This window comes from Nonomuraea sp. NPDC050022, from assembly GCF_044460705.1.
Taxonomy (GTDB): Bacteria; Actinomycetota; Actinomycetes; order Streptosporangiales; family Streptosporangiaceae; genus Nonomuraea.
Window position 1 is genome coordinate 112,152 of the sequence record NZ_JBITKE010000010.1, and the last position, 55,760, is coordinate 167,911.

The 55,760-nt window shown below is 70.4% G+C and carries 59 protein-coding genes (2 of these 59 cut by a window edge); 28 read left to right on the top strand and 31 right to left on the bottom strand.

What is annotated here, in order from left to right:
- A protein-coding gene (locus tag ACIBO2_RS38455; protein ID WP_357946632.1) for a LysR family transcriptional regulator crosses the window boundary here: on the bottom strand, positions 1–821 show its 5' portion. 28 nt of this gene lie to the left of the window's left edge; the window shows 821 of its 849 coding nt (coding positions 1–821); it begins with the start codon at positions 819–821; its stop codon lies off the left edge, out of view.
- Between the two features lie 337 nt (positions 822–1,158).
- Here ACIBO2_RS38455 and ACIBO2_RS38460 point away from each other — a divergent pair, with 337 nt between their 5' ends.
- Positions 1,159–2,235 (top strand): acetyl-CoA acetyltransferase, encoded by a 1,077-nt coding sequence (locus ACIBO2_RS38460; protein WP_397303808.1) that lies wholly within the window; start codon positions 1,159–1,161, stop codon positions 2,233–2,235.
- Positions 2,236–2,329: 94 nt separating this feature from the next.
- Here ACIBO2_RS38460 and ACIBO2_RS38465 read toward each other — a convergent pair whose 3' ends face one another.
- Positions 2,330–3,274 (bottom strand): BadF/BadG/BcrA/BcrD ATPase family protein, encoded by a 945-nt coding sequence (locus tag ACIBO2_RS38465; protein ID WP_358535059.1) that lies wholly within the window; start codon positions 3,272–3,274, stop codon positions 2,330–2,332.
- A gap of 79 nt (positions 3,275–3,353) precedes the next feature.
- Between ACIBO2_RS38465 and ACIBO2_RS38470 the strand changes: the two genes are divergently transcribed.
- The 6 genes from ACIBO2_RS38470 to ACIBO2_RS38495 are packed head-to-tail and all read left to right on the top strand — an operon-like array spanning position 3,354 to position 9,121.
- The gene (locus tag ACIBO2_RS38470; RefSeq protein ID WP_357946641.1) at positions 3,354–4,223 is read left to right on the top strand and encodes a MurR/RpiR family transcriptional regulator; all 870 of its coding nucleotides are present in this window, start codon (positions 3,354–3,356) and stop codon (positions 4,221–4,223) included.
- Entirely contained in the window at positions 4,224–4,958 is a 735-nt protein-coding gene (locus ACIBO2_RS38475; protein WP_358535061.1) for an SIS domain-containing protein, read from the top strand.
- Between the two features lie 18 nt (positions 4,959–4,976).
- Positions 4,977–6,389, top strand: a complete 1,413-nt coding sequence (ngcE, locus tag ACIBO2_RS38480) for an N-acetylglucosamine/diacetylchitobiose ABC transporter substrate-binding protein (protein WP_358535065.1) — start codon at positions 4,977–4,979, stop codon at positions 6,387–6,389.
- Positions 6,389–7,303, top strand: a complete 915-nt coding sequence (locus ACIBO2_RS38485; RefSeq protein ID WP_358535067.1) for a sugar ABC transporter permease — start codon at positions 6,389–6,391, stop codon at positions 7,301–7,303. The genes ngcE and ACIBO2_RS38485 overlap by 1 nt, the downstream gene beginning before the upstream one ends.
- A 14-nt stretch (positions 7,304–7,317) precedes the next feature.
- Positions 7,318–8,232, top strand: a complete 915-nt coding sequence (locus tag ACIBO2_RS38490) for a carbohydrate ABC transporter permease (protein ID WP_358535069.1) — start codon at positions 7,318–7,320, stop codon at positions 8,230–8,232.
- Positions 8,233–8,275: 43 nt separating this feature from the next.
- Entirely contained in the window at positions 8,276–9,121 is an 846-nt protein-coding gene (locus tag ACIBO2_RS38495) for a phosphotransferase (RefSeq protein WP_358535071.1), read from the top strand.
- A 47-nt stretch (positions 9,122–9,168) separates the two neighbouring features.
- Here ACIBO2_RS38495 and metE read toward each other — a convergent pair whose 3' ends face one another.
- Complete coding sequence (metE, locus tag ACIBO2_RS38500) at positions 9,169–11,328, bottom strand: 5-methyltetrahydropteroyltriglutamate--homocysteine S-methyltransferase (RefSeq protein ID WP_358535073.1); 2,160 nt, start codon at positions 11,326–11,328, stop codon at positions 9,169–9,171.
- Between the two features lie 85 nt (positions 11,329–11,413).
- Here metE and ACIBO2_RS38505 point away from each other — a divergent pair, with 85 nt between their 5' ends.
- Positions 11,414–12,253: a LysR family transcriptional regulator gene (locus ACIBO2_RS38505; RefSeq protein WP_358536123.1), complete on the top strand. Its 840-nt coding sequence runs from the start codon at positions 11,414–11,416 to the stop codon at positions 12,251–12,253.
- A gap of 5 nt (positions 12,254–12,258) precedes the next feature.
- Here the strand turns inward: ACIBO2_RS38505 and ACIBO2_RS38510 are convergent, their stop codons facing one another.
- Both ACIBO2_RS38510 and ACIBO2_RS38515 read right to left on the bottom strand, forming a co-directional pair.
- Positions 12,259–12,939, bottom strand: coding sequence for a DNA alkylation repair protein (locus ACIBO2_RS38510; RefSeq protein ID WP_358535075.1), 681 nt, complete (start codon positions 12,937–12,939; stop codon positions 12,259–12,261).
- A complete protein-coding gene (locus tag ACIBO2_RS38515) occupies positions 12,936–13,616 on the bottom strand; it encodes a TetR/AcrR family transcriptional regulator (RefSeq protein WP_397303414.1) in 681 nt (226 codons plus the stop codon). The genes ACIBO2_RS38510 and ACIBO2_RS38515 overlap by 4 nt, the downstream gene beginning before the upstream one ends.
- A gap of 89 nt (positions 13,617–13,705) precedes the next feature.
- Between ACIBO2_RS38515 and ACIBO2_RS38520 the strand changes: the two genes are divergently transcribed.
- The 3 genes from ACIBO2_RS38520 to ACIBO2_RS38530 are packed head-to-tail and all read left to right on the top strand — an operon-like array spanning position 13,706 to position 17,064.
- Complete coding sequence (locus ACIBO2_RS38520) at positions 13,706–14,857, top strand: acetyl-CoA C-acetyltransferase (protein WP_358535078.1); 1,152 nt, start codon at positions 13,706–13,708, stop codon at positions 14,855–14,857.
- 52 nt (positions 14,858–14,909) lie between these two features.
- Positions 14,910–16,388: a glycoside hydrolase family 3 N-terminal domain-containing protein gene (locus tag ACIBO2_RS38525; RefSeq protein ID WP_358535079.1), complete on the top strand. Its 1,479-nt coding sequence runs from the start codon at positions 14,910–14,912 to the stop codon at positions 16,386–16,388.
- Between the two features lie 4 nt (positions 16,389–16,392).
- Complete coding sequence (locus ACIBO2_RS38530; RefSeq protein WP_358535080.1) at positions 16,393–17,064, top strand: pentapeptide repeat-containing protein; 672 nt, start codon at positions 16,393–16,395, stop codon at positions 17,062–17,064.
- On the opposite strand, the gene ACIBO2_RS38535 is transcribed toward ACIBO2_RS38530, so the two are convergent.
- From ACIBO2_RS38535 to ACIBO2_RS38550, 4 genes are read right to left on the bottom strand one after another with little or no spacing between them, the layout of a single operon-like run.
- Positions 17,051–18,079: a nitronate monooxygenase gene (locus tag ACIBO2_RS38535; protein ID WP_358535082.1), complete on the bottom strand. Its 1,029-nt coding sequence runs from the start codon at positions 18,077–18,079 to the stop codon at positions 17,051–17,053. The genes ACIBO2_RS38530 and ACIBO2_RS38535 overlap by 14 nt on opposite strands.
- Before the next feature lie 16 nt (positions 18,080–18,095).
- The gene (locus ACIBO2_RS38540; RefSeq protein ID WP_358535084.1) at positions 18,096–18,839 is read right to left on the bottom strand and encodes a CoA-transferase; all 744 of its coding nucleotides are present in this window, start codon (positions 18,837–18,839) and stop codon (positions 18,096–18,098) included.
- Complete coding sequence (locus ACIBO2_RS38545; RefSeq protein WP_358536125.1) at positions 18,826–19,599, bottom strand: CoA-transferase; 774 nt, start codon at positions 19,597–19,599, stop codon at positions 18,826–18,828. The genes ACIBO2_RS38540 and ACIBO2_RS38545 overlap by 14 nt, the downstream gene beginning before the upstream one ends.
- 8 nt (positions 19,600–19,607) lie before the next feature.
- Positions 19,608–20,345, bottom strand: coding sequence for an enoyl-CoA hydratase family protein (locus tag ACIBO2_RS38550; RefSeq protein ID WP_358535086.1), 738 nt, complete (start codon positions 20,343–20,345; stop codon positions 19,608–19,610).
- Positions 20,346–20,391: 46 nt separating this feature from the next.
- On the opposite strand from ACIBO2_RS38550, the gene ACIBO2_RS38555 reads away from it, so the two are divergent.
- Positions 20,392–21,195 carry an SDR family oxidoreductase gene (locus ACIBO2_RS38555; RefSeq protein WP_397303420.1) on the top strand — a complete coding sequence of 268 codons (804 nt, stop codon included), beginning with the start codon at positions 20,392–20,394 and terminating at the stop codon, positions 21,193–21,195.
- A gap of 31 nt (positions 21,196–21,226) precedes the next feature.
- Entirely contained in the window at positions 21,227–22,144 is a 918-nt protein-coding gene (locus ACIBO2_RS38560; protein WP_358535090.1) for an SDR family oxidoreductase, read from the top strand.
- A 36-nt stretch (positions 22,145–22,180) separates the two neighbouring features.
- Here the strand turns inward: ACIBO2_RS38560 and ACIBO2_RS38565 are convergent, their stop codons facing one another.
- The gene (locus ACIBO2_RS38565; protein ID WP_397303422.1) at positions 22,181–22,708 is read right to left on the bottom strand and encodes an AAA family ATPase; all 528 of its coding nucleotides are present in this window, start codon (positions 22,706–22,708) and stop codon (positions 22,181–22,183) included.
- A 58-nt stretch (positions 22,709–22,766) separates the two neighbouring features.
- Entirely contained in the window at positions 22,767–23,648 is an 882-nt protein-coding gene (locus ACIBO2_RS38570) for an NIPSNAP family protein (RefSeq protein ID WP_397303425.1), read from the bottom strand.
- Positions 23,649–23,861: 213 nt separating this feature from the next.
- On the opposite strand from ACIBO2_RS38570, the gene ACIBO2_RS38575 reads away from it, so the two are divergent.
- The 3 genes from ACIBO2_RS38575 (at position 23,862) to ACIBO2_RS38585 (ending at position 24,964) form a co-directional block, all read left to right on the top strand.
- Positions 23,862–24,119, top strand: coding sequence for a hypothetical protein (locus ACIBO2_RS38575; RefSeq protein ID WP_357946688.1), 258 nt, complete (start codon positions 23,862–23,864; stop codon positions 24,117–24,119).
- A gap of 82 nt (positions 24,120–24,201) precedes the next feature.
- Positions 24,202–24,465: a hypothetical protein gene (locus tag ACIBO2_RS38580; protein WP_358535096.1), complete on the top strand. Its 264-nt coding sequence runs from the start codon at positions 24,202–24,204 to the stop codon at positions 24,463–24,465.
- A 79-nt stretch (positions 24,466–24,544) separates the two neighbouring features.
- Positions 24,545–24,964 carry a hypothetical protein gene (locus ACIBO2_RS38585; protein WP_358535099.1) on the top strand — a complete coding sequence of 140 codons (420 nt, stop codon included), beginning with the start codon at positions 24,545–24,547 and terminating at the stop codon, positions 24,962–24,964.
- Positions 24,965–25,004: 40 nt separating this feature from the next.
- Here ACIBO2_RS38585 and ACIBO2_RS38590 read toward each other — a convergent pair whose 3' ends face one another.
- The 3 genes from ACIBO2_RS38590 to ACIBO2_RS38600 form a co-directional block, all read right to left on the bottom strand.
- A complete protein-coding gene (locus tag ACIBO2_RS38590; protein ID WP_358535101.1) occupies positions 25,005–25,751 on the bottom strand; it encodes an SDR family oxidoreductase in 747 nt (248 codons plus the stop codon).
- A gap of 185 nt (positions 25,752–25,936) precedes the next feature.
- Positions 25,937–26,335 (bottom strand): hypothetical protein, encoded by a 399-nt coding sequence (locus tag ACIBO2_RS38595; protein ID WP_397303429.1) that lies wholly within the window; start codon positions 26,333–26,335, stop codon positions 25,937–25,939.
- 409 nt (positions 26,336–26,744) lie between these two features.
- Entirely contained in the window at positions 26,745–28,040 is a 1,296-nt protein-coding gene (locus tag ACIBO2_RS38600) for a DUF2252 domain-containing protein (RefSeq protein ID WP_397303432.1), read from the bottom strand.
- An 88-nt stretch (positions 28,041–28,128) separates the two neighbouring features.
- On the opposite strand from ACIBO2_RS38600, the gene ACIBO2_RS38605 reads away from it, so the two are divergent.
- Positions 28,129–28,647: a hypothetical protein gene (locus ACIBO2_RS38605; RefSeq protein WP_358535112.1), complete on the top strand. Its 519-nt coding sequence runs from the start codon at positions 28,129–28,131 to the stop codon at positions 28,645–28,647.
- Between the two features lie 2 nt (positions 28,648–28,649).
- Here the strand turns inward: ACIBO2_RS38605 and ACIBO2_RS38610 are convergent, their stop codons facing one another.
- From ACIBO2_RS38610 to ACIBO2_RS38630, 5 genes are all read right to left on the bottom strand, one after another.
- Positions 28,650–29,624, bottom strand: coding sequence for a hypothetical protein (locus ACIBO2_RS38610; RefSeq protein ID WP_397303435.1), 975 nt, complete (start codon positions 29,622–29,624; stop codon positions 28,650–28,652).
- Entirely contained in the window at positions 29,621–29,983 is a 363-nt protein-coding gene (locus ACIBO2_RS38615; protein WP_358535116.1) for a PadR family transcriptional regulator, read from the bottom strand. Before ACIBO2_RS38615 ends, ACIBO2_RS38610 begins: the two co-directional genes overlap by 4 nt.
- Positions 29,984–30,015: 32 nt before the next feature.
- A complete protein-coding gene (locus tag ACIBO2_RS38620; protein ID WP_358535118.1) occupies positions 30,016–30,789 on the bottom strand; it encodes an SDR family oxidoreductase in 774 nt (257 codons plus the stop codon).
- Positions 30,790–30,812: 23 nt separating this feature from the next.
- On the bottom strand, positions 30,813–31,928 hold the full coding sequence (locus tag ACIBO2_RS38625) for an acyl-CoA dehydrogenase family protein (RefSeq protein ID WP_397303438.1): 1,116 nt from the start codon (positions 31,926–31,928) through the stop codon (positions 30,813–30,815).
- Between the two features lie 78 nt (positions 31,929–32,006).
- Entirely contained in the window at positions 32,007–32,528 is a 522-nt protein-coding gene (locus ACIBO2_RS38630) for a flavin reductase family protein (protein ID WP_364004724.1), read from the bottom strand.
- A 232-nt stretch (positions 32,529–32,760) separates the two neighbouring features.
- Here ACIBO2_RS38630 and ACIBO2_RS38635 point away from each other — a divergent pair, with 232 nt between their 5' ends.
- The 5 genes from ACIBO2_RS38635 (at position 32,761) to ACIBO2_RS38655 (ending at position 37,538) form a co-directional block, all read left to right on the top strand.
- On the top strand, positions 32,761–33,930 hold the full coding sequence (locus ACIBO2_RS38635; RefSeq protein ID WP_397303441.1) for a thiolase C-terminal domain-containing protein: 1,170 nt from the start codon (positions 32,761–32,763) through the stop codon (positions 33,928–33,930).
- A 33-nt stretch (positions 33,931–33,963) separates the two neighbouring features.
- Positions 33,964–34,398, top strand: a complete 435-nt coding sequence (locus tag ACIBO2_RS38640; protein WP_397303443.1) for a Zn-ribbon domain-containing OB-fold protein — start codon at positions 33,964–33,966, stop codon at positions 34,396–34,398.
- Positions 34,399–35,174: 776 nt separating this feature from the next.
- Complete coding sequence (locus ACIBO2_RS38645; RefSeq protein ID WP_358442764.1) at positions 35,175–35,924, top strand: GntR family transcriptional regulator; 750 nt, start codon at positions 35,175–35,177, stop codon at positions 35,922–35,924.
- A 198-nt stretch (positions 35,925–36,122) separates the two neighbouring features.
- Entirely contained in the window at positions 36,123–36,725 is a 603-nt protein-coding gene (locus tag ACIBO2_RS38650) for a GNAT family N-acetyltransferase (protein ID WP_358535128.1), read from the top strand.
- Positions 36,726–36,857: 132 nt separating this feature from the next.
- Entirely contained in the window at positions 36,858–37,538 is a 681-nt protein-coding gene (locus ACIBO2_RS38655) for a copper homeostasis protein CutC (RefSeq protein ID WP_397303447.1), read from the top strand.
- Positions 37,539–37,605: 67 nt separating this feature from the next.
- Here ACIBO2_RS38655 and ACIBO2_RS38660 read toward each other — a convergent pair whose 3' ends face one another.
- The 5 genes from ACIBO2_RS38660 to ACIBO2_RS38680 all read right to left on the bottom strand — a co-directional run bounded on the left by ACIBO2_RS38660 (position 37,606) and on the right by ACIBO2_RS38680 (position 44,104).
- Positions 37,606–38,769, bottom strand: a complete 1,164-nt coding sequence (locus tag ACIBO2_RS38660; RefSeq protein ID WP_397303450.1) for a DUF6986 family protein — start codon at positions 38,767–38,769, stop codon at positions 37,606–37,608.
- A gap of 4 nt (positions 38,770–38,773) precedes the next feature.
- Entirely contained in the window at positions 38,774–40,075 is a 1,302-nt protein-coding gene (locus ACIBO2_RS38665) for an FAD-dependent oxidoreductase (RefSeq protein WP_397303453.1), read from the bottom strand.
- Between the two features lie 136 nt (positions 40,076–40,211).
- Complete coding sequence (locus ACIBO2_RS38670; RefSeq protein ID WP_397303456.1) at positions 40,212–41,714, bottom strand: AMP-binding protein; 1,503 nt, start codon at positions 41,712–41,714, stop codon at positions 40,212–40,214.
- A 162-nt stretch (positions 41,715–41,876) separates the two neighbouring features.
- Entirely contained in the window at positions 41,877–43,040 is a 1,164-nt protein-coding gene (locus tag ACIBO2_RS38675; RefSeq protein WP_358535138.1) for a hypothetical protein, read from the bottom strand.
- Complete coding sequence (locus ACIBO2_RS38680) at positions 43,037–44,104, bottom strand: LLM class flavin-dependent oxidoreductase (RefSeq protein ID WP_358535140.1); 1,068 nt, start codon at positions 44,102–44,104, stop codon at positions 43,037–43,039. Before ACIBO2_RS38680 ends, ACIBO2_RS38675 begins: the two co-directional genes overlap by 4 nt.
- A gap of 151 nt (positions 44,105–44,255) precedes the next feature.
- On the opposite strand from ACIBO2_RS38680, the gene ACIBO2_RS38685 reads away from it, so the two are divergent.
- Positions 44,256–44,684 (top strand): hypothetical protein, encoded by a 429-nt coding sequence (locus tag ACIBO2_RS38685; protein ID WP_357946738.1) that lies wholly within the window; start codon positions 44,256–44,258, stop codon positions 44,682–44,684.
- On the opposite strand, the gene ACIBO2_RS38690 is transcribed toward ACIBO2_RS38685, so the two are convergent.
- Positions 44,670–45,635 carry an acyl-CoA dehydrogenase family protein gene (locus ACIBO2_RS38690; RefSeq protein WP_358535142.1) on the bottom strand — a complete coding sequence of 322 codons (966 nt, stop codon included), beginning with the start codon at positions 45,633–45,635 and terminating at the stop codon, positions 44,670–44,672. The two genes, ACIBO2_RS38685 and ACIBO2_RS38690, sit on opposite strands and share 15 nt — an antisense overlap.
- A 123-nt stretch (positions 45,636–45,758) precedes the next feature.
- On the opposite strand from ACIBO2_RS38690, the gene ACIBO2_RS38695 reads away from it, so the two are divergent.
- A complete protein-coding gene (locus ACIBO2_RS38695) occupies positions 45,759–46,442 on the top strand; it encodes a hypothetical protein (RefSeq protein WP_358535144.1) in 684 nt (227 codons plus the stop codon).
- 69 nt (positions 46,443–46,511) lie between these two features.
- Positions 46,512–48,254: a proline--tRNA ligase gene (locus tag ACIBO2_RS38700; RefSeq protein ID WP_397303461.1), complete on the top strand. Its 1,743-nt coding sequence runs from the start codon at positions 46,512–46,514 to the stop codon at positions 48,252–48,254.
- 61 nt (positions 48,255–48,315) lie between these two features.
- On the opposite strand, the gene ACIBO2_RS38705 is transcribed toward ACIBO2_RS38700, so the two are convergent.
- From ACIBO2_RS38705 to ACIBO2_RS38720, 4 genes are read right to left on the bottom strand one after another with little or no spacing between them, the layout of a single operon-like run.
- On the bottom strand, positions 48,316–49,821 hold the full coding sequence (locus ACIBO2_RS38705; RefSeq protein ID WP_357946748.1) for a tripartite tricarboxylate transporter permease: 1,506 nt from the start codon (positions 49,819–49,821) through the stop codon (positions 48,316–48,318).
- 1 nt (position 49,822) lies between these two features.
- The gene (locus ACIBO2_RS38710; protein WP_397303465.1) at positions 49,823–50,278 is read right to left on the bottom strand and encodes a tripartite tricarboxylate transporter TctB family protein; all 456 of its coding nucleotides are present in this window, start codon (positions 50,276–50,278) and stop codon (positions 49,823–49,825) included.
- Positions 50,275–51,258: a tripartite tricarboxylate transporter substrate binding protein gene (locus ACIBO2_RS38715; RefSeq protein WP_358535149.1), complete on the bottom strand. Its 984-nt coding sequence runs from the start codon at positions 51,256–51,258 to the stop codon at positions 50,275–50,277. The genes ACIBO2_RS38710 and ACIBO2_RS38715 overlap by 4 nt, the downstream gene beginning before the upstream one ends.
- Positions 51,255–52,115 carry a hypothetical protein gene (locus tag ACIBO2_RS38720; protein WP_397303468.1) on the bottom strand — a complete coding sequence of 287 codons (861 nt, stop codon included), beginning with the start codon at positions 52,113–52,115 and terminating at the stop codon, positions 51,255–51,257. The genes ACIBO2_RS38715 and ACIBO2_RS38720 overlap by 4 nt, the downstream gene beginning before the upstream one ends.
- Positions 52,116–52,183: 68 nt before the next feature.
- On the opposite strand from ACIBO2_RS38720, the gene ACIBO2_RS38725 reads away from it, so the two are divergent.
- A complete protein-coding gene (locus ACIBO2_RS38725) occupies positions 52,184–53,230 on the top strand; it encodes a DUF5937 family protein (RefSeq protein WP_358535153.1) in 1,047 nt (348 codons plus the stop codon).
- 356 nt (positions 53,231–53,586) lie between these two features.
- Here ACIBO2_RS38725 and ACIBO2_RS38730 read toward each other — a convergent pair whose 3' ends face one another.
- Together ACIBO2_RS38730 and ACIBO2_RS38735 are read right to left on the bottom strand one after the other, a co-directional pair.
- A complete protein-coding gene (locus tag ACIBO2_RS38730) occupies positions 53,587–54,015 on the bottom strand; it encodes a ferritin-like domain-containing protein (protein ID WP_397303471.1) in 429 nt (142 codons plus the stop codon).
- Positions 54,012–54,491: a hypothetical protein gene (locus tag ACIBO2_RS38735; protein ID WP_358535157.1), complete on the bottom strand. Its 480-nt coding sequence runs from the start codon at positions 54,489–54,491 to the stop codon at positions 54,012–54,014. The genes ACIBO2_RS38730 and ACIBO2_RS38735 overlap by 4 nt, the downstream gene beginning before the upstream one ends.
- 220 nt (positions 54,492–54,711) lie before the next feature.
- Here ACIBO2_RS38735 and rimP point away from each other — a divergent pair, with 220 nt between their 5' ends.
- On the top strand, positions 54,712–55,203 hold the full coding sequence (gene rimP, locus ACIBO2_RS38740; RefSeq protein ID WP_357654418.1) for a ribosome maturation factor RimP: 492 nt from the start codon (positions 54,712–54,714) through the stop codon (positions 55,201–55,203).
- Between the two features lie 12 nt (positions 55,204–55,215).
- Positions 55,216–55,760 carry the 5' portion of a transcription termination factor NusA gene (gene nusA, locus ACIBO2_RS38745; protein ID WP_357654416.1) on the top strand. It continues 460 nt past the right edge of the window, so only the first 545 of its 1,005 coding nucleotides appear in the window; its start codon is at positions 55,216–55,218; the stop codon falls past the right edge of the window.

Genomic DNA, 55,760 nt, shown 5'->3' on the forward strand with positions numbered 1-55,760 from the left:
GCGTGCACGAGATCGTCCACGTCGGCCTGCCGGTTCCAGAGGAACACCACCTCAAGGGGCGGAATCTCCTCGGCGACGGGGATGAAGGTGAGGCGTTCCGGCACCGGCAGGCCGCCGCGTACGCAGAGCGTGTAGCCGGCGCCCGACTCGACCATGGCGACGGCCGCGTCATGGGTGGGCGCCCCGGGGCCGAGCCGGGGATGCAGGCCGAGCCGGACGAACCCTTCGAGGAACCGGCGCGCACCCGCCACCGCGTCGGACTCCGGCATGACGAGCGGCTCCGTCGCCAGATCGGCGAGCCGCAGCCGCTCGACCGAGGCCAGCCGGTGATCGCGGGGGAGCAGGGCGAGCACCTGGGCCCGCTGGACGAGCATCCGGGCCACGCCCCTGGGCAGCGAGCCGGGGGCGTAGCCGAGCCCGGCCTGAAGGGTTCCGTCCATGAGGGAGATGATCTGCTCGGCCGTGCACATGGGCGCGACCCGCAGCCGCGACTCCTGAACCTGCGACAGGAGCCGGGCCACCACATCCCCCAGCCCGTCGGCGACCCCCAAGCGAACCGTCTGCCCCTTGCCCCGAGCGGCGGCCACGGCGCGTTCGAAGGCGTCGACCGCCACCGTGGCCTGGGCAAGGAACACCTCACCCGCCTCGGTGAGCCGCACCCCGCTGGACGAGCGGGTGAACAGCTCGACGCCGATCTCCTTCTCCAGCGCCCTGAGCTGCTCGGAAAGGGTGGGCTGGGCGATGTGGAGCACGGTGGACGCACGGCGCAGGCTGCCCGCACGGGCGATGGTGATCGCGTAGCGTACGTGGCGTAGATCCATCGCTCACCTCGAGGTGATGGGGATGGGCTATCGTCGCACCTCCGTATTACAGAACGGACTAGCTGCTGTGAAGGGGTTCAGTCACCGCGGGGTGACTGTTTCCGCGGCCAGTCGGTGAGCGCCCCTCGCGGTCGTCCGTGGGAGACATGCCGAGCAAGCGCTTGTGCGGAAACCGCCGCCGCGTTAGCGTGACGGGCGAGCACCACATGCGTCACCCGCCGGGGTGGATCGCGCCCCGCCCCGGCGAGTGACCCGACGCCCGTCAGCCGGGCAGCCGTCAGCGAGGCAGCCTTTAGCGAGGCAGCCTTCAGTGAGGCAGCCTTCAGTGAGGCAGGAGGTGGGCATGCAGCCCTTCGCCGGCCGGGCGGCCGTGGCCGGTGTCGGCATGACCGCGCTGACGCGCGAGTCCGGCCGCACCGAGCTGGACCTGGCGGTCGAGGCCTGCCGTACGGCGTGCGCCGACGCGGGCATCGCGCCCACGGAGGTGGACGCGGTCCTGAGCTACCACATGAACGACTCGGCCCCCGTCACCCAGGTCGCCCGCGCGCTGCGCATCGACCGGCTGGGCTGGCACAACGACATAGCCGGAGGCGGCACCCAGGCCGCCTCGATCCTGGGCGACGCAGCCATGCTCATACACGCCGGTTTAGCACGAAATATCCTGATCTATCGGGCGCTTAACGGGCGTTCCGGCAAGCGCATGAACACCGTCTCCACCGGCCCCCAGGAGCGGTTCACCTACGGCATGGCCGGCCCGATTCCGCTCTTCGCCCTGGCCGCGACCCGCTACCTGCACGACACCGGCCTCGGCCCGGAACACCTGCACGCCGTCGTCGCCCAGTCCAGGGACAACGCCAAGACCAACCCCCGCGCTCTGCGCCGGGAGCCGCTGTCGTTCGAGGAGTACCTGGCCAGACCGTACGTCTGCACTCCGCTCCGTACCGTCGACTGCTGCCAGGAGACCGACGGCGCGTGCGCGCTGCTGGTCAGCGGCGTGCTCGGTGGCCCGCGCATTCAGGCCGTGGTACGCGGCGGCGGCCCCGGCTGCTCCGCGATGGACCGCGCGCCGGACGTGAGCGCCGTCTTCTCCGAGTACGTGGCCCCCATGCTGTGGGAGGCGTCGGGCATGCGGCCGTCGGACGTGGAGGCGGCACTGCCGTACGACGCCTACTCCTGGCTGGTCCCGCGGCAACTGGCGGACTTCGGCCTGGTCCCTCGCGCGGACCTGGGCCCGTACCTGCTGGAGCGCCGCCACGCCTGGATCAACCCGCACGGCGGCCTGCTGTCGGAGGGCTATGTGCACGGCCTGAACAACGTGGCCCAGGCGGTCCGGGAAGTGCGCGGCGGCCGTGAAGTGGCGCTGGCGACGGGCTTCGGCGGCAGCTACGGAAGCGCGGCGCTCCTGGTGGGGTAGAAGGGTGCCCAGGCTATCAAGGACCGGCCGTCAGGTTAGAGGGGCGCCCAGGCCGCCAAGGGCCGGCCGTCGGGTTGGAGGGGTGCCCAGGCCGTCAAGGACCGGCCGTGAACGCCGCGTGCGAGGCCCGCCGGTCGGCCTCCGGCAGCAGGTCGCGCGCCGCCAGCCAGGCCGCCGCCCCCGCCGCGTCCCGCGCCGTGGCCACGCTCTCACCGGCCAGCAGCTCGCGTACGGCCTGCCGTACCGGACCCTCGCTCGTCAGCACGCTCCCGGCGAGCACCACCGGCCCCGACCGGTGCACCCGCCGCACCGTGGCGGCCAGGTGCTCGGCGGCCTGGTGGGCGATGCCGAGCGCGAGCGGGTCGCCCGCTTCGGCGGCCTGGCTGACCAGCGCCGACAGGGCGGCCAGGCGCATGTGGTCGGCCTGCGCCATCCGGACGATCCGATCGGCCACCTTGCGCGGCGTGGGGCCGCGCTCGGCCCCGAGGAAGTGCTCGACGACCAGTTCGACCAACGGGCCCGCCGAGGAGCCGCGATCCAGCTCGGCGACGACGGCCTTGGCGCCCGCGCGCCCGATCCAGAAGCCCGACCCCGCGTCGCCCAGCAGCCAGCCCAGCCCGTCGGCGATCACGTCAAGCTGGTAGCCGGTGATCCGGGCCGCCACCGCCCCCGTCCCCGACAGCAGCAGCGAGCCGTCCGATTCGGGCGACCCCGCGACGTACGCGATCACCGTGTCGCCCATGAGCCGCGGCCCCGAGGCGATGCCGTGCCCCGCCCACACCTTGGCCAGCGCGGGCTCCATCTCGTCGACGAACCCCGAGATCCCGGCAAGGGAGGCGACGACCGACGAGGCGTCCAGCCCGGCCAGGGCTCCGCCGAGCGCGGTCTCGATCGCCGTCACCGCGTTCGCCAGGCCGTGGGCGCTCGGATTGCCCGCGCCCGCCCTGGCGTACCCGACGCGCGTGCCGTCGAGCGAGTGCACGGCGACACGGGTGGAGGTGGCGCCAGCATCCACCCCAATGGTGAGCGAAATGGTCACGGTCCGATTGTGGGACTTGACTCCGCGGAGAAGCAAGAATAATTTTCGGCGGAAGACCGGGTATCCGGAAGGAATATTCGTGACTTCAGGGGCCCTCGGGCGTGTGGAAACAGAACTACCCGGTTTGCCGGAGGCGTTGCGCAGAGTCGGCGAGGTGATCCTCGGTGATCCGGCCGAGGCGGCCCGGTCGACCATCATCGCGCTGGCCGAGCGCGCGGGCAGCTCGCCCGCGACCGTGACCAGGTTCTGCCGGGCCTTCGGCTTCTCCGGTTACGCCGAGCTGCGCGTGGCGCTGGCCACCGAGACCGGCCGGGCCGCGCAGGCGGGCTGGGGCGCGGGCGTGGGGCACGAGATCGGGCCCGACGACCCGCTCGACTCGGCGATCGAGGTGATGGCCGCGGCCGACGCCCGGCTCATCCAGGACACCGCCGCCCAGCTCGACTCGGAGATCGTCGCCCAGGTGGCCGATGCCATCGTCGCCGCGCGGCGGGTCCTGCTCGTCGGCGTCTCCACCAGCGGGAACGTCGCCACCATGTTCGAGGGCCGGCTGCGCCGCATCGGCATCCCGGGCTGGAGCGCGGGCGACGCGCACGTCGCGCTGTCGGACGCCGCGCTGCTCGGCGCGGGCGACGTCGCGATCGGCATCAGCCACCGGGGCCGGACCCGCGAGGTCATGGAGGCCCTGGCCGAGGCCGGCAGTCACGAGGCCACCACGGTCGCGGTCACCTCCTTCGCCCGCTCGCCGCTCGCCGAGCTGGCCGACCTGGTGCTCACCACCGCCAGCAGGGAGACCACCTTCCGGCTCGGCGGGCTGGCGGCCGTCCACTCGCAGCTGTTCGTGCTCGACGCCGTCTACGTGGCGGTGGCCCAGCGCACTTACGAGCGCACCAACCAGGCGTTCGGGCTCACGATCAGCGCCGTGGAGAGCCATCGGGTGGAGAGAGGCTGAATGACGTTCGCAACGAAGGCCCTGGAGCTGGCACACCAGGTCGTGGAGACACAGGCGGAGCCGGTACGCCGCGCCGCCGCCCTGCTCGTCGCGTCGCTGCGGGCGGGCGGCGTGGTCAACGCGTTCGGATCCGGACATTCCGAAGCGATCGCGATGGAGATCGCCGGACGGGCCGGGGGACTGGTCCCCAGTAACCGGCTCACCCCGCGCGACCTCGTCCTGTACGGCGGTCAGCCGCCGAGCGTGCTCACCCCCGAGCTCGAACGCGATCCGCAGATCGCCCACCGGATCTACGAACTGGCGCCCGTCGCGCCGCAGGACGTGTTCGTGCTGATCTCCAGCTCGGGCATCAACGGAGCCGTGGTCGAGCTGGCCACGATCGTCAAGGACCGCGGCCATCCCCTGATCGCGCTGACCTCGGTCCAGCACAGCAGCCAGATGACCTCGCGCCACCCGTCGGGCCGCAAGCTGCTCGACCTGGCCGACGTCGTGCTGGACAACGGCGCGCCGTACGGGGACGCGATCCTCGAACTGCCGGGCGGCGGCGGTTACGGCGCGATCTCGACCGTCACCTCGGCGTTGCTCGCGCAGATGGTGGTGACCGAGGCGGTGGCCGAGCTCGTGGCGCTCGGCGAGACGCCGCCCATCTACCTGTCGGTCAACGTGGCCGGCGGCGACGAGCACAACAAGGCCCTGGAGAGCCGTTACGCAGGGCGGATCCGACGTGGAGCATGACTAGTCAGGAGTAGAAATATGCCGGACACCCCCCGTTTCACCAGGCGCGAGCTTCTCCGGAGTGCCGCGCTGGTCCCCGTGGCGGGCGCGCTCGCCGCGTGCGCGACCCCGGCCGCGAAGCCGTCAGCCTCGTCGTCGGCAGCCCCGGTCGCGACCAGCGCGGCCAACCCCTTCGGGGTCTCGGACAGCAAGCCGCTTGAGGTGTGGATCTTCGACGGCGGTTTCGGCCAGGACTACGCCAAGAACATCCACCAGCCGCTGTTCAAGGCGAAGTATCCGAAGGTGGAGATCAAGCACAACGCCACCAAGGAGATCACCAAGGTCCTCCAGCCGAGGTTCGCCGGCGGCAACCCGCCCGACGTGATCGACAACTCGGGCGCCAACGCCATGGACTTCGGCGCGCTCGCCCAGGACGGCCAGCTCCAGGACCTCACCCCGCTGCTCGACGCGCCGAGCTGGGACGACCCGGGCACCAAGGTCAGGGACACCATCGACCCGGCCGTCATCGACATCGGCACCATGGACGGCACGTTCAGCGTGCTCGGCTACGTCAACTACATCTTCGGCATCTGGTATTCGCAGAAGGCGTTCAAGGACAACGGCTGGGCGCCCCCCAAGACGTGGGACGAGTTCCTCAAGCTCAACGAAACGATCAAAAAGTCCGGCAAGATGGCCCCCTTCACCTACGCCGGAAAATTCCCGCAATACCTGTACGAAGTGCTGCTCACCATGGCCGCGAAGATCGGCGGCCCCGAGGTCCTCGTCAACATCGACAACCTCGAGGACGGCGCCTGGACCACGGAGGCCATGAAGACCTCCGCCACGGCCTGGGCCGAGATCGGCGCCAAGTACCTCCTGGAGGGCACCGCCGGCCTCGACCACGTGCAGACCCAGACCGCCCAGAACAAGTACAAGGTGGCCATGCTGCCCTCCGGCTCCTGGCTGGAGAACGAGCAGAAGACCACCACCCCGGCCGACTTCGAATACGGCATGTTCCCCGTCCCCGACTTCACCAGCTCCGACAAGATGCCCTACGGCACGCTGCACAGCCAGCCGAGCGAGAACTTCATCGTCCCCGCCAAGGGCGCCAACCCGCAGGGCGGCATGGAGTACCTGCGGGCCATGCTGTCGAAGAAGGCGGCCGGCGAGTTCAGCGAGATGGTCAAGACCGTCTCGACGGTCAAGGGCGCGGGTGAGGGCCGCCAGCTGTCCCCGGGCGCCGCGAGCGCGACCAAGGCCTACGCCGAGGCCGGCGCGAACATCGTCTACTACCGCTGGCAGACCTGGTACCTCCAGCTCAAGGACGAGGCCGTCGCCGCCACCGGTGAGCTCATGACCGGCGGCCTCACGCCGGAGAAGTATCTGGAGCGCATCCAGAAGAAGGCCGACGAGATCAAGAAGGACTCCTCGATCAAGAAGTACAAGCGCTGATGCTGTTCAACAGGTATCGCCGAGGGCTGTTCATCACCGCGTTCCTGGCAGCCCCGGTGACCCTTTACCTGGTCTATGTGATCTCTCCATACATCCAGGCGTTCTACATCTCGATGACGGACTGGCGCGGCGTCTCGGCCACGCCGGCCTTCATCGGGCTGGAGAACTTCCGCCGGCTTCTCGGAGACGGGACGTTCTGGAAAGCGGTCACGCACAACGCCGGGCTGCTCGTCCTGCTGCCCCTGGTCACGATCATCATCGCCCTGTTCTTCTCCTTCCTCCTCAACGTGGGCGGCGGCGGGCGGGCCGTGGGCGGGATCACCGGCTCCAAGTTCTACCGCGTGGTGTTCTTCTTCCCGCAGGTGCTGGCCGTCGCGGTGGTGGCGGTGCTGTTCCAGCAGGTGTTCCGGCCGGACGGCAGCGGGATGCTGAACGCGCCGCTGATGGCGCTGGGTGGCAAGCCGATCGGCTTCCTGTCGGACCCGGGCGTCGCGTTCTGGTCGGTGCTCGGCGTCATGGTCTGGCAGGCGGTCGGGTTCTACGTGGTGCTCTTCTCCGCCGGCCTGGCTTCCATCCCGAAGGACATGTTCGAGGCGGCGCAGATCGACGGCGCCGGGCGGCTGAGCCTGTTCTTCCGCATCACCCTGCCGCTGCTCTGGGACACCATCCAGGTGGCCTGGGTCTACCTCGGCATCATCGCCCTCGACGTGTTCGCGATCGTGTGGGTGATGACCGACCAGCACGGCGGGCCCGACTGGTCGACCACGGTCATGGCGGCCGAGGTCTACCGCAACGCCTTCCAATACTTCCGCTTCGGATACGCCTCGGCCCTGGGCGTCGTGATGTTCTTCTTCACCGTCGGGTTCGCGATCCTTTCGCTGCGTCTTACGCGGCGCGAACGAATCGAGTTTTAGCGAAATGAGTACTGATGACGACGACCTCGTGGACGGTGGCCAACTCCCGCAAGCTGGCCCGCCAGGAGAGCCGGAAGCGGCTCGGGCCGATGGCGATCCTGTCGCACGTCGCGCTGCTGCTGTGGACCGTGCTCACGGTGGTGCCGATCCTGTGGACGTTCCTGGCGTCGGTCAAGAGCGAAGACGAGATCTTCGGCGACGCCTGGTCCCTGCCGGCCAGCCTGCGCTGGGACAACTTCGCCAGGGCCTGGGAGCAGGCGCACATCGGCCAGTACATGCTCAACAGCGTCATCGTGGTCGCCTTCAGCGTGTTCGGCACGATGCTGGCCGGCTCGATGGCCGCGTACGTGCTGTCGCGCTACCCCTTCCGCGGCAACCGGGCCGTCTACCTGCTGTTCGTGTCGGGCCTGGCCTTCCCGGTCTACCTGGCCCTGTCGCCGCTGTTCTTCGTCGTGCAGAACATGGGCAACGTCCCGCTGATCGGCCCGTTCATCGGCCTGAACACCCACGCCGGCCTCGTGCTGGTCTACATCGCCTACTCGATGCCGTTCACGGTGTTCTTCCTGTCGGCCTTCTTCCGTACGCTGCCCACGGCCGTGGCGGAGGCGGCCATGGTCGACGGCGCCTCGCACACCCGGGTGTTCTTCCAGATCATGCTGCCCATGGCCAGACCGGGCCTGGTCAGCATCACGATCTTCAACATCCTCGGCCAGTGGAACCAGTACCAGCTGCCGCTGGTGCTGCTGCAGGAGCGCGACAAGTGGGTGCTCACCCAGGGCATCGCCGACATCTCGACGGCCGCGGGCTATGACCAGGACTGGTCGGCCCTGTTCGCCGCCCTGACGCTGGCCATCCTGCCCATGCTGGTCGTCTACACGGTCTTCCAGCGCCAGATCCAGTCGGGGCTGACCGCGGGGGCGCTCAAGTAATTACCCTCTCGCGCACCCGACCCGCCGGGCCTAGGCTGCTGGTGTGATCGGCGACATCCGCGCGTTGCTGGCCCGCCACCTCCCCGACGTCGAGGTGCGCACTCTGACCGAGTCCGGGCAGGGCCTGGACCACGAGGTCTACGAGGTCAACGGAGAGTTGATCGTCAGGGGCGGCAAGACCGCCGATCCGGTGGCCACGCGGCGCGAGGTCGACCTGCTGGCCGCGGTCCGCGAGCTGGCCACCGTGGCGGTGCCCGAGGTGGTCTTCGCCGACCACGAGCAGGGCGTGATCGCCTACCGCAAGCTGCCGGGCGAGCCGCTCAACCAGCACCCGGTGCCGGACCCCGCGTCGCTGGCCGCCCCGCTCGGCCGTCTGCTGAGCGCCCTGCACAGCGCCCCGGTCGATGACCTGCGCGAGCTGGCGCCGCTCGACCTCTACCCGGCGCCCACCCTGCTGGTGGACGCCGGGCTCGACTATCGCGACGTCGAGCGGCACGTGCCGGCGGCGCAGCGGTCGCTGGTGGAGCGGTTCTTACGCGACACACCGCCCGACGAGCCGCGCGACCCGCGCTTCTGCCACAACGACCTGGGCAGCGAGCACCTGCTGGCCGACGCCGCGACCAGCACGCTGACGGGCGTCATCGACTGGACCGACGCCGCCGTCACCGACCCGGCGCACGACTTCGCGCTCATCTACCGCGACCTGGGCCCCGAGGTCTTCGAACGGACCCTGGCGCACTACGACCGCGACTTCGACGAGCTCGACCGAGCCAGAGTCGTCTTCTATGCCAGGTGCGCGCTCATCGAGGACCTCGCCTACGGCCTGAGCACCGGCCCGCGCCACTACGCCGACGCCGCCCTGGCCCACCTCGAATGGACCTTCAGCTGACCATCGGTAGAGCCGGCCCGCCGGTTGAGCTGATCACGTCGCGCTGATCATGTGGCGCCGAGTTCGTCGCGCAGGCGCCTGGTCGCGCCGACCACGTTGGCCAGCGCCGCCTCTACCTGCTCGTACGTACGCGTCTTCAGCCCGCAGTCCGGATTCACCCAGACCCGCTCGGCGGGCAGCACCTTCAGAGTCTCCCGCAACAACTCCTCCACCTCGGCCTGGCTCGGCACCCTCGGCGAGTGGATGTCGTAGACCCCCGGCCCGAGCCCTCGCCCGAAGGAGCCCACGGCCCCCAGGATCCGGGCCCCGGAGCGGGCCGACTCGATCGTGGTGACGTCGGCGTCCAGGCCGTCGATCGCCGCGAGAATCTGGTCGGCGTCCGAATAGCACAGGTGCGTGTGGATCTGGATGCGGTCGCTGGCCCCCGAGGTGGCCCGCCGGTACGCGGCCACGGCCCACTCCAGGTAGTCGGCCTGCGAGGCCCGCCTGAGGGGCAGCAGCTCGCGCAGCGCCGGCTCGTCCACCTGGATGATCGACACACCCGCCGCCTCCAGGTCGCGTACCTCGTCCCGGACCGCGTCGGCCACCTGGAACACCACGTCGCGCAGCGGCAGGTCGTCGCGGACGAACGACCAGGCGACGATCGTGACGGGCCCGGTGAGCATGCCCTTGACCGGCTTGTCCGTCAGTGACTGCGCGTGGCGCGCCCACCGTACGGTGATGGGCGCGGCCCGCCCGACGTCGCCGTGCAGGATCGGCGGCCTGGTGCACCGGGAGCCGTAGGACTGGACCCAGCCGTTGGCGGTCACCGCGAAGCCGTCGAGGTGCTCGGCGAAGTACTGGACCATGTCATTGCGCTCCGGCTCGCCGTGCACGAGGACGTCGAGGCCGAGCCGCTCCTGCAGCCTGATGACCCGCTCGATCTCCGCCTCGACCCGCCGCTCGTAGTCGGCCTCAGCCAGCGTGCCCGCCACCACGGCCGCGCGAGCCGCGCGCAGCTCGCCGGTCTGCGGGAACGACCCGATCGTGGTGCTCGGCAGCACGGGCAGCCGCAGGTGCGCGGCCTGGGCCGCGGCGCGCTCCGCGTACGGCCCGCGCCCCTCGAACACGACCGGGTCCGCCAGCGCCACCGACGCGGCCGGCGCCTCGGCGCCCCGGAAGTCGGTGCGCGCCAGCTCGACGACCTCCGCCACCTTCTGCTCGGCGAAGGCCAGCCGCGCCCGGAGTGCCGGGTCGAGCCCTTCTTCCCCCGCCACGTCGTAGGGCACGTGCAGGAGCGAGCACGAGGTGCTGACCACCACGTCCGCCGCGTGCTCCCGCACCGCCCGCAACAGGCTCAGGGCCCGCCCGGGAGCGGTACGCCACACGTCCCGCCCGGACACCACGCCCGCCACCACGGTCTTGCCCGCCAGCGCCGGCAGCCGGTCCAGGCCGCCGCGCACCAGGTCCACCCCGATCGCCTCCACCGGCGTCGCGGTCAGGACGGGCAGCGCCTCGCCCAGGTCGCCGAAGTAGGAGGCGACGAACAGCCAGGGGCGCGACGGCGCGGCCCCCAGCCGTTCGTAGGCGGCCGTGACGGCGGCCAATTCCTCGGGCGTCCGGTCGGCCACCAGCGCTGGCTCGTCGAGCTGTACCCACTCCACGCCCTCGGCCGCCAGGATCGCCAGCAGCTCCTCGTAGCAGCCGAGCACCTCATCCAGCCGCTCCAGCGCCCCGGCCAGCAGCAGGAACGTCACCGGCCCCACCACCACGGGCCGCGTCTCGAAGCCCAGCCCCCGAGCCTGCCGCAGCTCGGCGAGCGGCTTGGCCGGGTCGAGCTCGAACACGGTCTCGGCGTCGATCTCCGGCACGATGTAGTGGTAGTTCGTGTCGAACCACTTCGTCATCCGCAGCGGCGCCAGCCCCGCGGTGCCCCTGGCCATCGCGAAGTAGGGGTCCTCGGCCTCCTGATAGCGCCGGGGCACCGCGCCGAGCAGCACGGCCGTGTCGAGCACCTGGTCATAGAGCGAGAAGGTGTTGGACGGCAGCCCGGCCAGGCCCAGCTCGTCGAGCCGCCGCCAGGTCCGCTCCCGGATCTCGGCGCCCGCCTCCTCCAGCTCCGCCCGGGTCGAGCGGCCGTCCCAGTAGGACTCCAGGGCCCGCTTCAGCTCCCTTCGCGGGCCGATCCTCGGGTATCCGAGCACGGTGGACCGGGGAAATGACGACATCGACTGCTCCCATGCGTTGACTTGATCCAACGCCGAGAATTCACCACACCGGTCCCACCTGATGCATCCTGTATTCGTGCTGCTTATGCTCAAGGAGGTCCAGTGCTTCGTCCGCGTGGCGGCCCGGCTCAGCTTCTCGCTCGCCGCCGCGGACCTGGGCATGTCCCAGCCTGCCATGAGCCAGGCCATCACCAGACTGGAGCGCGCGGCCGGGACCAGGCTGTTCGACCGGTCCGCCCGCGCGGTGCGGCTGACCGCCGAGGGCAGGGCGCTGCTTCCGCACGCCGACGAGCTGCTGACCGCCGCCGCCGCGTTCGCGGCCGAAGCCGCCCGGCTGGCCCGGCCGACCATTCATCTTGCTTATCCACCACTCGTCGGCGCGTTGGCGGCCCGGGTCGCCCGCCGGTTGGCGGCCCGCACCCCGGCCATCGGCGTGGAGCTCACGGTCGCCGGTCGTGGGACGGCCGCCGACGCGCTGGAGCGGGGCGAGGTGTCGGCGGCGATCCTGGCCACCCCCGCGCCCGCGCGGTTCGTCACCGCCGCCCGGTTCCACGTCTCGGTGGACCAGCTCGCGGTGCCGCTGGGGCACGTACTGGCGCCGAGGGCCAAGGTCGTCGCCGGTGACCTGGCCGGGCAGGTGCTGCTGACCCCCGGCAGCCGGGCGTGGGCCGGGCTGCCGGGGCGCTCGCGCATGGTGGCCGACGACGACTTCGCCGCCGCGCTCGACCTGGTCGCGGCGGGTGCCGGGGTGCTGCCGATCCCGCAGCTGCTGGCCAGGACCATCCGACGCGACGACCTGCGGTTCGTCCCGCTCGACGCGGGGGACCTGCGCATCACGTACGCGCTGGCCTGGGCCAGGGAGCGCGTCACGCCCGAGCTGATGGCCCTGGTGCAGGCCGTACAGGATGCCTTGTGGACTAGGTAAGTGGACTAGGTCGCGGGTAAGTTGCGCAGGGCCTCGCGGCGGCTCAGACCCGAGATGCCCTTGGTGCGTACATAGCGGATGACCTCCGCCGGATTGGTCTTGGCGTATTCGCGCAACGCCCAGCCGATCGCCTTACGGGCGAAGAAGTCGTTGTCCGACAGGCTCGGCTCGATGCAGGCGTAGAGCAGGGCCGTGTCGGTGCGGGCCTTGAACCTGTTCTGGCTCAGGATCGCGGTGCGGCGCTTCCACAGGTCGCCGTCGCGCGCCCAGTCCAGCATGAGCGGGCGCATCGAGTCGGGGAAGGCGGTCAGCAGGCCGCCGATCCGGTGCGTGGCCAGCTCGTCGACCAGGTCCCACCAGGCCCCGCTGACGATCATCTCCTCGTACATCGGCACCGTGTAGAGAGTCTGGAACTCCCGGTAGTGGTGATAGCCGGTCAGATCGATCGCCGCGTAGCGCTCCTCGCGGTATTCGGCCTCGCGCCACAGGCCGAGCACCGCCCGGCGCCACTCCGGCGCCGTGCCGATGCGGTGGGCCGAGAAGACCCGCCGCAGCACCGCCCGCCTCGGCACCGCCTGGACGCCGAGGAAGGGCATGTCGGACTTCATGTACGCGCGCATCGTGGCGGCCTTCTCGGGCTCCGCCGCTTCCCGCAGTGCCTGACGCACCGCCGTACCAAGCGTCATGCCTGCTGGCTGGTCCGCTCACCCGTGGCCAGGCCGTCGAAGAGCACGGTGATGTAGTGCTCGGCCAGACCCGTCGTGTTGAGCCGCCCGCCGGGACGGAACCAGCGCACCGCCACCCAGATCGTGTCGCGGATCATCCGGTAGGTGAGCTTCGGGTCCACGTCGGCGCGGAACTGCCCAGCCGCCTGGCCCGCCTTGATCTGGGCGACCCAGATCTGCTCGACCTCGTCCTCGGCCTTGACCAGGTAGTTGAACCGCTCGAACTGCCGCAGGTAGTTCCAGTCGTTCTGCATTACGGTGATCGCGGCCCGGTGCGGCTCCAGCGTGCCGAAGCCGATGCGCACCATCTCCGACAGAATCGTGCGCGGGTCGGAGCCCGAGGCGATCGCCGTGCGGTAGCGGGTGACCAGGTCGTCGAGGAAGGTGGAGAGCACCTCGTCGACGATGGTCTCCTTGGAATCGAAATGGTGATAGAGACTTCCCGAGAGGATGCCCGCCTCGTCGGCGATCTCGCGTACGGTCGTGGCCTGGAAGCCCTTGCGGGCGAAGAGCTCCGCGGCGAGCTTGACGAGGTGGTCACGGCGCTCCGACGCCGGCCCGGACGAGGTCGCGCGCTGGCGCTTCGCCGGGGCGGCCGCGCTCTGCCCGGGGTTCTTTCGCGTTGTCACGCCTCCCATTATGAGCCCTCAGACAATCGCTTGTTCACCGAACCCGCCCAGCTCACCCGGCATTCCGCGCGCGACCAAGCGCTTGCTACGATGCGGGAGTGAACGAGGCATACATCGTCGGCGCGGTCAGGACCCCGGTCGGGCGCAGGAACGGCGGTCTCGCCGGCGCCCACCCCGCCGACCTCGGCGCGCACGTACTCCAAGAGCTGATGACCCGCACGGGCGCCGATCCGGCGGCCGTGGGGGACGTGGTGTTCGGCTGCGTGGACACCATCGGACCGCAGGCCGGCGACATCGCCCGCACCTGCTGGCTGGCCGCGGGCCTGCCGGAGGAGGTGCCCGGCGTCACGGTCGACCGCCAGTGCGGCTCCTCGCAGCAGGCGCTGCACTTCGCCGCCCAGGCCGTGCTCTCGGGCACCAGCGACCTCGTGGTGGCCGGCGGCGTACAGAACATGAGCATGATCCCCATCTCCTCGGCGATGCTCGCCGGCCGCCCTCTCGGGCACGACACCCCCTTCAGCGGCTCCAAGGGCTGGCTCTCCCGGTACGGCACGCAGGAGGTCTCCCAGTTCACCGGAGCCGAACAGATCGCCGCCAAGTGGGACATCTCCCGAGAGGACATGGAGGCGTTCGCCTATGAGTCGCACCGCCGGGCCATCGCCGCCATCGACACCGGCCGCTTCGCGGCCCAGATCACCCCCTATGAGGGCGTCACCACTGACGAGGGCCCGCGCCGCGACACCACTCCGGCCAAGATGGCCGGGCTCCAGCCCCTGGTCGAGGACGGACGCCTCACCGCCGCCCTGGCCTCGCAGATCTCCGACGGCGCCGCCGCCCTGCTCATCGCGTCGCCACGGGCCGTACGGGAGCACGGGCTGCGCCCGCGCGCCCGCGTGCACCACCTGTCGGTGCGCGGCGGCGACCCCGTCATGATGCTCGCGGCGCCGATCCAGGCCACGGAGCACGCGCTGCGCAAGAGCGGGATGACGATCGGCGACATCGACGCCGTGGAGATCAACGAGGCGTTCGCCTCGGTCGTGCTCGCCTGGCTGAAGGAGAGCGGCGCCGACCCCGCCAGGGTCAACCCGAACGGCGGCGCGATCGCACTCGGCCACCCGCTCGGCGCGACCGGCGCGGTCCTGGCCGTGAAGCTGCTGCACGAGTTGGAGCGGGCCGGCGGCCGATACGGCCTGCAGACGATGTGCGAAGGAGGCGGCCAGGCGAACGTCACCATCATCGAACGCCTATGACGTCCGGCGATGCCACTAGCAAATAGGAAACTTTCCTATTAGATTGCGGGTCATGCTCAAGAGCGGTGACCTGCTGTGCCTTGCCGATGCCGTAATCCTGCCCGGGTTCGGGGGAACGACCCCGCCCGACTGGCTCCGCCGCCGCCTGGGGGAGGGGCTGGCCGGGGTCGTGCTGTTCACCCGCAACATCGCGGGAGCGGCCCAGGTGGCCGAACTGACCGCCGCCCTGCGCGCGGAGAACCCCGCCGTCATGATCGGCATCGATGAGGAGTCGGGCGAGGTGACCCGGCTGGAGGTGGCCACCGGCAGCAGCCGTCCCGGCGGCTACGCGCTCGGCGTCGTGGACGACGTGACGCTGACCGAGGCCGTGGCCAGGAACCTCGGGGCGGACCTGGCGGCCGCGGGCATCACGATCGACTTCGCCCCCTCGGCCGACGTCAACTCCAACCCCGACAACCCGGTCATCGGCCTGCGCTCCTTCGGCGCCGACACCGCGCTGGTCTCCCGGCACACCAGGGCGTTCGTCCGCGGCCTGCAGTCCGCCGGGGTGGCCGCCTGCGCCAAGCACTTCCCCGGCCACGGTGACACCTCGATCGACTCCCACCACGGCGTGCCGGTGGTCGCCACCGACGGGATCGAGTACGCGCTCGGCCCCTTCCGCGCCGCGATCCAGGAAGGCGTCAAGGCCGTCATGACCGGTCACCTGCTGGTGCCCGCGTACGACGCCGTCCTGCCCGCCACGCTCAGCCCCAAGGTGCTCACCGGGCTGCTCCGCGAGGAGCTGGGCTTCGACGGCCTGATCATCACCGACGGCATCGAGATGGCCGCCGTCTCCGGGCCGTACGGGATCGGGGGCGCCGCCGCCCGCGCCATCGCCGCCGGGGCCGACGCCATCTGCGTCGGCGGCGAGCACTCAGGCGAGGCGACCGCCGTCGAGGTGCGCGACGCGATAGCCGAAGCCGTGCGCGAGGGCCTGCTGCCGGAGGAGCGCCTGGCCGACGCCGCGCGCCGGGTCGGCGAGCTGGCCGCCTGGACCGCCGCCGCGGGCACCCCGGACCCCGAGGTCGGCCACCTCGGCCTGGTCGCGGCCCGCCGCGCGCTGCGGATCACCCGCCGCACGAGCGACCCCGTCCTGCCGCTCACCTCCGCGGCGCACGTGGTGGAGCTGGCCCCCGAGATGAACCTGGCCATCGACAAGAACACACCGTGGGGCGTCGGCGAGCCCCTGGGCAGGCTGCTGCCCGGCACCGCCGTGACCCGGCTCGCGGCCGGCGAGGCGACCGGAGCCGTGCTGGAGCGGCTCATCGCCGCCGCGGCCGGGCACCCCCTCGTCGTCGTGGTCCGCGACGCGCACCGCCATCCCTGGCAGAGCGAGGCGCTGCGGCACCTGCTCAGCGCCCGCCCCGACGCCGTGGTGGTCGAGATGGGCCTGCCCGCCCGGTCCGACCTGGGCGCCGTGCACATCGCCACGTACGGCTCGGCCAGGGTCTGCGGCCAGGCCGCCGCCGAACTGATCACCGGTACCCTTTGACACCGTGAACTTCGACGGCGAGGACCTCTCCCAGACCACGCTCACCGACCGGCTCGCGCCGGACGAGACCCACGTCTTCCGCGACTGCGACCTGACCGAGACCGACCTCCGGCGGGCTCCGCTGGCCGGCGCCCGCTTCGAGTCGTGCGTGCTAGAACACGCCGACTTCCGGCGGGCCGACCTCGACGGCGCGGTGTTCACGGGCGGCGGCGGGATGCGGATCAGGTTCAACGACGCCGAGCTCATCGACGTGACGTTCACCGACGTGGACCTGTCCTCCGCCCAGTTCGGCGGGGCGCTGGTGACGGACGTGGCCTTCACCGGGTGCCGCATGATCGGCGCGTCGCTCACCGCGGCGCGGGGAACCGGCTTCAAGGTCTCCCGCTCCAACCTGACCATGGCCAACCTCGGCGGCTGCTCGCTGCGCGGGGAGCTCATCGAGGGCGTCCGCTTCGACGACGCCGATCTGTCGGGCTGCGACTTCACCGAGGCGACGTTCAGCGGCTGCCGGTTGCGCGGGACCAAGCTGCTCAAGACCGTGTTCGCCAAGGCCGACCTGCGCGGCGCCGACCTGGGCGAGCCCGACGACACCAAGCTGCGGGCTTTCCAGGGGGCGACGATCAACCCCGCCCAGGCGGCGGCCATCCTGGCCGCCCGCGGCATCACGGTGCTCTGAACCGCTCCATCACTGTCTCCGCCTCGGACATCACTCGCTCGATCAGCTCCCGGCAGGACGGCAGGTCGTCGAGCACCCCGACCACCTGCCCGGAGGCCATCACCCCCAGGTCGGCCCGTCCCTCGACCATGGCGGCCCGCAGCAGCACCGGCGTGTTGGCCGCCTGCAGCACCTGCGCCCAGGTCAGCTCGCGGCCATGCCGCATCCGGCGCCCCTCGCGGATCATCTGGGTCCACGTCAGCCCCGACAACCGCTTGAACCTGGCACCGTTGACCACGGCCCTGAGCAGCCGGGAGCGCTCAAGCGACTCCACGAACGGCGTCCTGAGCACCCGATGCGGCACACCATCGACCCGCGTGGTGACCAGTGTGTCGGCCGCCGCCAGGTAGACCTTCTTCACCTCGTCCGGCACCGACGAGTCGCTCGTCAGCAGGAACCGGGTGCCCATCGCGATGCCGCACGCCCCGTACGCCAGCGCCGCCACCAGCCCGCGCCCGTCGAAGAAGCCGCCCGCCGCGATCACCGGGATGTCCACCGCGTCCACCACCTGGGGGAGCAGCAGCGTCGTCGCGACCGGCCCGGTGTGGCCGCCGCCCTCGCCGCCCTGCACGATCACCGCGTCCACGCCCCAGGCGGCCACCTTCTCGGCGTGCCGCCGAGCGCCCACGGACGGGATCGTCACCACGCCCGCGCCCTTCAGCCGGTCGATCAACTCCCGCCGCGGCGCCAGCGCGAACGACGCCACGCGCACGCCCTCGCGGATCATCACCTCCACCCGTTCGGCCGCGTCGTCGGCGTCGGAGCGGATGTTCACCCCGAACGGGGCGTCCGTCCGCTCCCGCACGCCATTGATCGCCTCGGTCATCTCGCCAACGGACATCGTGGCGGCCGCGATGATCCCGAGCCCGCCCGCCTCCGAGGTGGCCGCGGCGAGCCGCGCGCCCGCGACGTACCCCATCCCGGTCTGCACGATCGGATACCGGCACCCCACGAGGTCGGTCAGCGCGGTCTTCACGCCGCTGCCGCTTTCCTCATGCGGCCACCTCGCGCTCGCGCGACCCGCGCGGGTCGAGCACCTCCTTCAGCAGGCTGCTCTCCTCGGTGGTCGGCTCCCGGGTCTCGGGTACGTCCTCAGGGACCGTCAACTCGAACCCCGTCGCCGCGACCACCTCCGCGACACTCACCCCCGGATGCACCGAGGCCAGCCGCATCGACCCGTCCGGCGTGCGGAAGTCGAGCACGGCCAGGTTCGTCACCACCCGCCGCAGGTCGAAGGCACCCTTGTCGGTCCCGAGACCGCTGACCACGTCCACTCGCGGCACGAACACCTTGGGGGAGTGCCGGGGGATCCAGTAACTCGTCGGGCCGCAGCGCGTGTTGCCCGGCGCGCCGCGTACGCCGAGGAGCTGCGCCTTGGGCCGTGCCCAGTCGCCGATGCAGGAGATGTTCGAGTTGCCGAAGCGATCGATCTGGCTCGCGCCGAGCATCACGTGCCGCCGGCCGTTCAGCACCAGCCACAGGTGATCGCGGAACGGCAGCCAGCCCTCCACCACCTCGGGCCGCTCACCCAGCGCCGGTACGTCGCCCGTCAGCAGGCAGACGCCGTCATGCGTGAGCAGATCAGGCTCGAACGTCAGCCTGGCCAGCCGGGCAGCCAGCACGGTGACCGCCCCGCCGATCCCGGCCGCGAGGATCTCCCCGTCGCCTCTGAACGCCTCCGCGCAGGCGACCACGCACACATCAGCCCTGCTCACGGACACGTCAGACTTGGTCATGGAACTCCTCCCACGGCGTATCGACATAGCGCCGCTGCTCCTGCTCGTCGCGGCCGTAATCGGGCTCGCACGCGGTGAACCCCGCGCCGCCCGGCGTCTCGACCACGCCGCTCACCATCGACCGGCTGATCAGCAGCGACTGCACCGGCCCCTCCTTCAGCAGGTCGGCGGTGTCCACCAGCCGCTCGCACGACACGAAGCACCGGGCCGCCGCCTTGGCGTAGAGGTCGTCGAAGTACGGATCGGGGCCCAGGTACTGCGCGTTGCCGCGCCGGTCCGCCCGGTTGAGGTGCACCAGCGCGACGTCCATGGTCAGCGCGGGCACGGCGACCAGCTCCTCCCCGTCCTCGTACGGCGAGCGGACGGTGCGCAGATCGGGATTGACCCGCATGACGTCGGAGCCGAGACCGGCCCGCGTGGGCAGGAACGGCAGCCGGTGCGCCGCCGCCAGCAGCCCGAACATGAACATGCCCTCGTCATACTCGGTGAACTCGACCGTGCCGCCTTGCCTGGCCCGCCTGAAGTGCGGTTCGAGCGGGATGGAGTCCAGCGTCACGAACGGGGCCACCACCCTGCGTACCTTCCCGGCGGCGCAGAGCATGCCGACATCCGGGCCGCCGTAGGAGATGAGGGTGAGATCGCGGACGTTCGACCGCAGCAGGCCGGCGATCAGCGCCATCGGCTTGCGGCGCGATCCCCAGCCGCCGACGCCGACCGTCATGCCGCTCTCGACCTCGGCCGCGACCTCCTCGACGGACATGACCTTGCTCACGAGCCCTCCACGAAACGGTCCCGGTGCCTGTCGCCCGCGCCCATCAGGTTCAGCTCGAACGTGAAGCCCTGCTCGAAGCGGTAGGAGCGCTTCACGTCCACCGGGTCGATGCCGTTGAGCGACTCCTTGGCGCGGCGGATCACGTACGGGTCCTTGTCCGCGATCTGACCCGCCACCTCCAGCGCCGCGTCCCGCAGCTTGTCACGCGGCACCACCTCCAGCACCGAGCCGAACGCGTGCAGCTCGGCCGCCGTCACGTTCCGGCACGTGTAGACCATGGCGCGCATGAGGTGCTGCGGCACCAGCCGGGACAGGTGGGTGGCGGCGCCGAGCGCGCCCCTGTCCACCTCCGGCAGGCCGAAGTAAGCGTCCTCACTGGCCAGCACGATGTCCGCGTTGCCCACCAGGCCCACGCCGCCGCCGACGCAGTGGCCGTGCACAGCGACGATCACGGGCACCGGGCAGTCGTACACGGCCGCGAACGCCGCGAAGCACCCCCTGTTCGCGTTGATCAGGGCGGTGTGGCCCTCGGTGGCCTGCATCTCCTTGATGTCCACGCCGGCGTTGAAGCCCCGGCCCTCGGCTCGTAGTACGACGACCCTGGTCTGTTCGTCCTGCCCGGCGGCCGTAACGGCGCCGGCCAGCTCGTGCCAGGCTCGCGCCGGCAGCGCGTTCACCGGTGGGACGTCGACGACGACCTCGGCGATCGGGCCGTCCCGCAGCGTGATTCCCATCCCGCTCCCTGGTTGCACCTAACGCTTGCTTGGTACGGTAGCACCCGTGACGGTGACTTACGACTACACGGGCAAGGTCGTCCTGGTGACCGGCGGGACGCGGGGGATCGGCGCGGGCATCGCCACCGCCTTCGCCGCGGCCGGCGCCGAAGTGATCGTCTGCGCCCGCCACGACCCATCATCTGCGCCCCTGGGCACGCCTTCGGCCGTGGATGCGTCGTCACCAACGCCGCCTCCTTCGGTTGTGGATGCGGCGCCGGCCGAAGGGGTGCGGTTCGTGCGGGCCGATGTGCGGGACGCCGACGACCTCGAGCGGCTGTTCTCCGGGCTCGACCGGCTGGACGTGGTGGTCAACAACGCGGGCGGCTCGCCGTACGCGCTGCTGGAGGGCACCTCACCACGCCTGCACACACGTGTCGTCGAGCTCAATCTGATCGCCCCCATGCTCGTCGCGCAGCGCGCCCACCCGCTGCTCGCCGCCTCGGGCGGCTCCGTCGTGATGATCGGCAGCTCCAGTGGAGTACGGCCCTCGCCGGGCACCTCGGCGTACGGTGCGGCCAAGGCGGGACTGCATCACCTGGCGAACTGCCTGGCCGCCGAATGGGCTCCTGACGTACGCGTCAACACGGTCGTCGTCGGACTGGCCGCCACGGAGGACTCCGCCGACCACTACGGCGGTAAGGACGTGGGGACCGCCATCCCGGCCGGGCGGATGGCGACGCCCGCCGACGTGGCCTCGGTCTGCCTGTGGCTGGCCGCGCCCGGTTATGTGACAGGGGCGCAGGTACACGTGCACGGGGGCGGCGAGATTCCCGCCTGGCAAAACCTGGCTTCAAGCGACATTTCCTGATATCTCTGCCTGATCTTCCTGGGAGGTCCGTGTGGGAATCTGTGACGGCCGCGTGGTGATCGTGACCGGAGCCGGGCGGGGCATCGGGAGGGAGCACGCGCTGGAGTTCGCCAGGCAGGGCGCCCGTGTCGTGGTCAACGACCTGGGCACCGGCCTCGGCGGCGACGGCAGCTCCGGCGGTCCCGCGCTGGCCGTGGCCGAGGAGATCCGCGCGCTCGGCGGCCAGGCGGTGGCCAGCAGCGACGACGTGGCCGACTGGAACGGAGCCGCCCGGCTGGTGAAGACCGCCGTCACCGCGTACGACGGGCTCGACGTGCTGGTGAACAACGCCGGATTCGTCCGCGACCGCATGCTGGTCTCCATGGGCGAAGACGACTGGGACGAGGTCATCCGGGTCCACCTCAAGGGTCACTTCCTGACGATGCGGCACGCCGCCGCGTACTGGCGCGAACGAGCCAAGTCCGGCGCACCCGCGGCCGCCCGCGTGATCAACACCTCGTCGGGCGCGGGCCTGCTCGGCAGCGTCGGCCAGTCCAACTACTCCGCCGCCAAGGCCGGGATCGTCGCGCTGACCCAGGTGGCCGCCGCCGAACTGGGTCGGTACGGCGTGACGGTGAACGCCATCGCCCCCGCCGCCCGCACCCGCATGACCGAGGAGGTTTTCGCCGAGACCATGGCCGCGCCCGATTCCGGCTTCGACACGATGCACCCGGCGAACGTGTCACCGCTGGTCGTCTGGCTCGGCTCGGCGGCATCGGAGGCGGTGACGGGCCGGGTGTTCGAGGTGGAGGGCGGAGTGATCTCCCTGGCCACGGGCTGGACCCACGGCCCACGCGCGGACCGCGGCGCCCGCTGGTCCCCCGGGGAGATAGGCGACGCAGTCGCGAAACTCCTCAAAGACGCCCCCGACCCAGTGCCCGCCTACGGCGCAGGCCCGCCTCCGTCGTGAGGCCCGTCCATGGTCCGAGGCGGGCTCTGGAAGCGGCTACGGCGTCTTGAGCAGGTAGGCGCCCTCGGACAGTCGGGTGCGGATCTCGGCGACCGTCTGCTCGGCGGTCAGGCCGCTGGAGTCGAAGGCGTGCGGCTCCAGCTCACCCAGGTCGACGAACTGCTGGTACATCTGCAGCACCGGCTCCGGATCCGTGAGCGCGTCAAGCCCTCGCCCCGTCGCCCTGACCAGGGTCGTCTCCCGGTCGGGCCGGAGCACCACATAGTGCAGCGGAGCGCGCCGTACCTTGGCGAAGGCGCCGACGAACCACGGCCCGACGACGCCATCCACCATCACGTGATAGCCGCCGTCGGCGTACCCGAACGCCGCGTTCGCCAGCACGCTCATGACGGTCTCGTTCTGATGGCGAGATTCCGCCAGGTACGGCGCGATGGCCCCTCGCCGGATGAACGCCCAGAAGTCATCCGTATGCAGATGCACGCTAGGCGTGACGGCATCGGCCAGCAGCCGGGCCACGGTCGACTTCCCCGCCCCCGGCGGCCCGGACACTATCACTACCTCCATGCCCACCATTGTCCGCGCGTTGACCCAACACCCGGACCAACCCGTGGGGCCCGGAGCCTCAGCGAAGCGCTGATCGAGCCGTGGGAGCCAGGCGGAGACGCTGCGGGGGAGAGGTCAACCGGGACTCCAGCCCGGGCAGCGCCACCTCACGCTCGTCCGAGGGCCGATCGAACCGGGCGAACCACACGAACACCTGCTCGCCTGTACGTACGGGCAGGGCGGGAAAGGTGTTCTCGGCGGCCTCGGTCTCGAAGCACGCCACCGGCGGCACCCCGGCTTCCCTGAGCACGGGTACGGCCTCCCGAGCGAAGAACTCGGCGAACCCGTCGTCGACGTGGTAGATCATCGCGACGTACAGCGACTCGGGCAGAACGGTGGCGCCGACAGGCGGCCGGGCCGTACCGGAAAAGGGATCGAAAGAGGAACTGGAAGAGGACTGGAGAGTGGGGCCAGGACCGGACTCGGAGGAGAGGTCGGGAGCGGATCCGCTCGGGAGGTCGGGAGTGGATCCGCTCGGGAGGTCGGGAGTGGACCCGCGCGGGAGGCCGGGAGTGGACCCGCTCAGGAGACCGGAAGTAGTAGTCCCGCGCGAGAGGTCGGAGTGGCGGGGAGCGGACCCGTGTGGCACGTCGGCGGAGGGAACGGGCACTGGGCGCAGCAGCAGTACGTTGTCGGAGTCGATCATCGTCGCGTTGGCCGCGTCCCGGTTGGCCTTCCAGATCGGGCCGCCGTAGAAGGCCGTGAGGGCCGCCCGCCGAGCCTCCATATCCGGAAATTTCCGCATCCACGGATACATGTTTGGCTCGTCCAGGTCCCGGAAGTGGCCGACCACTCCGATCCCGGCCGCCTCCTGCCCTTCGATGAACTCACGCTCGAATAACTCGATAAGTGTGTCCCGCTGGCCGGGATGCAGAGTGTAGTTTCGCAACTCGTAAATCATGCGCGGATGCTACGAGCCGACCACTGACACCGCCTGTCAGCGATGCGGCCCTAGAAGAATGTTCTGATTGCTAAGAGTCACACGATCACTACGCTTGGTTATATGATCGCTTTGGCTTTGATCCTCAAAGGTCAAAGAAGGTCAACGGGGATGGCGGTGTGCTCTTGGGCCGGTGCTGTCTCATGCGAGACGCCCACCGGCGAAGGAGCTGAAGTGATCGAGAAGCTGTGCGTCACCGGTGCCGTCGTGGCAGCGTCCGCCGGCGCCATCCTGCTGGCCACACCCGCTCACGCTGACACCTGGACCGACGCCTGGAGCGGCAACACCTACTCCTCCCAGTCCGGAAACAGTCTCGCCGACATCGCAGCGGTCAACGAGGGTGCCGGTCGGTCGACCAACGTCAACAACATCAACGGCATAGCCGCCACCGCTACCAACGGCAGCACCACGGTGACCTACATCTTCTACTGACCCCGATCCCCCTTCCTCGCACCCCGGGCCGCCGTCCGGCGGGGTCCGAAGTCCATGAGAAATCCTCTGGAAGGACATCGACATGATCAAGAAGCTTGGCATCACGGCCATCGTCGCCATCGCCGCGGGCACGGCCCTGCTGGCCGCTCCGGCCCATGCCGACACCGACACCAGCAACAGCAGCTCCAGCACCAACTCCGCGTCCGCGCAGTCGGGCAACACCTTCGGCAACGTCCAGGCCGGCAACAGAGGCGCCGGCTCCAGCACCAACGTCAACAACATCAACGGCAACGCCGCTACGGCCACGCACCGTAGTGGCGTGGGTGTGAGCGCCACTTCCAAGTAGTGCGGTGACATCATGGCTTCCCGGGTGGTCCGTCACGCGACTGTCTCGATCCATGTGACGGTCCGTCGTGGCTGGGGTTTTGACGGAGGAATCCCCCTTCGGGGAGGCGACGCCATCGCGCTGGCGGCCGCCGGTCGCAACCCACAGGGTCCAGCCCTACCTCGACATGGTCGAGTCGGAGGGCGAGACCTCGCTGCTGTACTTCAACCGCCGGTTCGGCCATGCCGTCCGGCGCACCCCCAAGCTGTCTCCGGGAAAGACGGGCGCGGACCAGGTTCGGGCCGAACCGCGCACACCGGCCCCGGACCAGGTCGAACTCGCTGAGAAGGTGCTTGCCGCCATCCCCCAGGCCCTTCTGTACGCCAGGATCGACCTGGTCCGGCTCCCCGACGGCACCCCGGTGGTCATCGAGGTCGAGCTCACCGAGCCGTACCTGTTCCTGCGCTACGAGCCCCGCGCGGCCGCGAATCTCGCCACCGCGCTCCGCAAGTTCCTCTGAGATCCGCGCCTGACAGGATCCGCGCCTGACAGGATCGGGATTAGCAGGAAATGCCGCCGTCGACTGGAATGACCGTGCCCGTGAGGTACGCCCCGGCACGTGAGGACAGGTAGATCGCCGCCCCGGCCATGTCGTCGGGGTGGCCGATCCGGCCCATCGGCACACTCGCCGCGATGCTCTCCCGAATGGCCGGATCATCCAGGGCGAACGCCATCATCTTCGAGTCGAACGGCCCCGGTGCGATGGCGTTCACGGTGATGTGCTCAGGCGCCAGCTGCCTGGCCAGGTGCCGGGTCAGCATATGTACGCCGGACTTCGACGCGGAGTAGGCGAAGTTCTCCACGGACGGCACCCGGATCCCGTCGATGGACCCGATGTTGATCACCCGCGCCGGATTCTCCGCGCTGGCCGCCGCCCGCAGTTGCGGCAGGAAACGCTGGGTCAGGAAGAAGACCCCCTTGACGTTGATGTTCCAGAGCTTGTCGAAGGCATGCTCCGGATAGTCCTCCAGCGGCGCGCCCCACGCCGCGCCCGCGTTGTTCACCAGCACGTCCAGCGGCCCGTCCACCGCTTCCACCAGCGCGCCCACCCCCTTAGGTGTGGACAGATCGGCCGGCACGGCCACGCAGCCCAGTTCCTTGGCGGTCTGTTCCACCTCGGCGACCTTGCGCGCGGAGATGTACACGGTCGCCCCGGCCTCGACGAACCCGGTCGCGATCATGCGGCCGATGCCACGGGAGCCGCCGGTGACGACGACGGTCTTGCCTTCCACCGAGAACAGCGTCATGTTCCGGAAGCATGCCATACCGACTGGTCGGTAGCCAGCCGGCCTCGCCAGCCAGCCTCGAAGGCACGGGCCAGATGGCCTCGCAAGCCGGCCCCGAAGGCGCAGGCCAGTCGGCATCGCGTGCCCGTCCCGAAGGCGCGGGCACGGCTGGCATCGCGAGCCAGCCCCGCGAAGGTGCGGCGTGCTCAGCCGGAGTCCTTCACCCACATCCCCAGCAGGCCGCGGAAGCGCTCCACGAAGCGGTCCCTCTCGTGCGCGGGATACGTGGCCGTCACCGTGTCGACCAGCAGCCGGTCGAAGTCCGGTCCCGCCACCCAGTCCAGGACGATCTCGTCGAGGTGGCGCAGCCGACTGTCGCAGAAGTCCTGATACCCGATCCCCTCCGCGACCGCGTCAAGATCGAACGGCTGGTTGTATCGGGAGGCCGTATAGGCGTACTTGGTGTTGTCGGGCGGGTTCTTGTACGGCACGAGCACCGTCTTCGGGACCTTCAGCCCGAGGCGCATCATGGCGCAGTAGGCGGCGTGCTTCTCCATCGATTGGAAGGTGAACGGGCTGTTCAGCAGATAGACGTCGTCCATCATGGCGATCTTCTTGAGCCACTCGCGCGGGGTAATACCAGTACGCCAGCCGGTCGATCACCAGATCGTGCCGGGGCCGGTCGCGCAGGTCAAACGGCTCGATCGTGATGCGCTCCACGTCGAACTCGCCGACCCCCTTGACCGGCCCCAACCGTCTCAGCACCGTCTCGAACGCCGACGGCCAGTCCTCTTCCGTCCCCAGCAGCAACCCCACCAGACGCCTCACGATGCTCCCTCCACGTCCCTGCTCACGTCTCAGCCCACGTCTCAGCCCACGTCTCTGCTCGAACCACGTCCGAACAACCGGGCCACGAGCTCGGGACCGTGCCGGGAGAGCCGGCGGTCACACCCGCGGGGCGAGACGGCCAACCCGCACGGGCGAGGCGCCCACACCCGCACGGGGCCGGGGCGGTCACACCCCCGGAAGGCGGCCGTTGCGGAAGAGGTCGACGAACCGTTGGTGGTCTTCCCGGGCCTGTGCCCCATAACGGTGCGCAAAATCCACCAACATCCCGATAAATCCGGGCCTGTCGCCGTTGACCACGGCCATGATGGACTCCTCCGTCGAGAAGTTCACCAGGTCGTGGCTGGACTCGTCGTCCGCCACCGAGTGCATGCGCGCCACCGCCCGCCCCAGATCCCGCATGATCGACCGCAGCTCCGCCGGCTCGTTGACGTCGTCCCAATCGAGGTCGGCGGAGTAGGGCGAGACCTCCGCCACCAACTGCCCCACGCCGTTCAGCGTCGTGTAGCCCAGCCACGGATCGGCGTACGCCTGCAGCGCCCGCTGCGACTCCGCGGTCCGATGGCCCTGGTGATGGAAGTAACGGGCGACCTTCTCGTCGGGGACGTGCCGGGCCACCGCCGGCACCTGCGCCTGCTTCATGTAGAGGATGACGTCGTTCTCCAGCGCCTGCGACCGCCCCTCCAGCAGCAGGTTGTACGACGGCAGCCCCGCCGACCCGATCCCCACGCCCTTGCGCAGCGCCACGTCCTTGATCACGTGCTCGACCGGGTTCGACTGCGCGGGCAGCGTCGTCAGGTAGTCCTCGAAGGCGGCCGTCACGGAGTCGCGGGTCGCCGCGTCGACGGGTTCGCGCCCGTCCATGATCGCGAAGCGCCGGTCGTAGTCGTCGATCAGGGTCTCGACGTCCAGCATCGCCACGCGCGTGCTCAGCCTGGCCGTCTGGAGCACCCGGTGCAGCACACCGGTGGTGGTGTCGAGCGTGAGCGACCCGATCGCGTCGTCCCCGCCGCGCGCGATGCCGCCCAGCTCGGCCAGGTACGCGCCGGCGAAGTCGCTCACGAGCCCGCTGATCGACTCGTCCGACAAGGCCTTGGCGTACCCGATCAGCGCCACGCTGGCGGCGAACCGCTTGAGGTCCCAGACGTACGGTCCCACGTACGCCTCGTCGAAGTCGTTGACGTTGAAGACCAGCACGCCCGAGGCGTTCATGTAGGTGCCGAAGTTCTCGGCGTGCAGGTCGCCGTGGATCCACACCCTGCTGGTCGGTTCGTCAAGGTATGAGGAGTCCGCGAACCCTTCGGTGAGGTCCGCGTAGAACAGGCAGGCGCTGCCCCGGTAGAACGCAAAAGGGGAGGCCGCCATTTTCCGAAATTTCCGCCTGAATGCCGCGGGGTCTCGCTTGATCGACTCGCCGAACTCCGTCATGAGGACATCTAGCAGGTGGGAAGCGCGTGTGCCCATGTCTCGGACCTTAAGTCGTCCCAGCTCGCGCGCCTACCCTGGTCTTTCCCTGTCAGGGTGGCCGGCCGATGATCGATAGGGTGCGCCGGTGGGAGACATCTACGAACTCGTGCTGACCATGGACCTTCGCGCCGACCTCGGCGACGACGAGCTCGCCGAGCTGCGGTGGCATGTGGGGCAAGGGCCGCGACCTGAGCGGCTGCCGATCGGCACCGGCGACTACCTGGAGACCTATCCACTCGGTGACCCCGACGACCCCGACTGTGAGTGGGAGGACGTCGATCCGGAGCCCGTGTTCGCGCGGCGCTTCCCCGCCATGCGCGTGGGCGGGGTACTCGTCGCGGAGCTGGTCGAGAGGAAGCAGGCGGAGGGCTGGGCGCTGACGGTACGCCAAGAACTCCACCCCAACGAGTTCTACCAGGTCCGGGCACTGCTGGAGTGGCTCGGCCCGTGCTCGGTCAACGCGCAGGCCGCCGGGATCGAGTTCTTCGTCGGCTACATCCGCTTCAGCACCAGCGTTCAGGTCACCCCGCTCATTCTGCTGAACGGACGCATCGGCCTGCCGGAGGACATCGAATCGCACACCCCCCACTGGGAGGGGACCTGACGTTAGACCACAGCCCGCCCCTGTCGTACGGACGGCAAACCGCGGAAGCCCGCGACCGCGAGGACCGTCACCATGACGACCAGCGCCAAGCACTGGCCCATGCTGGACACCCAGATCGATTCCGGCCTTGAGCTCACGTCGTTGATGGCTACCAGCGGCAGCCGTGACAGCAGCGCCAACGTCCCCAGGATCGCCAGGGCGAGCGGCACGTGCGCCGACAGGCGACGCGCGAGGCAGATGACTCCGGCCACCACGAGGACCACCGTGGCGAGACCCGTCGGCTCCACCCATACCCACAACATCGGCGACTGCCACAGCGCGGACTCCAGCAGGAGAGGGATGGCGATCCTCAGCAGCAGCCCGGCGGCCGGCGCCAGGCCGATCGCTCGCCACCTGCGTCGCACCGGCGGGACGTCGTCGTGGAAGCCGGCGAGCAGGGCCGCCAGGGGCACCACGACGTTCAGTGCCTGGGGCGCCGCGTTCAGAGGCGCGAACGGGTCGGCCAAGTCCAGTCGGACGACGAGCTCGGCCAGGGCCACCGCACCGGCCGCGAGCGCCACCGGCTTGGCCATCGGGGTGCGTCCCCGCATCAGCAGGACGAATGCCGTCACCCAGAGAGCCGCCGTGATCACAGTGAGGGGCGGCGTCGCCAAGTCGGGTCTCTGGGGGAAGAGGATGGCGAGGGTGAAGGTGCCGACCGCAGCGTGGAAGCCGAGCCCCAGCAGCGCCACCAGCCTGGCGGCCGCACCCCACGCGACGTACCGGGGCATCGCGCCCGCTCCACCGAACCGTACGCGCATCGAGAGAGCGAGCACGCTGGCGATCTCGCCCCAGCGCGGCCGAGGGTTCTCCTCATCCGGCACGTCGCCGGAGAACTCCATGAACGCGGCCACCATCTCCTCCTCCCGCTCGGCCCGGTACGAGCGGGGGAGCAGCCACAGGACGTTGCGGTAGCGCCGTTCGAGCAACTCGTTCACCAGGCACCTCCGGCGAGCGCGGTGGCCGTTCCGGGGAGCAAGCGGGCGGTCCGGTCCCGGAGGCGGGTGGTCGCCGCGCGGGCGTTGGCCGCCAGCCGGGCCGCCTCCTCCTCCAGGGCCCTCGCCCCCGAGTCGGTCAGCCGGTAGTAGCGGCGTAGCCGCCCCTGTGCCACTTCCTCCCGGTCGAGCGCCACCAGGCCCTCCCCGGTAAGCCGGTCCAGCACGCCGTAGAGGGAGCCGATCTTGAGCTGCACCCGCCCCTCGGACAGTCGATCGACCTCCTGGACGATGCCGTAGCCGTGCCGCGGCTCGTCCACCAGCGCGGTGAGCGCCAGGAACATGGGCTCCGTTATATTCACCGGCCCACTATATCCTGTCGCTCAGGATATAGTCACGGGTGTTGAGAAGAGACGGAGACGACCTCGCCCGTCATGTACGAGGAGTAGTCGCTGGCCAGGAAGACGATCACGTTCGCCACCTCCCACGGCTCCGCCGAACGCCCGAACGCCTCGGCGGCCGCCAGCTCCGCCAGCAGCTCCTCGCTGGTCACCTTCGCCAGGAACGGGTGGACGGCCAGCGAAGGCGCCACCGCGTTCACCCGGACGCCGTGCTCGGCGGCCTCCAGGGCGACGCACCTGGTCAGCGCCATCACCCCGGCCTTGGCCGCCGCGTAGTGCGCCTGACCCCGCTGCGCCCGCCAGCCGATCACGGAGGCGTTGTTCACGATCACCCCGGACCCCTGGGCGATCATCTGCTTCAGGGCGGCCCTGGTGCAGCGCATGGTGCCGTTCAGGGTGACGTCGATGACGGTGTGCCACTGCTCGTCGGTCATCTCGGCCAGTGCCGCCGTACCACCGAGCCCGGCGTTGTTGACCACCACGTCCAGCCGCCCGTGCGCCTCCACCACCGCGTCGAACAGCGCCAGCACCTGGGCCTCCGACGTCACGTCGCACGGCACCGCCAGCGGTTTGACGCCGGTGAGCTCGGTCAGCGAGTCGGCGGCGGCGGACAGGCGGCGCTCGTGCCGGTCGGAGACGACGATCGTGGCCCCCTCCTCGGCGCAGCGCTTGGCCGTCGCGTAGCCGATCCCGGCCCCCGCCGCGGCCGTGACCAGCGTGACCTTGCCGTCGAGCAGGCCGTGCGCTCTGGGGTACGGCGGTGCCATAGTGCTCCGATCAGAGAGGTCCGTCAGCGGGGGAGTCCCAGGGTGCGCTCGGCGATGATGTTCCGCTGGATTTCGCTGGAACCGGCATAGATCGTGTCCGCCCGGCTGAAGAGATACAGCCGCTGGAGATCGTTGAGCTCGCCGTCGCGGGCGACAAGTCCGGACTTGAGCTGTACGGCCTGGGCCAGCTCGCCCAGCCGGCGATGCCACTCCGACCAGTACAGTTTGGCGATCGACGCCACCGGCCCCGGATCGGACCGCAGCGCGTTCAGCCGCATGATCTCCAGCTCCAGCCACGACCGCACCAGCCGGTCACGCAGCACCGGGTCGTCGGCCGCGCCCGTACGCTCGGCGACCTCGATCACCCGGGCCAGCTCCCGCCGGAACCCGATCTGCTGACCCAGCGTGGAGACGCCGCGCTCGTAGCCGAGCGTGGCCATGGCGACGCGCCACCCGTCGCCGGGCGCGCCGAGCACGTTTTCGGCCGCGGTCCTGGCTCCGTCGAAGAACACCTCGTTGAACTCGGACGTCCCGGTCATCTGCACGATCGGCCGAACCTCGACGCCGGGCTGGTCCATGGGCACGAGCAGGTACGACAGCCCACGGTGGCGCTGGGAGCCCGCCTCCGTACGGCAGAGCACGAAGCACCAGTCGGACACGTGGGCCAGCGACGTCCACACCTTCTGACCGGTGATGACCCATTCGTCGCCCGCCAGGTGCGCCTTCGTCTGGACATTGGCCAGATCGGAGCCCGCCTCCGGCTCGGAGTAGCCCTGGCACCACAGCTCGTCGCCCCGCTGGATCGGGGGCAGGAAGCGGGCCTTCTGCGCCTCGGTGCCGAACTCCAGGATCGTCGGCCCGATCAGTCCCTCGCCGATGTGGCCCACGCGGGCGGGGGCGTCGGCCAGGGCGTACTCCTCGTGGAAGGCGACCTGGTCGGCGAGCGAAGCGTCGCGTCCGCCGTACTCGACGGGCCAGCCCAGGCAGGTCCAGCCCGCCTTGCCGAGATGGCGCTCCCAGGCCAGCCGGACCTCGTGACCTTCGTGCTCACGCCCGGGGCCGCCCAGGCCGCGGGCGTGCGCGAAGTCTCCGGTGAGGTTCGCGGCCAGCCAGGCGCGCGCCTCCTCACGCAGGCTCACGCACGCCTCCTCACCGCGGGCTCAACGCGAACAACCGCAGGCTCGACGCGAACAACCGCAGGCTCGACGCGAACACCGTCACTGGGGCTCAACGAAGCCGCCGTAGCCGCCGCGGAAGAACAGCAGCGGGCCGCCGTCCGCGTGCGTGTCGAGCTGGAGCACCCGGGCCACCACGATCACGTGGTCGCCCGCCATGTGCTCGGCCTCGACCGCGCAGTCGAGCCAGGCCAGGGTTCCTTCGAGCACCGGGTTGCCGCCGGGCGAGCCGGTCCACCGCAGCCCGGCGAACTTGTCGCCGCCCCGGCTCGCGAGCTGGGCGCAGACGTGCTGCTGGTGCTCGGCGAGCACGTTCACGGTGATGACCTTGGCGCCGCGCACCTTGGGCCAGCTCGTGCTCGTGTGCGCCACGCAGAACGCCACCAGCGGCGGGTCCAGCGACACCGAGGTGAAGGAGTTGGCCGCCAGGCCGCATGGCTCGCTGCTGGCCGGGTCGAGGGCGGTGATCGCCACCACGCCGGTGGCGAACCTGCCCAGCACCGACCTGAACCTCCGGCTGTCGAGCTGGCCGTTGCCGCTCGCGTGGGACTGGCCGTTCGGCATCGAGGCTCCGTTGAGAGTCCTGCGCTGGTACGGCACCGGGGGGCCGCCACAGCCGTCCGGCGTGATCAGCCGGGCAGCGTGTGTGCTCATGGTCTCCTCCTCCTCGCCGTCTGCATCGTATCTTACCAAGCGCTTGCTTGGACGGTAGGCGTGCGACGGAAAAGGTGTCAAGCGAATGCCGCGGCATACCCCCCGGTTGACATATGTGGACGGTCCGATCTAGCGTTTCAGGATGGCCAAGCGCTTGCTTGAGTTCCGGGACCGTACGGCTGTGGTGGGCGTCGGGTACACGCCCTTCACCAAGGACTCGGGGGTCAGCACACTCACCTTGGCCTGCCGCGCCATCCTGGCCGCCCTCGACGACGCCGGCCTCGGCCCCGGCGACGTCGAGGGCATAGCGACCCATCGCGTGGGCGACTCGGCGGCCCCGTCCCTGGTGGGGCCCGCGCTCGGTCTGGCAGACCCGGCCTGGTACCTCGACCAGTTCGGCGGCGGCAGCGTCTCGCACGCGGTCGTGGCCCAGGCGGCGCTGGCCGTGGCGGCCGGCGTGGCGGAGACCGTCGTCTGTTACCGCGCGATCAACGCCCGGTCGGAGTTCCGCATGGGCGGCACCGGCCGTGGCCTTCCGGTGAGTCCCGAGGTGCAGTATCAAGCGCCCTACGGCTATTTCGCGCCACCCCAGCAGTACGCGATGTACGCCCGCGCCCACATGCAGAAATATGGCACGAAAGCGGAGCATTTCGGGCAGCTGGCCGTCACCCAGCGGGCGAACGCCGTCAAGAACCCCCGTGCTCTCATGCGTACGCCCATCACCCTCGACGACTACCTCGACAGCAGGTGGATCGCCGAGCCGTTCCGCCTGCTGGACTGCTGCCTGGAGACCGACGGCGCCTGCGCCCTGGTCATCACGACCGCCGAGCGCGCCCGCTCCCTGCGCCGCCCGCCGGTGCTGATCTCCGGCGCGGCCTGGGGCGGTGGCGACTCGCACCTGTCCGGCGGCCGGGCCGACCCGACCACCACGGCCGCCGCCGCGCTGGCCCCGCGCCTCTACGCCCAGGCCGGAATCGGCCCGGCCGACATCGACGTGGCGCAGCTGTACGACTGCTTCACCTACTCGGTGATCGTCCAGTTGGAGGACTACGGCTTCTGCGCCAAGGGCGAGGGCGGCCCGTACGTCGCCTCGGGCGCCACGGCCCTCGACGGAGCCCTCCCGGTCAACACGCACGGCGGCTTCCTGTCGGAGGGCTACGTCCACGGCGTCAACCACATAGCGGAGGCCGTCTCCCAGCTACGCGGGGACGCGGGTGACCGGCAGGTCGCGGGCGCCGAGGTGGCCCTATCCACCGCCCAGCCCGGCTACATCCTCCCCGCCACTTCGGCTCTCCTGCTCAGAAGGGGCTGACCACCCATGCGTGACCTCAGAAGGGGCTGATCCATGCCCGACCGGTACGGCAGGCCGCCCCAAGGCGTGCGGCCGACGCCTGATCGCGACTCCAAGGACTGGTGGGCCCGGCTGGCCGGCCACGAGTTCGCGGTCCAGCGCTGCGACACCTGCCACACGGCCCGTTTCCCGCCCAGGGCCTTCTGCCCGGCCTGCCGTACCGAGGATTGGCACTGGGAGGCCGTCGAGCCGGCCGGCACGGTGGAGAGCTGGATCGTCAACCGCCGGCCGTTCATGCCCGGAGCGAGCGAGCCGTACGTCGTGGTGCTGGTCCGGCTCGCCGCCGTGCCCGGCTGCCTGATACACGGCGGGTGGGACGGCGATCGCGAGCCCGAATACGGTCAGGCGGTCGAAGGTGTGTACGAGGACATGGGCGATGAGCTGACACTCATCAATTGGCGGCCGACTGAGTGGCACGCATCCCCGTGAAATCCTTCGCGGCGGCACCAAGTCGGGAACGATAGGTACCAATGGGCCTGAAGGCCAATCCCGGTCCGGCCGCCTCATCCCTACGGCCGGCCACGCCCGCCGGACGCCGGTCCCTTGGGCGGGGCTCGACCGGGGACGGTCTACGGCGCGGGTATGACTTGGCACGAAAAATGGTGGTAAAAGGCGCGAAGTGCCGTAAATCATGAGAAAAAGGAGGAACGCGCGCCCTGGCGGGCGTGGGGGACCCGCCAGGACGCGCTTCCTGCCCCGTGTGCGGCGACGCCAGGACTCCGGCGAGGGATGGAGTCCTAGGTCGATTGTTCGCACACGGAGTTCATGGGGGAGCGACCCTCTTTCGAGGACTCCGGATGTCGGTAGTGGTCTGCGATGCGTTGGGCCGCACCGAGGGGGTCATCGATGGGATGTGAGACGGTGGCACCCTCCTCATTCCAGATGAAGGAACCGTCTTTGCTCCACACAGTTACCTCGGTCAACACGGATAAAACGGACATGCCACTGCCGTTGCTCTGGTAGGTGTTGCTGAGTCCCTGGCGAGGCAACGCGTAACGCAGTAAACGTGTTGCTTCACAAGGGTCTTGCCAGGGCAGGTATGGCGTACCCGCGTGGACCGGTAACACCGGGCCCTCACCCCCTCACCGGCCTTTCGATGGATTTGTACCAACGATTGGATGATGCGGCTGTCAATGGCCATTGGTCAAGGGGTTGTGGCCTGTTAGAACCAGATCGTCTAAATTGTTGGAACAAAAGGGGTGAAAGTGGCAAGGTCGGTCCTGTACCAGCTGGTGGCCTCAGAGCTGAGGAGAGCCATCTACTCCGGTGTACTCGGCCCCGGGGCGCAGCTGCCGACCGAGGCGCAGCTCATGGAAGACCATGGGGTGAGCCGCAACACCGTCAGACTCGCCCTAGGGGAGCTGGTCAACGAAGGGTTGGTCACGCGAACCCCACGGCGTGGCACGGTCGTCCGGGACCGCCGGCCGCTGCTGATCTACCCGCAGCGAGAGCTGGAGCCACAACCATCCGGCGAGCTGCGAGAGGCGTTCGCCTTCGCCGTGACGGAGGAAGGTCGTGCCCCCAGCCAGTACATAGAGGTCTTGACCGTCTCACCGGTCGAGGAGATCGCCAGCCGACTCGAGCTGGCCGAAGGCGAACTGGCCGTCGTACGACGGCGTCTGCGGTTCGTCGACGGGCAGCCGTACAACACCAACGATTCCTATTTTCCACGTGACCTGGTGGCCAGCACGGAGATCGCCCGGCCGGGCGACATTCCGCGGGGGGCGAACCGGGTCCTGGAAGAGCTCGGTCACGAGCAGGTGCGGGTGGTGGATGACATCTGGGCGCGGATGCCCAACCAGGAAGAGGTCGAGCGTCTCCAGTTGGAGCTCGGCACGCCGGTCGTGGTCTACGTCCGCGTTGGTTACGACAACGGCGACATGCCAGTGCGTGTCGCGGTGTCGGTGCTCCCCGCCGACAAGCACTTGATCAGATACGAGCTCGATCGCCGCTGAGCGAGCTCGGTTGGGGGTGATCCCACCGGCCGCCTAAGACGAGCCTCCCGCCTCGCTGGGCAGAGGGAGTCCTGCGCACTCCCTTCATGCGCGATTTATCGATAGATGTCGCCTCAAACCCCCCATGCGACCCAGCGCGCGCTCCAATCATTACGTTCTGTGGCTGCATGGACACCCGATGTAATGAAGGGCTGAACCGTGCTTTCCAACACCCTGCTCCACCCGCTCGCTCTCCGCCGGGCCGACGCCTCCGATCTCCCGGGCGTCCTGACCCTGCTCGCCGACACGGCCGAATGGCTGTACTCCCAGGGCGTGCGGCAGTGGCCGCGCGGCGGCTTCGGGCCCGAGCGGATCGAGCCTCTCATCGCCGAGCGGGTGCTCTACCTCGTGGACGACGAGCTCCGGTACCTCGAACTGGATGACGAGGCCCCGCCCGTCGCCACGATCGCTCTCGACGACCACGCCGACCCGGAGTTCTGGCGCCGCTCCGACGACCCGGGCGCCGCCCTGTACGTGCACAAGCTCGCCGTCGCCCGGCCCTGGGCGGGCTTCGGTCTCGGAGACGCCCTGCTGGACTGGGCGGGCTCCGCGGCGCTCGCCTCCGGGCTGAGCAAGCTCCGGCTCGACTGCGCCAAGAACAACCCGCGGCTGCAGGAGTACTACCGGCGCCGCGGCTTCCGGCACGTGCGGACGGTCGATCTGCCGCATCGCTCCTCGGGCGCCCTGTTCGAGCGGCCCGCGGAGGAGGCCGTCACGACGGCCTTCCGCGACCTCACCGTCGCCGAGCTGATCGGCGTCTGACGCACTGATCGGCCCCGGCCGGTACGGCCGTGCCCCGCTCCCCGGTGGGGCGCGGCCCGCAGCCCGGTTCCTGCCCAGGTCACCTGGCGCTTTCCGGCACAAAGGGACACAGCACCATATAACCTCTCCAGCATGACCGGATCCCTCCTTGAGGTGATCGCGCTGAACGTGCGCGACGCCGTCGCCGCGGAGCAGGGTGGAGCCGACCGTCTGGAGGTCGTCGCCGACATGGGCGCCGACGGGCTCACCCCCGCTCCGGAGACGGTCGCCGCGATCGCCGCGGAGTGCCCGCTGCCCCAGATGGTGATGCTGCGCTGCGCCGCGAACTTCACCGCCGACCCCGAGGTGCTCGACCGGCTCTGTCTCGACGTCAAGGCGCTGACCCAGGCGGGCGCCGCGGGGTTCGTGTTCGGCTTCCTCGACGAGGCGGGAGTCGTGGACCTGGCGGCCACCGAGGCGCTGATCCACGCCGTGTCGCCGCTGCCGTGGACCTTCCACCGGGCCGTCGACCACGCGGCGGACGTACAGGCGTCGTGGCGGGCGGTGCGGCTGCTGCCCAACCTGGCAACGGTGCTCACGGCGGGCTCGCCCGCCGGCGTGGGCTACGGGCTGCCGATGCTCAAGAGCCGGGCCGACGCGGGCGACGGCTCGATCATCCTGGCGGGCGGCGGGCTCAAACCGGCCTATGTGCCGTCGCTGCTGGACTACGGCATCCGGGCGTTCCACGTGGGCTCGGCCGTACGGGAGAGCTGGTCGCTGCCGGTTGACCAGCGGCGCGTCCGTCAGTGGCGCAGCCTGGTCGACCGCGACTGACCCAAGGGCCACCGAGCGGCCCGTGATTTGACCCCAAGGTCGTCGAGCGGCCTCAGCCCGAGCGGCTTCAGCCCGGGAGGGCCAGCGCCGCGTCGGCGCGGCGGAGGGCGGCTACGAGGGTCTTGATCGTGGCGGGCTCGTCCATGACGCCGCCCCCGGCCGCGCGCCGCTCTTCCCAGGCCCGCACCCGATCCCGGTAGGAGTCGTAGTGCGCCAGGTGGAAGGCATAGACCGTGGCGAACCGGCTCACCAGGTGTGAAGGGTGCATGTCCCAGCCCTGATAGAAGCCGTGTCCCAGCGAATGCCTGACGAGCTCGGCGTGCCGCCGCCACAGCGCGTGCACGTCCGCGGCCGACCCCGAGGCGGGAGAGGCGGCCAGCGAGCCGTCGGAGAGCTCGACCCCCGTCCCCGCGAACGCCGTCTGCATCACGTGCCGGGCGTGGTCACAGGCCGGATGGTCGAGCCGCTGCTCGTGCGGCGGCAGCCCGAGAGCGGCCGTGTAGTCGAACACCCCGAAGTGCGCGGCCGCCAGCCGCCCCCCGAACGACTCGGCCAGCTCACCGCGCAGGAACAGCACGGTCTGCGGCGCCTCGACCTGGATCTCGAACCGCAGCCGGACGTCCAGCTCCCGTTCGAGCCGCTCCAGGAAGCCGCAGAACTGGCCCAGATACGACTCCATCAGCACCTTCGGGAAGGTGACCACGAACCCCGGCGGCAACTCGCCCACCCGTTCGACGACCCCGGTGACGAACCCGTCGAGCGTCCGCACCGACCGCCCGGGATCCCCGTCGGCGAACGACTTGACCCGCGGCCCCCACCGGCGCGGCAGCGCTCCGGCCGCGTGCATCACGGCCACGGCCACGACGGCCTGCTCGACGTGGCCGTCCTCGTCGCCGGGCCGCCCGCCGTAGCCGTCCTCGAAGTCGATCCGCAGGTCCTCGACCGGCTCGCGGGCGAGCTTGCGCAGCACCCTTTCGTGTACGTCCCGCGCCGGCGCGTCAGGCAGCCCGAACACGTGGGCCAGTTCGGCCGGGCCGCTCAGATGCTCCTTGACCAGGTCGAGCGCCTGCGTGCCCCACCCCGCGACCGTGCTCGGCGACACCCGGTCGGCCGGGACGTAGACGGTGTGCACGGGTTGCCAACCGGGCTCGGCGGCCGGGTAGCGGGCCCGTTGGACCCGGTGGGCCTCGGCGAACCCTGGCAGGGACTGGTCCGTCACGGTGACACGCATGCCGTCAGGGCCGGCAGGCCCGCAGCATGGCCTCCAGGCCGGCGAGCTTGACCCGTTCGCCGCGGCCCAGCGACTTGGCCAGAGCGCCTTCGGCCGCCTCGATGGCCAGCCACTCGTCGTACGTCACCGGCCTTACGCCTCTTTCGCCCAGCAGCGCGTCGATGGGCGCCGACCGTAGCCGATCGTGGCCGGCCAGGTCGGACAGCAGGGTGCGGACCGTCTCCGCCGCGTCCGACTTGTTGGTGCCGATCACGCCGGTGGGACCGCGCTTGAGCCAGCCCGCCACGTACTCGCGCTCGCGGATCCGGCCGGCCTCGTTGGGCACGGTCATCGACCGCTCGTCGAACGGCACGCCCGGAAGGGGAACGCTCTGGTATCCGACCGAGCGCAGCACCATGCCGACCGGGATCGTCTCGAACTCGCCCGTCCCGACCACCCGGCCCTCCTCGGACAGCCGGGTGCGTTCGAGCCTGAGCCCCTCCACCCGGTCGGTGCCGAGGATCTCCACCGGGCGCAGCCAGAAGCGCACATCGAGGCGGCGCGGGCGGCCGACGGGGTCGCGGCCCGCCCACGACCGCAGGACGTCGATGTTGCCGCGGATCTGCCGGGGGAAGTCGCCGCCCAGCACCACGGCCTCGTCCTCGCGTACGCAGACGTCGGCGTTCGCCAGCTCGCCGAGCTCCCGCAGCTCCTTCAGCGTGAACTTGGCGTGCTCGGGACCCCGGCGGCCGATCATGTGGATCGCCTTGACCTGGCTTTCGCCGAGCCGTTCGAGCACGTCGTGCGGTACGTCCGTGGAGCTGAGCTCCTCGGCGGTCTTGGCCAGGACGCGGACCACGTCGACGGCGACGTTCCCGACGCCGATGACCGCGACCTCGGGGCTGTCGAGGGTGAACATGGAGGCGGAGACGTCGGGATGGCCGCAGTACCAGTTGACGAAGTCGGTGGCGGCCACGCTGCCCGGCAGGTCCTCGCCCGGGATGCCGAGCTTCCTGTCGACCATCGCGCCCGTGGCGTAGACGACCGCGTCATAGCCGCCCAGCAGGTCCTCGACCGACAGATGCTCGCCGAGCGTGACGCCGCCGAGGAAGCGGACCTCGGGGAGTTCGAGCACCCGGCGCAGGTAGTTGGCGATCGACTTGATCGACGTGTGGTCGGGCGCGACGCCGTATCGGACGAGCCCGTAGGGCGTGGGCAACCGCTCGATGACGTCGACCTGGACGTCCTCCTGCGCCTGTTTGACCAGGGCCTCGGCCGTGTAGATACCGGCAGGGCCCGACCCGATGACCGCCACGCGCAACGTCACGCTGCCTCCTCTATGTGGGCGATTCTGTTACACGGGGCATGCGTCCCACCAGTACAACTCGGCACTGTGATCGATGTATCCCCGATCGCCGGTACGAATGAACCCATCTTTCGCGAATGGGGTCAGTGCGGGGCAGTCAGGAGGCGGGCGCGCGGGCGCGGAGGGCCCTCTTGTCGATCTTGCCGTTGGCGTTGGCCGGCAGAGCTTCGACCACGATGACCCGCTTCGGCACCTTGTAGTTGGACATATTGTCCTTCGCCCAGGTGAGCAGCGTGCCCGGATCGACCGTCATCCCCGCTCTGGGCACCACGTACGCCCAGCCGGCCTCGCCGGAGACCGGATCGGGCACCCCGATCACGGCCGCCTGCGCCAGCGAGCCCTCACGTAAGAGCAGCGACTCCACCTCGGCGGGCGAGACGTTGAAGCCGTTGACGATGTAGAGCTCCTTCTTGCGGTCCACGATGGCCAGATTGCCCGCCGGGTCGAGCACGCCGATGTCGCCCGTGTGCAGCCAGCCGTCCCGGTCGACGACCTCGGCGGTCTTGCCGGGCTCGTCCCAGTAGCCGCGCATGACCCCGTACCCGCGCTGCAGGATCTCCCCGCGCTCCCCGGCGGCCACCTCCTTGCCGTCGTCGTCGACGATCCGCACCTCGATGCCCGGCACCGCCCGGCCGGTCGTCGCGGCGATGACCTCGATCGGGTCGCCGGCCCTGGTCATGGAGACGACCGTGCCCTCCATCAGGCCGTACGCGTTGATCATCCGCTCCAGGCCCACCCGTTCGACCAGGCGGGTGATCAGCGCGGCAGGCACGGCGGCGGCGCCGCAGATGGCCACGCGCAGCGACGAGACGTCCCAGTCGGCGCGGTCCAGCTCGTCGAGCAGCCGGTGGAACAGCGTGGGCGGGCCCGCCAGGATGCTCACCCGGCCGGCCGAGATCAGGGACATCAGGGCGTCGGGGGTGAAGACCCTGATCGGCATCATGGTCGCCCGGCGGAGCACGCAGGCGATCAACCCGGCGTTGAGGCCGAAGCCGTGGCTGAACGGGGCGATCACCGGGTAGCGGTCATGCTGGTCCAGGGTGACGATCTCGGACCAGTCCCAGTAGCCGCGCAGGACCTGGGCGTGGTCCAGCATCACGCCCTTGGGGGTGCCGGTGGTACCGGAGGTGGACATGATCTCGCACAGATCGCCGGGTTGTACGGCCAGCGCCCGCTCCTCGACGTCCTCCATCTCGACCCCCGGCGGCTCCATGGGGAGACTTCGCCCGGGGCTCAGGACGTGGCGCGGGGCGGCGCCGGGCGGCAGGAGGTCGGCGAGCACCACACCTGGCGGGCCCTCGCCCGTGACCAGCACCTCGGCGCCGGTCTTCTCGATCATCGCCGCCGCCTCCAGGCCCTTGGCGCGCGAGGAGAGCGGCACGATCACCGCACCGGCGTCCCAGACGCCGAAGGCGTGCGTGACCCAGTACGGGTCGTTCACGCCCCACAGGGCCACCCGGTCGCCCGGCCGGACGCCGAGCCCGATCAGCTCGTGCGCCACGCGGGCGGCTCCGGCGCGGAGCTCCGCCATGGTGACGCGCGTGTCGCCGTCGACGATCACCACCGCGTCCGGATGGCGGTCCGCCTGGTCACGGAGCATGCGGGGGAGCGTTCCCCAGTCCGGCATCGGTCCCATCGGTTCGCGCCTCCTGCTCCACGATGAGCGCTCCACAGGCCGAGCGCCCGGCTCCCGGATGGACCTCGGCTCCCGGATGGACCTCGGCTCTCGTACGGACTCTGGACGGGTGGGCGGGCCGGGCGGCTACACGATGAGCGCCCGGTCGCGGCCCAGGTGGTGGCCGCGCAGGTCGGTCAGCACGCCGGGGCCCGGCGTCTCGGCGATCTCCGGCGCGATCTCCACGCCGAGCGAGATCGGGGTGAGCCCCTGGATCGCCTGCTGGATTCGGCCCCGCCACATCGGGTTGCGCACGAGGCTCTCCCTCCCGAACGTGACGGTGAGCACCGCCGCGTCGAGCGTGCCCTGCCTGCTGACGACCAGCTCCCACCTGGACACGCCGTCGATCTTGGCCAGGGCCTTCTCGACGCGCGGCAGCGCCAGCCACACGCCCCGCACCAGCACGTGCTCGCCGACCGTGTGGACGGGCGCGGGCAATTGGGGGTCGGTCGCGGGCGAGTCGGTGCGTACCACCTGGCCCGTACGCAGGACGGCGTCGCCGAGCGCCGAGTGGCCGTGGGGCGTGATCACCAGCTCGGCCACCCCTGACGGCTCCGACGGCCGCAGCACGTCCTTGGTCAGCGAGGCCAGGTGCAGCAGGCCGTCCGTCAGCGGGGTGAGCGGGTCGCCTTCCGCCGCCCGCCAGGCCAGGGCACCGCCACCGAACGGGTCGGCGTACACCTCGGTCACGTGGGCGTCGAACTCGCCCGCCAGGTGGCTTAGCGTCCGCTTCGAGGCGATCTCCCCGGTCAGGACGATGTGGCGCAGTCCCAGGTCAAGGGGGTCCAGCAGGAATTCCAGGTGCAGCCTGGCCAGCAGGTCCATCGCACCCGTAGGGGTGGCGACCAGCGTGGTGGCGCCCAGGGTGGACAGCGTGTGGATCAACCGCATGCGGCCTCGTGGGCCCACCGAGGCGGCCGCCGACGCCACGTCCGCCGCGGCGGCGGCCCAGAGCGCGCCCGCCGGTTCGGCCAGCGCCACCACGACCCGGTCGCGGTCGCCCACTCCGGCCGCCCGTAGCGCGGCCCCGGTCAGTTCCTGCGCCGCCGCGCGGTCGCCGGGCGCCAGCGGGAAGGCGCTGGAGGCGTCGGGGGCGACCTGCAGCAGCCCTGTCGCGGAGCGCGCGCCCGTACGGAGGTCGTCCCGCGTCAGCCAGCGCGCGTCGGCGGCCTCCGCCGACGCGTCCCGCCCGCTCACGGGCCCGGAGCCGGTCCCGGTTACGGAGCTGGGGCCAGGGTCCGGGCTGGTCACTTGGTCACCTCGGTCATGAACAGCTTCATCGCCTCGCAGACCCGTTCGTGCGCCAGCCCGCCCACCTGCGCCTGGATGATCAGATCCGTCGCCCCGGCCTCCGCGATCCTGGCCAGCGCCTTGCGCGAACCCGCCACGTCGTCCACCACGACCATCAGGTGCTCCCGCAGCGTCGCCATCGCCTCCTCCGGCGGCATCCCGGCGGCGAGCTGGCCGAGGACGCGGTGGGTGGCGTGCCGGGCGTCGTAGTAGTCCGGCGGGGTGACGAGGTTGACCTGGCGGCGGATGTACCAGAGGACGGCGTCGGCGGCCGTCTCGTTGGCCTGGTCGCGGGTGGGCGCGACGAACCAGGGGATCATCAGCGCGACCCGGCGGGAGGCGGGGTCGAACCCGGCGGCGGCCAGACGCTCGCGGTATTGGGCGATGTCGTCCGCCACGTCGTCGATGCCCTTGACCATGGTCATGCCGAGCAGGTTGTAGCCGTGGTCGGCCGCCGCCAGATAGCCCTCCAGCGACGTCGAGGCCACCCAGACCGGCGGATGCGGCTGTTGCACGGGACGCGGGTAGACCGCCACGTCCGGGATCTCGAAGAACTCGTTTGAGCGGCTGACCGGCTCCCCGTCGGCCCGCCAGATGGCCAGCGTCGCCTCCAGCGAGTCCTCCCAGATCTGCCGGGACTTCTCGAAGGGCCGCTGGAAGGCCTGGTACTCCAGGGGCGAGGCCCCCCGCCCGGTGCCGAACTCCACCCGGCCGCCGCTCAGCACGTCGAGGGTGGCCACGCGCTCCGCGGTGCGGATCGGCGACTGGAACGGCAGCAGCACCACGCCCAGCCCGAGATGGATCCGCTCGGTCTGCTGGGAGATCGCGGCCAGCACGAGATCGGGCGCGGAGGAGTGGGAGAACCCCCGCGTGAAGTGGTGTTCGACGAACCAGGCGGTGTCGAAGCCAAGCCGGTCACCGAGCACGACCTGGTCGATCACGTTCTGGAACGCCTGTTGCTCGACCTCGCGGGAGCGCCCGCGCACCTCCAGCTCGTAGCCCAGGCTGATCCGTAGGGACGTCATCGCGCCTCCGGCGAAAGTAGTAAACCAAGCGCTCGCTTGGTAGAGACTATCAGCACCAAAGACTTGCGGGAAGGGCGCGTTCGCGATCAGAGTGATGCACGTGAGGCGAAAGCACGCGCTAAGGCGGCCGAAAGATGGCACGCTCCCCGATATGGGGGCCGATGACTTCTCCCTCACGAGCGGGCGCGGTTACGAGGCGTTCGGCCGGGTGATGGCCGCCCTCGCCACGGAGGCCGAGTTCATCGAGTCCTGCCGGGATCTGACCTGGTGGCGGGGCGCCGACCACAGCTGGCACATCGAGTGGCGCGACGGCCCGTACGCCTCCGAGGTGGCGGCGCTGCTGGCCGAGCAGGTGCGCGCTCCCGCGTACGAGGACGAGCTCGGCGCGCCCGCCGGGCCGGGCGACAGCCGGTCGGCGGTGCTCGACGTGATGGGCGTCCGCTTCGAGCTGCGGGCCATCGATCCGCTGGGCCGCGAGCGCGTACGCGACAAGCCGGGCTTCTGGCGGCTGGCCGAGGCGCTCGACACCACCCGCGCCACGAACGCCCCGCGCCCCTGGGAAACGCTACTGGGCGGCTAGCTCGGCCTGGAAGACCTGCGCGCCCAGGCGCTCGCGGTGCGCCTGCGGCGGGCCGAAGAGCTGGGCGTCGGAGGTGGCCCGCTTGAGGTAGCGGTGGGCCGGATGCTCCCAGGTCACGCCGATCCCGCCGTGGACCTGGATGTTCTCGCCCGCCGCCGTGAGATACGCCTCGGTGCAGTAGGACCCGGCGATCGCCGCGAGGGACTGCGACCCGGCCGCCGCCAGCGCCGCCGATCTGGCCGACTCCACGAGCAGCAGCAGGTCGGCCAGCTTGTGCTTGATCGCCTGGAAGGAGCCGATCGGCCTGCCGAACTGGTGGCGCAGCTTGGCGTGCTCCGTGGCCATCTCCAGGCAGCGCTCGGCCCCGCCCACCTGCTCGGCCGCCAGCGCCGCGATGCCGAGGTCGCGCACCCGGCTCCACGCCGCGCCGTCGCCCGCCGGCCGCGCCGGGGCGTGGTCGAAGGTCAGCTCGGCCAGGGGCCGGCTCTCGTCCATGGTCGTGTGCGCGACGCGCCGCGTCGGCACCGCCTCGACCAGGAGCCCGTCGGCGTAGGCGAGCACCACCTCGCCCTCCAGCGCGTACGGGACGACGCCCGTGAGCAGGCCGTCCCGGAGGGTCAGGTCGCCGTCGCCCGGCAGGACGACGGTCGCCGTCACCGAGCCGTCGGCCAGCGCGGGCAGCAGCCGGCCCATCGCCGCCTCGTCGCCGCCCGCCTTGAGAGCCTCGACGGCCACGACGGCGCTCTGCAGGAAGGGGTATGGGGACAGGGTCCTGCCCAGCTCTCCGGCCACGACTGCGGTCTCGGCCGGGCCGCAGCCCGCTCCGCCGTACTCCTCCGGGACGGCGAGCCCTGCGGTGCCCAGCTCGCGCGCGAACGCCGCCCAGGGCGCGGCGGGGCGGTCGGCGAGATAGGCGCGGACGACGGAGCGCAGCTCGTCTGTGACGGTCACCGAGCCAGTTTAACCAAGCGATTGCTTCGTTGCATTTGGTTGGCCGAAATTTGCCTTTTCTGGACGGCCACATAATCTGGTTGTGGTATTGCGACAAGCTGCGAAGGGAGGGTTGACCAGGCAATGGCCGTAAAAGAGAGCACGATCGACTACGCTGAGTTCGCCGCGTACGACCGTGGCCAGCGCTGCATCGAACGCCATGTGCTGGGGGCCTTCCTCGGCGGGCTGGTCGTCGGGCTCGTGGGCATACTCGCCGACGGTCGCGGCCCCCAATGGCTCGGCCAGGTTTATGACCCGTACATGTATCTGGGTCTGGCCCTGCTCGTCGGGGCGAGCGCGGCGGGCTTCGGGTGGGCGTTGCTCACCACGTTCCTGGCCTCCCTGTCCATGATCGTCGTGACGCTGGGCGGCAGCATGCTGCGCGGCGGGCCCGACATCGGCGGCGTGGGTGTCGGCGGCTCCGCGGCCGGGCTGAACTGGACGCTCTGCCTGCTGGTCGGGCTGGGCCTGCTCGCCTACGTGACGAGGCGGCCGGACGTCTGGGGCGACCTGGCGGCGGGCCTCATCGGTGCCCTTCTGCTCGCCGACGTGATCGACCGTGCGACGCCCGGTTTCATCCACAGCGACCCCGCGTTCTGGCCCGGCCCCGCGCCCGTGGTCGGCGCCCTGTCCGTCGTGCTGGTGCTGGTGCTGCGCCGTGGCAAGGCGGGCCGGGTGCGCGCGCTGGCGCTGGCGGCGGTCCTTGTCGGCCTGTTCGCGGTCGGAGTGGCCGGTTCGCTGGGCGGCTGGGTCCCCATCGCGGGATAAGGCCGCGCGGCGAGTCGCTCCGAGTCGATAGCCTGTAGTCCTCATATCCAGGCCGAACAAGGAGTAGTCGTGTCGCTGCGCATGTCGTCGTTGTTTCTTCGCACCCTGCGGGACGACCCGGCAGACGCGGAAGTGCCGAGCCACAAGCTCCTGGTCCGCGCCGGTTATGTCCGGCGGGTGGCGCCCGGCATCTACTCGTGGCTGCCCCTCGGCAAGATGGTGCTGGAAAACGTCGCCAAGGTCGTCCGCGAGGAGATGAACCGGATGGGCGGCCAGGAGGTGCTCTTCCCCGCCCTGCTGCCGCGCGAATACTACGAGGCCACCGGTCGCTGGACCGAATACGGTGACACGCTCTTCCGGCTCAAGGACCGCAAGGGCGTCGACTACCTGCTCGGTCCCACGCACGAGGAGCTCTTCGCCGACATGGTCAAGGGCGAATACTCCTCGTACAAGGACTATCCGGTCACGCTCTACCAGATCCAGACGAAATACCGCGATGAGGCCAGGCCCCGCGCGGGCATCCTGCGCGGCCGCGAGTTCCTGATGAAGGACGCCTACTCCTTCGACCTCGACGACGAAGGACTCAAGCACTCCTACGAGCAGCACCGCGAGACCTACATCCGGACGTTCGACCGGCTCGGCATCGATTACAAGATCGTGTTCGCCACGTCGGGCGCGATGGGCGGCTCGGCCTCCGAGGAGTTCCTGGCGCCCACGCCCACCGGCGAGGACACCTTCGTGGCCTGCCGCTCCTGCGGCTACGCGGCCAACGCCGAGGCCGTCACCACGACCGCGCCCCCGGCCCGCGCCCTCGACGGGCTGGAGCCGCAGCGCGTTCTCGACACCCCCGACACCCCGACCATCGAGTCGCTGGTGTCCTACGTCAACGAGCACCACGGCCTGTCGATCACCGCCGCCGAGACCCTGAAGAACGTCGTCGTCAAGGTCACCATGCCCGGCTCCGACAAGGTCGAGACGCTGATCGTCGGCGTGCCCGGCGACCGCGAGGTCGACTTCAAGCGCCTGGAGGCCGCGCTGGCCCCCGGCGAGCCCGCCATCTTCGAGGCCGAGGACTTCGCCAAGCACCCCGGCCTGATCCGCGGCTACATCGGCCCGCAGGTCCTGCGCGACCTCGGCATCCGCTACCTCGTCGACCCCCGCGTGGTCACCGGCACCTCCTGGGTGACCGGCGCCAACGAGCGCGGCAAGCACGCCGCCCACGTGGTCGCGGGCCGTGACTTCGTCCCCGACGGCACGATCGAGGCCGCCGAGGTGCGCGCCGGAGACCCATGCCCCCGCTGCGGCTCGCCGCTGTTCATCGACCGCGGCATCGAGATCGGGCACATCTTCCAGCTCGGCCGCAAATACGCCGACGCGGCCGGGCTCGACGCCCTGGGCCCCGACGGCAAGCCGATCCGTATCACGATGGGCTCCTACGGCATCGGCGTCTCGCGCGCCGTGGCGGTCATCGCCGAGCAGGCCCACGACGAGCTCGGGCTGGTGTGGCCGCGCGAGATCGCGCCCGCCGACGTGCACATCGTGGGCACGGGCAAGGACAACCAGATCGAGGCGGCCCTCCAGCTGGCCGCCGAGCTGGAGTCCCGCGGACTGCGGGTGCTCGTCGACGACCGGTCCGGGGTCTCGCCCGGCGTCAAGTTCAAGGACGCCGAGCTGCTCGGCCTGCCCACGATCGTGGTCGTGGGCCGCGGGCTGGCTCAGGGTGTGGTCGAGCTCCGCGACCGGGTCACCGGCGTCAAGGAGGAGATCCCGCTCGACACGGCCGCCGATCGCGTGCTGGCCGCCTGCTCGTAACGCGAAGCACGGCTCCCTCTTCGTCCAAGGGGGAGCCGTGCTGTTCTGCCAGGGGGAGTCGTCAGTCCATGGCCGCGGGCATGGAGATCTTGCCGCGGCGGCGCAGCACCACGGGCCCGATCAGGCAGGCGGCGGCGATCACCAGGATGGCCAGCGACACGGGCCGGGTGAAGAACACCGCCGGATCCCCCTCGCTGAAGGCCAGGGCCCGCCTGAACTGCACCTCCATCAGCGGCCCGAGCACCGCCCCGAGGATCAGCGGCGCCACCGGATAACCGGCCCGCCGCAGGACGAACCCCACCAGCCCGAATCCGTACGCCACCAGGATCTCGAACACGCTCTGCGAGGTGGCGTAGACACCCAGCGTCGCGAACGTCAGGATCGCCGCCGTCAGCAGCGCGGCCGGCACGCTCAGCAGCTTCACCCACAGCCGGATCAGCGGCAGGTTCAGCACCAGCAGCATCACGTTGCCGATGTAGAGGCTGGCGATCAGCGTCCACACGAGCACCGGCTGCTGGTCGAAGAGCTGCGGTCCCGGCTGCACGTTGTAGATCTGGAAGGCGATCAGCAGCATGCTGGCCGTGGCCGAGGTGGGGATGCCGAGCGTGAGCAGCGGCACCAGCACGCCGGAGAAGGCCGCGTTGTTGGCCGCCTCGGGCCCCGCCACGCCCTCGATGGCGCCGTGGCCGAACTCCTCGGGGTCCTTGGCCAGCCGCTTCTCGACGTTGTAGCTGAGAAAGGTGGGCAGCTCGGCGCCGCCCGCGGGCAGCGAGCCGATCGGCAGGCCGAACGCGGTGCCCCGCAGCCACGGCCGCCAGGACCGGCGCCAGTCGTCGCGGGTCATGCCGATGCGCCCGGTCACCTTCACCGGCGGCTGCTCCTGCCGGTTGCGCTGGGCTGCCGTGGCGACCGCCTCGGCCACGGCGAACAGGCCGACGGCCAGCGCCACGACCGGCAGCCCCTCGTACAGGTCGGGTACGCCGAAGGCCAGGCGCGGCTGGCCGGTCATCTGATCGATGCCCACCATGCCGATCGCCAGCCCGAGGAAGAGGCTGGACAGGCCGCGCACGATCGAGTCGCCCATGAGCGAGGTGACGGTGACGAAGGCGAGCACCATGATCGAGAAGTACTCGGCGGGCTGGATCGACTTGGCGATGGCCGACATCCCGGGCGCCAGGAACGTGATCACCACGGTGGAGATCGTGCCCGCCACGAACGAGCCGATGGCCGCCGTGGCCAGCGCGGCCCCGGCCCGGCCCTTCCGCGCCATCGGGTAGCCCTCGAGCGTGGTGGGGATCGACGCCGTCTCGCCGGGGATGTTGAGCAGGATCGCGGTGGTGCTGCCGCCGTACATGCCGCCGTAGTAGATCCCGGCGAACATCACGAACGCGCCCACCGGGTCGAACACCATCGTCAGGGGCAGCAGCAGCGCGATCGTGGTGGCCGGGCCGAGGCCCGGCAGCACGCCGACGAGGGTGCCGACGGTGACGCCGAGCAGGCCGAGCAGCAGGTTCTGCAGGGTGAGCGCGTGCGCGAAGCCGTCGAGCAGGTGGCCCAGTACGCTCATCTCAGATCGCCAATCTGATCAGGCCCGGAGGCAGCGTGATGCCCAGCACCCGGTCGAACAGCACATACGTGGCCAGCGCCAGCAGCAGGCCAACGACCAGGTCGCGCACCAGCTTGCGGCTGCCGAGCACGCGGGCGACCGCGACGAAGAACAGCGTGGTCGCCTGCCAGTAGCCCACGGGGGCGAGCAGGACCGCGTACAGAACGAGCGCGCCGATGAGGAGCAGCACGGGACGCCAGTGCACGCCCTCTTCCTCGCCGCCCTCGCGGGTCACCGGAGCGCGGAACGCCTGCACCACCCCGATCACGGCCACCACCGCCATGCCGATGCCGACCAGGAGCGGGAAGGCCCGTGGCCCGACGGCCTGGTAACCGCCGCCGTCAGGGATCATGAACGCCTGCGCCAGTACGACCAGCGCGACCGCCAGGAACCCCGCCGAGACGAGCCGGGTGCTCACTTGCCCAGTCCCAACTCGCCGAGGATTGTGGTGATCTGCCCGCGCTGCTCGGTGAGCACCTGCTTGAAGGAGTCGCCCGGGGTCCAGGCGTCGACCCAGTTGTTCTGCTTGAGGACCTGCTGCCAGCACGACGTCTGCCGCATCTTGTCGATCATCTTGACGACGTCCTGCTGCTGCTCGGCCGACAGCCCCGCCGGGGCGAGCACGCCGGCCATCGTGGAGATGGCCTGGTCCGACAGCCCCAGTTCCTTCAGCGTCGGGGCGTCGATGCCCTCGATCCGCTTGTCGCCGTCCACCGCGAGCGCCTTGAGCTCTCCGGCCCGCAGCTGCGCGCGAAGCTCGGCGACGGTGTCGATGCCGGCGGTGGCGGCCCCGCTGAGCAGCAGGTTCATTGACTCGCCGCCGCCCGCCGTGGGCACGTAGTTGACCTGCTTGGCATCGATGCCCTGGCCCTTGGCCAGTCCCGCGACCGTCATCTGCCCGGGGCCGCCGAGCGAGCCGCCGGTCCACTTGACGCCGTGCGGGTTCTTCTTCATCGCGGCCAGCAGCGCCTTCAGATCGGCGTACGGCGCGTTCTTCGGCACCACGATCGCGCTCGGGCCCCTGCTCAGCCCGGCGATCGGGGTGAGCGTGGTCAGGTCGACGGGGGAGTGGTTGTTGACGATGCCACCGAGCATGGTCGCGCTGTCCATGACCATGAGCTGGTAGGGGTCGCCCTTGCTCTTGGCGAACTGGGCCAGCCCGATCGTGCCGCCCGCGCCGGGGACGTTGACGACCGTGGCCTTAGCGGTGGTGATCTTGCACTGGCTGAGCGCGCCGGCGATGCCGCGGGCGCGGGTGTCCCAGCCGCCGCCGGGGCTGCCCGGCGCCATGATCGTCAGAGGCTTGCTCGGGTATTCGGCGCCCGCCTCGGCGCTCTCGCCGACCGCGCAACCGGTGGCCAGGACCGTCAGGGCGGCGGCGGCGACAATGATCTTCATGAGGTCTCCCGGGGGGTGAGAATCGAGGTGAAGAAGTCCTTGACCGGCTCCAGCACGCTCATCGGCTGGTGCGCCACACCGGGCACGACGTCGAACCTGACATTGATGCCGTGCGCGGCGAAGTTGTCACGCAGCGCCGCCAGCCGTTCGACACGGGTGGTCCCGTAGGCGTCGGCACCGTCCATCCAGTTGGCGTCGCCCTGGTTGTTGATCTCCCAGGTCTCGACGTCCTCGGCACCCACGACCATCTGGACCGGCACCGCCCCGAGCTCCAGGATCCTGGGCGGCTGGCCGAACTCCTCCTCGAACCCCTTGAGCCCGATCCACCACGGGCTGTCCCAGTCGATGTACGATATCCGCCCTGGTGCACCAATTGACACTCCGGCCAGCCGGTCCGGATGCAGGTAGGCGAACCGATGGGCGAACTGGCCGCCGCCGGAGAAGCCGTGCAGGAGGAACCGCTCGGTGTCGACGTTGAAGCGCTCGCCGACCTCCTCGACCATCGCCAGCAGCACGTGGTCGAAGCGGATGCCGCGGTAGTTGATGAACTTGAAGCCGTGCAGGTCGTCCACGTCCTCGATGCCCGCGGGGAACAGTGGCGCCAGGACCAGGCAGCCCTGCCGCTCACCCCATTCGGCGAGGTTGTCGCGGTACTGCGGCCCGCGCCGTCCCGTCCCGTGCTGCATGACGGCGATCGGCACCGGCGGGCCGTCGGGCGAGTGGGCCGTCGGCACGTAGAGGCAGTAGGAGAAGCGCTGGTCGTATCGCGAGGCGAAGATGGTGGTGGACCCGCTGAAGTAGTACTCCCGAGGGTGCTTAACCGCGCCGCCGTTTTCGTGTAGGGGTGCCTTGGCCATGGCGCCACAGCCTGGACATATATCCAGTTTCGGACAAGGAGATTGCCGCCAACGCGGTAATGTGCAACGTGCCCGTCACGCTCCTCCTGTCCTCCACCGACCCGGCCTCGATCACCATGGGCGTCTCCCCGCTGGCCGAGCTCTGCGCCTGCCTGCACGCGCTCGACGAGCCCGGACACCACCCCGCGGCGGCCCGCTGGGTGGCCAGGGTCCACACGGAGGCCGACGAGGACCTGCTGGCCAGGGCGACGGCGTGGGCGCCCCTGTGGAGCGCCTTCCGGGCTCGCTACCTGCTGCCACTGTCCGCCGGCCGGTCCAGGACGCTCGAAGACGAGCTGGCCGAGATCGAGGCGCTGCCCATCGGCGACTTCACCTCCATGACCCTCCAGGCGCTCATCGGCAAGAACAGCGCCGGCGTCGGCGGCGACGTGCTCCAGCGCCTCAGACTGATCTCCTCCAGCCGGGTGGAGCTGGGCACCCGGGTACAGAACGACCCCTGGGGCTTCAGGCGCGAACTGACCGGCTTCCTGGCCGACTTCGCCGCCGCGGCCTTCGAGGCGGACTGGCCGGGCCTGCGTACCGCCCTGGCCGCCGAGGCGGCGGTGCGCGAGCGGGCGATCGCGGTGCACGGCCCCATGGCGCTGGCCGACTTCCCCACCGCCACAGCCGTCGAGGGCGGGCGTCGAATCGTCCTGGACAAGCTCTACAACGCCACCGCCCGCATCGGCGCCGGCCGGCCCTGCCTGCTCGTCCCCAGCCTGTACGGCCGCCCGCACTTCGTGGTCAAGCACTATCCGGGCTACCCCGTGGTCATCCAGTACGGCGTGGGCACCTCCGCCGGGGTCTCCCTGGAGACCGCCCGGCAACGGCTGGCCGTCCTCCAGCACCCGACCCGCCTCAAGCTCTGCTACGCCATCCTGCGCAACCCGGTGGCCACCTCGGAGCTCGCCAACCAACTGGGCATGACCGCCCCCCAGGTCTCAAGACACCTACGCCACCTGAGGGAGGCCGCATTGGTGCACGTGCACCGGCGCGGCTCGGTCGTCTACTACCAACTCGACGCCGAGGCGATCGAACGCCTGGGCACCGACCTACTGACGGTGCTCTACCGCTGAACCGCTCACATCCGATCACTCCCGCTCCCCGGAGGGGGCCCCTCTCTGAGGACCTCAGTCACGACGGACCGGCTTCTTCCGCTCCCCGGAAGGGGTTCCCCTCCTTGGAGACCTCTGCCACGACGGGCGGTTCTCTTCTTCGCCCCCGGGACGGGGTCTCTCTCCCAGGGCCCCAGCCATGACGGACGGTCCTCTTCCTCGCCCCCGGAGGGGATGCCCTTCCCAAGGACCCCAGCCACTACGGACGGCCTTCTTTCGCTCCCCCGAAGGGGGTATCTCCACAAGGACGCCAGCCACAACAGACCGTCGCAGGGACTGAGACGGTTGTGTGGACGGACCCCTGGGGTGGGCCGCTCTCAGCCGGTAGGCCCCGCCATCCCGGGAAAGGCCGTGGTGATCACGGGACGGAAGGAGTAGGAGCGGGCCACCGACTCCTGCATGGCCAGCGCCGCGTACCGGCGCAGCGACGCGTCGTCCGACGCCACCAGCTCCAGGTAGGCGGCCGTGATGCCGGCCTCCACGTGGACCGCGAGCTGGACCGCCTGCGCCGCCGTGGACGGCACGATCGGCAAGGCGTAGCCCCCCTCCGGCTCGGTCGGCGTGCCGCCCCGGGTGGTGATGGCGGTGCGCAACTGGTCGCGTCTGGCTCGATGGGCGTCGAAGGCGGTCGTGACCCGTGACCGCAGCGAGCCCGTGGTGCGCGCGCCGATCAGCCCGTACGCGAAGACGGCGGCATGCTCAGCCGACAGCGCCTTGCGCAGCTTCTCCACATCGGCAGGTGTCACGTCGACCTCGGCAGGGCCAGGGCGTGGGCGGCCTCGCAGGCGCCGATGGCGGCGATGAGCTGGGCCAGCTGCGGCGAGACGCCGGCGAGCTGGCGGACGCGCAGCGCCGCCGACCGGCGCTCGGCCTCACGCAGCCGCGACACCGACGTCTTGGGCACGGGAGCGGGCGTCGTGGGCGCGGGGGCGGAAGAGGACGGGGCGGGCCCGCCGGGCAGGCGTTTGCGCAACTCGTCGAGGTGAGCCCGGTGGCGGTCACGGAACGGCGTCAGCTTGGTCGCGCCGCCCGTGATCAGCGCGGAGTAGAGGGCGATCGTGTGTTCCTTGTCGGCGATCAGCTGCCGCAGCAGCACCCGCTCAGGATCTTCCGACGGGGTGGGCGACGGCTGGGGGGTGTCGGACGCGTCGCATCCCGACAGGGCCGCGGCGGCCGCTCCGCCCGCCAGCACGGCTCGCCGTGACAGAGAACGCGGGCGCACGGGCAGGGACCTCCTGTAAACGGAACGCAGATAGCATCGTACGGTCTTGCGCTCGCTCCCCGTGTCAGGCGACGCTCGCCATTCGCACGTGCCGAGTGGCGCTCTCTTCGTGCCCTCGTACAGATAGGGTGTCAACTGTCGTAGCTGGCTGAGCGGCCAGGCGACTTGAGAGCCAGAGGCGAGGTCCGCCCGGCTGAGACATGACAATAGGGAGGTCGATATGGGCAGCGCATCACCCCGCGACCACCTGATGAAGCTCCTTGAGCCCGTCGTCGGCGCGGAGGGCCTCGATCTGGAGGACGTCACGGTCACCCAGGCCGGCAAGCGCCGGCTGCTGCGTGTGATCGTCGACCGCGACGGCGGCGTGAGTCTCGACGACGTGGCCGACGTCAGCCAGGTCGTCTCCGCGGCGCTCGATGACGCCAACGCGATGGGCCAGTCGGCCTACACGCTGGAGGTCTCCTCGCCGGGCGTCGACCGCCCGCTGACCGAGCCGCGTCACTGGCGGCGCGCGGCCAAGCGGCTGGTGAAGGCCGAGATGAGAGATGGTTCCGTGGTGGAGGGCCGCGTGCGCTCCGCGGACGAGAGCGGCGTCGAGCTCGACGTCGACGGCGCCGGGCGCCGATTCGACTATCAGGACCTGGCCCGCGGACGGGTGCAGGTGGAGTTCCGCCGGTTCGACGACGAAGACGTCGACGGCGACGAAGGCTAAGGGGAAAGCCTCGTGGACATCGACATGAGCGTCCTGCGCAGCCTGGAGCGGGAGAAGGACATCTCCTTCGACCTGGTCGTCAAGGCGATCGAAGACGCGTTGCTGATCGCCTACTTCCGCACCGAGGGTGCCGCGCCCAAGGCGCGCGCGGAGCTCGACAGGACGAGCGGGCACGTGACCATCTTCGCCGCCGAGATCGACGACGAGGGCGAGATCGTCAGAGAGTTCGACGATACGCCGGGCAACTTCAGCAGAATCGCGGCGACCACCGCCAAGCAGGTCATCCTGCAGCAGCTGCGTGACGCCGAGGACGAGATCAACTTCGGCGAGTTCGCCAGCCGCGAGGGCGAGCTGGTCTCCGGTGTGATCCAGCAGGGCAAGGACCCGCGCGTGGTGCTGGTCGACCTCGGCAAGATCGAGGCCGTCCTGCCGCACAACGAGCAGGTGCCCGGCGAGGACTACGTGCACGGCGAGCGCATCCGCGCCTACGTGGTGCAGGTGAAGAAGGGCCACAAGGGCCCCTCGGTCACGCTGTCGCGTACCCATCCCGGCCTGGT

Excerpts from the sequence above, each read along its gene's own strand:
- ACIBO2_RS38475 (WP_358535061.1), top strand. The coding sequence starts at position 4,224 with ATGACGTTCGCAACGAAGGCCCTGGAGCTGGCACACCAGGTCGTGGAG.
- ngcE (WP_358535065.1), top strand. The coding sequence starts at position 4,977 with ATGCCGGACACCCCCCGTTTCACCAGGCGCGAGCTTCTCCGGAGTGCC.
- ACIBO2_RS38485 (WP_358535067.1), top strand. The coding sequence starts at position 6,389 with ATGCTGTTCAACAGGTATCGCCGAGGGCTGTTCATCACCGCGTTCCTG.
- ACIBO2_RS38490 (WP_358535069.1), top strand. The coding sequence starts at position 7,318 with ATGACGACGACCTCGTGGACGGTGGCCAACTCCCGCAAGCTGGCCCGC.
- metE (WP_358535073.1), bottom strand. The coding sequence starts at position 11,328 with ATGTCGTCATTTCCCCGGTCCACCGTGCTCGGATACCCGAGGATCGGC.
- ACIBO2_RS38505 (WP_358536123.1), top strand. The coding sequence starts at position 11,414 with ATGCTCAAGGAGGTCCAGTGCTTCGTCCGCGTGGCGGCCCGGCTCAGC.
- ACIBO2_RS38510 (WP_358535075.1), bottom strand. The coding sequence starts at position 12,939 with ATGACGCTTGGTACGGCGGTGCGTCAGGCACTGCGGGAAGCGGCGGAG.
- ACIBO2_RS38515 (WP_397303414.1), bottom strand. The coding sequence starts at position 13,616 with ATGGGAGGCGTGACAACGCGAAAGAACCCCGGGCAGAGCGCGGCCGCC.
- ACIBO2_RS38525 (WP_358535079.1), top strand. The coding sequence starts at position 14,910 with ATGCTCAAGAGCGGTGACCTGCTGTGCCTTGCCGATGCCGTAATCCTG.
- ACIBO2_RS38540 (WP_358535084.1), bottom strand. The coding sequence starts at position 18,839 with ATGACCAAGTCTGACGTGTCCGTGAGCAGGGCTGATGTGTGCGTGGTC.
- ACIBO2_RS38545 (WP_358536125.1), bottom strand. The coding sequence starts at position 19,599 with ATGTCCGTCGAGGAGGTCGCGGCCGAGGTCGAGAGCGGCATGACGGTC.
- ACIBO2_RS38550 (WP_358535086.1), bottom strand. The coding sequence starts at position 20,345 with ATGGGAATCACGCTGCGGGACGGCCCGATCGCCGAGGTCGTCGTCGAC.
- ACIBO2_RS38565 (WP_397303422.1), bottom strand. The coding sequence starts at position 22,708 with ATGGAGGTAGTGATAGTGTCCGGGCCGCCGGGGGCGGGGAAGTCGACC.
- ACIBO2_RS38570 (WP_397303425.1), bottom strand. The coding sequence starts at position 23,648 with ATGATTTACGAGTTGCGAAACTACACTCTGCATCCCGGCCAGCGGGAC.
- ACIBO2_RS38580 (WP_358535096.1), top strand. The coding sequence starts at position 24,202 with ATGATCAAGAAGCTTGGCATCACGGCCATCGTCGCCATCGCCGCGGGC.
- ACIBO2_RS38590 (WP_358535101.1), bottom strand. The coding sequence starts at position 25,751 with ATGACGCTGTTCTCGGTGGAAGGCAAGACCGTCGTCGTCACCGGCGGC.
- ACIBO2_RS38595 (WP_397303429.1), bottom strand. The coding sequence starts at position 26,335 with ATGATGGACGACGTCTATCTGCTGAACAGCCCGTTCACCTTCCAATCG.
- ACIBO2_RS38600 (WP_397303432.1), bottom strand. The coding sequence starts at position 28,040 with ATGGGCACACGCGCTTCCCACCTGCTAGATGTCCTCATGACGGAGTTC.
- ACIBO2_RS38620 (WP_358535118.1), bottom strand. The coding sequence starts at position 30,789 with ATGGCACCGCCGTACCCCAGAGCGCACGGCCTGCTCGACGGCAAGGTC.
- ACIBO2_RS38630 (WP_364004724.1), bottom strand. The coding sequence starts at position 32,528 with ATGCCGAACGGCCAGTCCCACGCGAGCGGCAACGGCCAGCTCGACAGC.
- ACIBO2_RS38635 (WP_397303441.1), top strand. The coding sequence starts at position 32,761 with ATGGCCAAGCGCTTGCTTGAGTTCCGGGACCGTACGGCTGTGGTGGGC.
- ACIBO2_RS38640 (WP_397303443.1), top strand. The coding sequence starts at position 33,964 with ATGCCCGACCGGTACGGCAGGCCGCCCCAAGGCGTGCGGCCGACGCCT.
- ACIBO2_RS38655 (WP_397303447.1), top strand. The coding sequence starts at position 36,858 with ATGACCGGATCCCTCCTTGAGGTGATCGCGCTGAACGTGCGCGACGCC.
- ACIBO2_RS38660 (WP_397303450.1), bottom strand. The coding sequence starts at position 38,769 with ATGCGTGTCACCGTGACGGACCAGTCCCTGCCAGGGTTCGCCGAGGCC.
- ACIBO2_RS38670 (WP_397303456.1), bottom strand. The coding sequence starts at position 41,714 with ATGCTCCGTGACCAGGCGGACCGCCATCCGGACGCGGTGGTGATCGTC.
- ACIBO2_RS38680 (WP_358535140.1), bottom strand. The coding sequence starts at position 44,104 with ATGACGTCCCTACGGATCAGCCTGGGCTACGAGCTGGAGGTGCGCGGG.
- ACIBO2_RS38685 (WP_357946738.1), top strand. The coding sequence starts at position 44,256 with ATGGGGGCCGATGACTTCTCCCTCACGAGCGGGCGCGGTTACGAGGCG.
- ACIBO2_RS38695 (WP_358535144.1), top strand. The coding sequence starts at position 45,759 with ATGGCCGTAAAAGAGAGCACGATCGACTACGCTGAGTTCGCCGCGTAC.
- ACIBO2_RS38705 (WP_357946748.1), bottom strand. The coding sequence starts at position 49,821 with ATGAGCGTACTGGGCCACCTGCTCGACGGCTTCGCGCACGCGCTCACC.
- ACIBO2_RS38715 (WP_358535149.1), bottom strand. The coding sequence starts at position 51,258 with ATGAAGATCATTGTCGCCGCCGCCGCCCTGACGGTCCTGGCCACCGGT.
- ACIBO2_RS38720 (WP_397303468.1), bottom strand. The coding sequence starts at position 52,115 with ATGGCCAAGGCACCCCTACACGAAAACGGCGGCGCGGTTAAGCACCCT.
- rimP (WP_357654418.1), top strand. The coding sequence starts at position 54,712 with ATGGGCAGCGCATCACCCCGCGACCACCTGATGAAGCTCCTTGAGCCC.